This is a genomic window from Klebsiella sp. CSG-1 (assembly GCF_056521145.1).
On the sequence record NZ_JBWNLD010000004.1, the window covers coordinates 57,672 to 115,342 of the forward strand.

Genomic DNA, 57,671 nt, shown 5'->3' on the forward strand with positions numbered 1-57,671 from the left:
TCGGCCCCGCTTTTTAAGGCAGCGGCGATGATTTTTTCCGTCACCAGGTAAGTTTGCGCCGCCGGGCCGTCGCCGAGGCCGATTGCCTCATCGGCTTCGCGAATATGCAGGCTGCTGAGATCCGCGTCGGAATAGACCGCCACGCCCTTCACCTGCATCGCGCGCAGGGTGCGCAGAATTCGACAGGCGATGGCGCCGCGGTTAGCAATCAGTAAGGTTTTGAACATACAAGGGACTCACGTCGTGGCGGGTCGTCCCGCAAAAAAATTCGACGTCCCCGGGGCCGTCCCCGAGGCGCGCAGGCGTTCAGGGCTTACGCGATGGTGTGCTTAACAGGCGGTCGGCGCGAACGGCAAACAGACGCCAGGCCAGCAGGCGCCAGCGCTGCCAACGGGTCAGTTCCATACCAGTACCTCCGCCGGTGTCGGATTCCAGCCGTTGCAGGGGTTATTCAGCTGTGGGCAGTTGGAGATCAGGACGATAACGTTGCGCTCCGCGCGCAGCTCGACGTACTTCCCGGCGCCAGAGATCCCGTCTTCAAAGGTCAGGCCGCCGGCTTCGGTCACCGGGACGTTCATAAAAAAGTTGATATTGGCGCCAATATCGCGCTTATGCAGCCGACCGTCATGCAGACAGGCGCAGAGAAAATTGTCCCGACAGCTGTGCATGTAGCGTTTATCCAGCGCATAGCGCACGGTGTTGCTCTCCTGCGCGCAGGCCCCGCCGAGGGTATCATGGCGTCCACAGGTATCGGCCACGATGGTCAACAGCGGATTTCCGAGGTTGGAGTACAGCACGCTGCCGGTCGTCAGGTAGGCATTGCCCTGACGGCGCAGCGTACGCTGCGGATCGTAGCGTTCGCGCGGGTTGTCAGCACAATAAAACAGGGTGTCGACAGCCTGGTTGCCTTCAAGATCGAGCAGGCGCAGGGTCTGCCCCGTTTTGATTTCGAACAGCCAGGGTTCGCCCGCAGGAATCACGTGGCGATAGACGGCATCGGCGGGGTTACGGGTACTGGTCACAAGGCTCATCTCGGGCTCCTCAAAGGGCGAACAGGTGGGTGTTGGTGAAGGCGCGCTGGTTTTCATCGCGGGTAAACAGCGATTCGACCGCCGCCTGCTCATCGTCGGCCTGATACCAGCTCAGCTGGACCGGACGGGGGGCATAGTCGCCCGACGGGTTCATCGGATGCGGCAGCGCGGTCAGGACCATCAGTACGTCCATCGGCGCAAACAGTTCGACGTAGTTACCCGGGGTGGAATGGCCCGCACAAAACTGAAAGCGCCCTGCGCTGTCGACGGTGACTTTGCTGAAGAAGTTGACCACCATCAGCAGATCCTCGAGGCCAAGATCCCATTTCCCCATTTCGACCAGCAGATTATCGGCGCCATTGCGATGGAAGGTGTTGCGCAGCTCCTGGTAGCGGCCCGCGCCATATTTTTCTTCCGTCTCTTGCGCATTGAGCACACCGCCGAACGGATCGTGCCAGCCGCAGTTATCGGCGATGATGCCAGCCAGCACCCGCCCCATATCGGAATAGAAACAGTGTCCGGCCGTCAGCCGCGCGGTGTGCTGTCCCTTGAGGGTATCCGGCAGGTTCAGGCGCTCGCTTTTCTCATGCGGGTTGAGCATCATCATGCTGACGTTTGCACCGCCGTCGATATCGGTCAGACGCAGGATCTGCCCACGGCGTAAAATGAACGAGGTATGGCCCCCGCCCGGCAAAAATTCTTCGCGCAGAGCTGGTGAGGTATGAAAAAGCGCTGTCATCGGGCTATCTCCTTAAGGCATAGACATTGTTATCGGTGCCGGCGCCGAGCATCTGCGACATCCGGGTCTCATTAAGCGGAATATCGTAGGTAATGCGCGCGCCATAGGCGTTGGGGGCCTGCGGGTCGTGGCGTACCTTATCGAAGACCAGCAGACGGGTGCCGAGATTGAATCCTTCGGCCAAATCGTGGGTGACCATAAAGACCGTCATTCGCGTTTCGCTCCATAGCTGAAGCAGCAGGGCGTGCATATCTTTGCGGATACCGGGGTCGAGCGCGCCGAAAGGCTCGTCGAGCAGCAGAACCCGTGGCTGCATCACAAAGGCCTGGGCGATCGCCAGCCGCTGCTGCATCCCGCCGGACAGTTGTGCCGGATAGCGGTCAAGGGCGTGGGCGAGCCCCACTTTGTCCAGCATCTGTGCCGCCTGTTCGCGGGCAGCACGCTTGCGGGCACCGAACAGACGGCCAAAGCACGGCGAAGACGGCAGCTCCAGACCGACGGTCACGTTATCCAGCACGCTCAGGTGCGGGAAGACCGAATAACGTTGGAACACCACGCCGCGGCTGCGGTCCGGCTCGGGAGCCAGCGGCTGACCGTCGAGCGTAATCGTGCCCCGGGTCGGTTTCTCCTGCCCCAGCAGCAGGCGCAAGAAGGTGGATTTCCCGCAGCCGGAGGCCCCGACCATGGAACAAAACTCCCCTTCTTTGACCGCTAAGTTAATGCGCTCCAGCACCACATGGTCGCCGTACTCCTGCCAGATATTGTTGATGCGGATAAAACTCATGTCCGGCCTCCTTCGGCCCACGGGAAGCAGACTTTATGCAGCTGACGCAGCCCCAGATCCATCAGCCAGGCCAGCAGGGTTATCCAGATGACATAGGGGATTATCACATCCATCGCCATGTAGCGCCGGACGAGGAAAATGCGGTAGCCCAGCCCGGCGGTGGCGGAAATAGCCTCCGCCGAAATCAGAAACAGCCACGCCGATCCCAGCAGCAAACGCAGCGAGGTAAGCAGGCGGGACAGCAGCTGAGGCAGGACCACCCGCAGGACCACCGTCCAGCTGTTGGCGCCGAGGGTTTGCGCTTTGATAAACAGTTCCGCCGGGATTTCCCGCGCCCGCTGTTCAAGGTCGCGCGCCAGCATCGGCGTGATGCCAATCACGATCAGCATCACCTTAGAGAGTTCATCGAGACCGAAGACGATAAACAGCACCGGCAGGATCGCCAGCGGCGGCACCATCGAGACCACGGTCATCAACGGCGACAGCGCCGCGCGATAAACCGGAAATACGCCGGCCACGATCCCGATGCTCAGGCCAATCAGCGCGGACACCGCCAGCCCGATGAGCAGGCGCGTCAGGCTGATCAGCGTATCGCCCCACAGCAGGTATTCGCCGCTGCGTTTGTCCGGCGTAAACGCCATCCGTTCGATGGCCGCCGCCATCTGCGACAGGCCGGGCAACAGCTTGTCCTGGGGATTCGCTTCAAGGCGAATAGCGGAGCCGATAAACCAGGCGGCGATCAGCAACAAAAAGGGCAGCAGTAATAGCATCAGCCGCATGCCCTGCTGGGGATGGCGGTTAATTTGGCGCATGGCGTTCACTCCCGTCATCAATGATTACAGCTGGCCGGCGGCGGCCATTTTCAGGAAGCTATCGTCAAAGCGCAGTCGGGTATTTGCGTTATCACCCACTGTGACGTTGCCGGGGAAGCGCATGCCAATGAAGTCGGCGCTTTGCGCGCCTTCACCTAACAGCCCTTTATCAAACGAAAACTGCGCCACGCGCTGCATGGTTTTTGCCAGCTCCGGGCTGGAGATGAACGTCAGCGTCTCGGCGGCGGTCCAGAACAGGTGGGTCGTTTTCAGCTGCGCCTGGTAGCCCGCAAGGTCGGTGCCGGAATCTGCCGCCATGGCGCTCAGCGCCTGGGCGTCTCCGGCCTGCATTTTGGCCATCATTTCAAACCATGCGCCGGTCAGGGCTTTCCCCAGCGCGGGGTTATCTTTCAGGGTTTGCGTGTTGACCACCATCATGTCGATAAGCTCGCCGGGAACCTGCGCTGAGCTAAAGACTTCGCTGGTCTGCGGGGTCTTTTTAATCGCCGACAGCTGCGGGTTCCATGCTACGGCGGCGCGGACGCTGCTGGTGCCAAAAGCGGAAACGATATCGGCATCGGAGGTATTCACCACTTTGACATCTTTCTCCTGCAGACCGGCCTTCTCCAGGCCACGGACCAGCAGATAGTGCGAAACCGACAGCTCAGGGAGATAGACCGACATGCCTTTCAGATCGGCCAACGTTTTAGCGCTGCCTTTGAGCACCACGCCGTCGTTGCCGTCGGAATAGCTGCCGGTAATCAGCGCAGTGGTATCGACCCCGCCCGCGGCGGGGATCGTCAGCGCGTCCATGTTGGTCATGGTGCAGCCATCAAACTGACCCGCGGTGTACTGATTAATCGACTCGATATAGTCGTTGAGCTGGACGATATTGATTTTGATGCCGTATTTCGCGGCCCATTTATCAATGATTTTTTCGTTGCTGATGGCGCCCCAGGGCATCCAGCCGGCATAGATCGTCCAGCAGACGTTGAACTCTTTTTTTACGGCGGCAAAGGAAGGGAAACTGGCCAGTAGCGCCAGCGACAGCATGAGTGAGCGGATGACACGGGATGTCTTCATTATGAACCTCTGGTTGGCACAAAAACAGGAGCAGCGCGACACCTGACGGTGCTGCTGTCTCCCGGGCTTTTGTCCCGCCGTGTAACCTCGCAGAGGTCGCCAGCTCTCGGACCAGACATTCACCTGCGTGAACCGGAACCCTAGCCAGCTATTGGATCATCTTGATTGTCTGTTGCGCTGCCTTCTGGTTTATTGTTTGCAAAGGGCATGCCAGAAAATTGTTCTTTTTAATTCAGTAAGATAGATAGTGGTCACGGGACGTCACACCACAATGGGGAGTGGTTTTGGGGCAATGCATAAATTTGGTGCAGACAACCTGCCCACACGTAATAAAGCGCACTCGGCGCGAAAACAGACGCCTGGCACATTCTGCGAGCACCGCCGGGTTATATAAACGGAGGATCTTAACCGCGATAATCTTATTTATCGTCGTCGCGACGGTAGCCAGTAAATGACCAGAATTCACCTGCTTAGCTTTTTTTGCAACCGCTTATTTTATCGCCAGAGGCCTCGCTACAGTGTCCTATACTGATTAGCAAACGGCAACGTACGTAAGCGGCTTTACGTATTTTGGCTTTAATCCACATTTATTTCATGGATTTCTTTATCGCTTGTTGTTAAAAGGATATAACTATTAATTCCGTAGATTCTTTCAAGTATCACTTATTGGTTGCAGTGTATATCGTAATGGCATTCACAAAAGCAAACGGAGCCTGATATGAGCACGTCTAACGATTCATCTAACAACGCATCCGCCGGGAAGTGCCCTTTTCACGCAGGGAAGCCCGTCCAAAGTGCCGGTGGCGGCACCGCCAACCGCGACTGGTGGCCTAATCAACTTCGCGTGGATCTGCTGAACCAGCATTCCAACCGCTCAAATCCCCTCGGCGAAGACTTTAACTACCGCGAAGAGTTCAAAAAACTCGACTATGCCGCGCTGAAGGCAGACCTGAGAGCGCTGCTGACCGATTCACAAGAGTGGTGGCCGGCAGACTGGGGCAGCTACATCGGGCTGTTTATTCGTATGGCCTGGCACGGTGCAGGCACCTATCGTACCGTTGACGGTCGCGGTGGCGCAGGCCGTGGACAGCAGCGCTTTGCGCCGCTGAACTCCTGGCCGGATAACGTCAGCCTCGATAAAGCCCGTCGCCTGCTGTGGCCGATAAAACAAAAATACGGCCAGAAAATCTCCTGGGCTGACCTCTATATGCTGGCCGGTAACGTCGCGCTGGAAAACGCCGGCTTCCGCACCTTCGGCTTCGGCGCCGGTCGTGAAGATGTCTGGGAACCGGATCTGGACGTTGACTGGGGCCATGAAAAAGCCTGGCTCGAACATCGTCACCCGGAAAGCCTGGCGCAACAGCCGCTGGGTGCCACCGAAATGGGTCTGATCTACGTTAACCCGGAAGGCCCGAACGCCAGCGGCGACCCGCTCTCCGCTGCCGCTGCCATTCGTGCCACCTTCGGCAACATGGCCATGAACGATGAAGAGATCGTCGCGCTGATCGCCGGCGGCCATACCCTCGGTAAAACGCACGGCGCAGCGGTAACCACTCACGTCGGCGCAGAACCTGAAGCCGCACCGATTGAAGCGCAGGGCCTCGGCTGGGCGAACAGCTACGGCAGCGGAGCCGGTCCCGATGCGATCACCTCAGGTCTGGAAGTGGTCTGGACACAGACCCCGACCCAGTGGAGCAACTACTTCTTCGAGAACCTGTTCAAATACGAATGGGTCCAGACCCGCAGCCCGGCTGGCGCCATTCAGTTTGAAGCCAAAGATGCCCCGGACCTGATCCCCGATCCGTTCGATCCGGAGAAAAAACGCAAGCCGACCATGCTGGTAACCGACCTGACGCTGCGCTTCGACCCGGAATTCGGCAAGATTTCCCGTCGCTTCCTCAACGATCCGCAGGCCTTTAATGAAGCCTTTGCCCGCGCCTGGTTCAAACTGATCCACCGTGATATGGGGCCAAAATCACGCTACCTCGGGCCGGAAGTGCCGAAAGAAGACCTGATCTGGCAAGATCCGTTACCGGCCGCCATCCACAACCCAACGCCGGCGGATATTGCGACCCTGAAGACCGCTATCGCCGATGCCGGACTGTCGGTCAGCGAACTGGTGTCGGTGGCCTGGGCTTCTGCCTCCACCTTCCGCGGCGGAGACAAACGCGGCGGAGCTAACGGCGCGCGTCTGGCGCTGGAGCCGCAGAAATCGTGGCCGGTGAACGCCGTGGCTGCAAAAGTGCTGCCGACGCTGCAGGCCATTCAGAAAGCCTCGGGTAAAGCATCGCTGGCCGATATCATCGTGCTGGCGGGCGTCGTGGGTGTCGAACAGGCCGCTGCGGCTGCCGGTGTGCAGGTCAGCGTACCGTTCGCGCCGGGCCGGGTGGATGCCCGTCAGGATCAGACGGATATCGAGTCTTTCGATCTGCTGGAACCGCTGGCGGATGGTTTCCGTAACTATCGCCGGATCGAAGGTGGCGTCTCGACAGAAACGCTGCTGCTGGATAAAGCTCAGCAGCTGACGCTGACCGCGCCGGAAATGACCGTGCTGGTGGGCGGCCTGCGGGTGCTGGGCGCCAACTATGATGGCAGCCAGCACGGGGTCTTCACCGACCACGTCGGCGTCCTGAGCAATGACTTCTTCGTCAACTTACTCAGCATGGCCACCGTCTGGAACGCCACCGACGAGCAGGGCGAACTGTTCGAAGGCCGCGATCGTCAGAGCGGTGAGAGCAAGTACACCGCCACCCGCGCCGACCTGGTCTTCGGTTCGAACTCAGTACTGCGGGCGCTGGCGGAAGTGTACGCCTGCCAGGATGCTCAGGAGAAACTGGTTAAAGACTTTGTCGCGGCCTGGACCAAGGTGATGAACCTCGACCGTTACGATCTGTAATCTCCCTCCCCGGCGGGCGCTATGTCCGCCGGGGCTTTTCCCCTTCCCCTCTCATGTTTGTCGCAGCTGTAATAACCGGCTGTAGGTAGGCTGAATATCTTCCTGTTCGACATCCGCCACCAGTTCGCCCAGTCCGCAGGCGGCCACCACGATCAGCTGACACTGCTTTTCATACAGCACATCCACCAGATTAATAAAGCGCTGCTGAGCCGCCGGGCCTGCCTGACGCAAAGGCGGAACCGCATCCAGCAGCCAGCGCTCATGCTGTTCACAGAGCGCCAGATAATCCATTACCGACGTTGCCGCCATGCACAGCTGGCTAAAGGTGAAATGCAACAAATGCGTCGGCGCGGAGGCGGCGTGTAGCGTACGATAGCCCACCTGCAGCGGCTGCGCAGTGGCGCAGGGATCCGGCAGTTCTAGTCGCTGACGGGTTTGGGCAGAGGGTTGCACCAGAAACCTCCCGCGGCAGAATGGATTTTCCGCCGGCGCATGGCGCGCCCGGTAATCCTCTTCACCATTGAGCGCCGCTACCGTCATGTGCTGTTTTATCAGCGCAATCGACGGCACAAAACGGTCGTGATACAGCGGGTTAGCCAGTAATTGATCCGGGGGGTAGTTGGAGGTAGCCAACAGAATGATACCGCGTTGAAACAGCAGCGTAAGCAGCGCTTTCACCAACATGGCGTCGCCCGGATCGTGGAGATGAAACTCATCAAAACACAATAGCCGGCAGCCGTCGGTCATCTGTACCAGCACCTCGGGCAGGGTTGGCGTTGGCTGCGCGTTCAGCCGCTGATGCAGTTCGCGAAAGAAATAGTGGAAATGCACCCGGCGCTTTTCCGCCAGCGGCAGGCTGGCAAAGAAATGATCGATAATAAAACTTTTGCCGCGCCCGGTACGCCCCCAGACGTACAGCCCTTTACCACGCGTGGCCTTGCCTGCGGCCAGCCCGTGCCCCAGCGCGTCCAGTTGAGTAATCAGCGTCTGCTGGTCCGCATCGAGGGTCAACGCCAGCGCCTCGGCCCGCTGTGCCATAAACGAGGCAAAACTAAATTCGGTCATTCCTTGCGTCATTTTCGCTCTTCGTGGTGTCACCGGCGCAGCTGCCCCGGAAAAAAGATGAGGAATTCTCACCAATTACACCTTCACTGAACGACAATAACAAGCTTATCTGCAGCACAAAGGCTGTATTCCTCCCCCGGACCTGAAAAAAAACCATTGTTCTCTTCCGGGGTATACCAACACATTATAACCAGCAAAAACAGATGGATAGTGTGGTTGATTCCGTACCAGGTTGACGGTGCCGACGTACAAAAAACATCGTTATATATTGACATATACAGCGATGTTTTTTATCTTTTTGTCATACAAATAAAAACCGTACCCTTCAGACAGAGACGAGATTTTCCCCGCCTCATTCCACTTTCATCCGTCTGAACTAAAAATTAATGCGCTCATATAAACTCGTTTTATTAACCGGGATGATTCCCTGTTCTCCCATTCTACCGGCGATGCCTGTATATGCAGCAGAAACCATGGTTGTCACCGCAGAACCGCATACCCAATCCCTTGATGATGTCACGCCTGCTGCGGAACAGCAGGCTACGCCAGGCAACCTCGGCAAGCAGAAGTTGATTAACGTTCCGTGGTCCGTGCAGACGCTCTCCGACTCTCTGACCCGCCAGGTACAGGCCAGCAGCGTCAAAGATGTCTACCGCTATCTGCCCTCCGTCCAGGGCGACGGCGTTCGTCCGCAAACCCGCGGTATGCAGGGCAGCGTGGTGCAGAACAGCATGATTGATGGCCTGAACGTGGTGTCGACCACCGAGTATCCCGCTGAACAGTTTCAACGCATTGAGGTACTGAACGGTATGGCCGGCGCGCTATATGGCCCGGCAAACCCGGCGGGCATGTTTAACCTGGTCTCGAAACGGCCTACCGATGTGCCGCTACGCAGGGTGACCGTTGGCGGCGGGACGGCGTCAGGCGCGAATGCCGCACTGGACCTCAGCGGCCCGCTTGACGCGGCCGACAGAGTAAAATATCGCCTCAATCTGCTGGATCAGGACGGCAGCAGCTATACCCACGGTAGCCGTCAGCGCAACCAGTATGCCGGTCTGGCGCTCGACTTCCAACTGACCGACCAGACGGTGCTGGAGAGCAACTTCAGCTACTACCACTTCTATCAAAAAGGGCTGCCCGGCTCGTTCGCTCTGGCAAAAGGGACCCATTTCCCGTCGCCGCTGGATCCCACTAAAAGCCAATATGGTCAGTACTACGCCGGCAACGACGACACCACCACCACCGGCAGCCTGCATATTAAGCATGATTTTGACGGTAACTGGCTGCTGGACGTCGGCGTGCTGCGCCAGATAGCCGACCGTGAATCGACCACCGTCACCAATACGCTGACCGATAATCAAGGTCATTACGCCACCACGACCGCCAACTCCGCCGCCAGCCGATTTACCATCAACAGCTACCTGGTTAACCTCACCGGCAGCGTTGATAGCGGCTGGTTACAGCATGACCTGGCGGTTGGCATGCGCGGTTTCGTGTGGAAAAACAACAACCCACGCGATGGCGGTACGCAAACGCTGGGCAGTTCTTCGCTGGAGGAGAGCCCGGATTACGCCCGCCCCGCCTATCCGGATTTTACCGACCGTTACCATTCCGCCACCACCACGCAGCACGTCTTTCTGCTGAGCGATACGCTGACCTTTAATCCCCGGTGGAGCCTGCTGCTCTCCGGTAGCGAAAATCTGTTTACCGTAGACAACTACAGCAAAACCGGCAGTCGTAGCAGCAATCATGACGATCGGGGGGCCAGCGGTTCCGCCAGCCTGATGTACAAGCCGGTGGAGAATGTGACGCTCTATACGACCTGGGCCAATAGTATGCAGCAGGGAGATACCGCGCCTGCCGGAGCCAATAACGCCGGCGAGGTCCTTGACCCCTACCGCAGCCATCAGGTGGAGGTCGGCGCGAAATACGCCCCGCATAAGGATCTGCTGCTTACCGCGGCGTTGTTCCAGGCTGAACGCCCGTTCGCCTATACCAATGCCAGCGGTGATTTTGCCCAGGACGGAACGCAGAAAAACCGCGGGCTGGAGCTGATGGCCGATGGTCACGTCACCCCGAACCTGCGCCTGTTCGGCGGCGGCAGCTGGCTCGACCCGCGTTTGCACAACACTTCGAGCGCCGATGCTGACGATAAGCAGGTAGTCGGTCTGCCGCGCTTCACCGCCAGTATGCTGGCGATTTACAGCATCGATCCGCTCCCTGGGCTTGATGTTAACGGCACGCTTCGCTACGTCGGTCGTCGCCCGACCGATAACGCCAACGATAGCTGGGTGGGCAGCTATACCACGGTGGATATCGGCAGCAACTACCGCACCCGGCTGTTTGGTACCGATACCACATTTAGGTTAGCAGTGACTAACGTCACTAACCGCCGCTACTGGAGCAACGTCGTTCCTGGCGCGCTGACCGGTTACACCGGCGCCGGGTACGCCAGTGCGCAGCTGGGGGCACCGCGCGAAGCGACTGCCTCGTTGCAGTTTGATTTCTGAGGACGATGATGAACAAGATTGCCGCTGGCTTACTTACGCTTTGCCTCGCCATTCCGGCGCTGGCCGACCGCCAGGTCACCGATGACGCCGGACATCGCGTCACCCTACCGGACACGGTGACGCGGGTGGCTGAAGGATGGTTCGCCCACCACTCGCTGCTGATGACCCTCGGGGCCGGCGGCGATATCGTGGCGACGGTCAACCGCCCGGACAGCCGCCCGTGGATGTTCCGCCTCGATCCGCGGCTGAATCACGCGCTGATCGGCCGCGGCCCGCACTTTACCAGCGAAGCGCTGCTGGCGCGCGGCGCTCAGGTGGTCTTTGTCGCCCAGGGAGACGGTGATGCCGATGCCTATCGCCAGGCCGGTCTGCCGGTGATGGAGATGCGTTTTAGCGACTATCCGTCGCTGGCCCGCGCGGTGGAAACCACCGCAGAGGTTATCGCTACGCCGCAGGCGCGGGCCCGCGCCCAGGCGTATAACCAGTACCTGCAACAGGTCATTGCGCGCGTCGGCCAGCGAAACGCCGCGCTCACCGACGCGGAACGCCCGCGGGTGCTGCATATCCAATCACTGAAGCCGCTGAAGGTCGACGGCAGCCATACGCTGATCGATACCTGGATCCAGCTGGCGGGAGGACGTAACGCGGCGCAGGGCATCAGCGGCAATATGCAGGAGATCTCTGCGGAGAAAGTGCTGGCCTGGCAGCCGGACGTCATTATCCTCGGTGCGGGGTGCGGTGACCTGCAGCACTCGGCTTATGGTGAACTTTTCTCAGCGCTGCGGGCGGTTAAACAAGGCCGGGTGCTACAAAACCCGGCGGGCGTTTTTCCGTGGGATCGCTACGGCAGCGAAAGCGCGCTGCAGATTCAATGGGCGGCAAAACAGCTTCAGCCGCAGCGCTTTGCCGATGTCGATATGATCGCCGTCACCCGCGACTTTTATCAGCGCTTTTTTGCTTATTCGCTGAGTGAACCGGAGGCCAGGCGGATTTTGCAGGCGCTCCCCCCGCAGGAAAAATAGCGGCCGGAGCCAGTCACAATGGCCCCGCTATACGCCGGGGCCATTTTATACGTTCTTACTTCATGATTGCCGTCCCCACCGCCACGCTAAGCGTCCCCCTTAGCAGCTTCGCCAGCCCCTCCTTTCACCCACTCATGAAGAGCGTGCCTGGTTGTTTACTTCAAATCCGTCGGCGGCCTGGCGCAGAAAGCAGTGAGTTCCTCATGTCTATGACTTAAGCACGATATTTTTACCTGTAGAACCCCGACAGGGAGAGGAATTAAAAATTTAAAACCATTAACAATCCAATAACATTAGCAGGCAAACATTTCATCTGAGGAAAATAATAATATGTCTACCACCCAGGTTCTGGGGGATGCGCCCTTTGCCCCCGCAGAACAACCCCACGCCAGCTTAACCCGCCGCATCGATGCCCTGCCTGCCTCTGTCGGCCTGTGGTCGTTTATTACTTTGCTGGCGCTGGGCGGCTTCTTTGAGCTCTACGATCTTTTTCAAACCGGTTATATCAGTACCGGACTGCTGGCAGAACATATTTTCCATACCGACCAACAGGGCATTTTTGGCATCTCCGATCAGGCCTCATTTGCCTCGGCCACCTTCTTCGGATTGTTTATCGGCGCCAGTCTGCTGGCGCCGCTGGCGGACAAGCTGGGCCGCCGATTGACCTTTATGTTTGCGCTTGCCTGGTATGGCGCATTTTCACTGCTGATGGCTTTCCAGAACAGCGCCGAAGGGGTCATCTTGTGCCGCTTTCTGGTCGGTATTGGGCTGGGAATTGAACTGGTGACCATCGACACCTATCTGAGCGAATGGGTCCCGACCCATCTGCGCAACAAAGCGTTCGCCTTTGCCTTTTTTATCCAGTTTCTCTCGGTTCCCGCCGTGGCGCTGATGTCATGGATGCTGGTCCCGACGACGCTGTTCGGCCTGACCGGCTGGCGCTGGGTGATTATCTTTGGCGCGCTGTGTTCGCTGATCATTTGGGTGATTCGCAAAAAACTGCCGGAATCGGCCCGCTGGCTGGAGGTGAAAGGTCGCCATGCGGATGCGCACGCGGTGATGTGTGAGATGGAGCGGCGCTGTGGCGTCACGCCTTCGCCGCAGCATGTCCCGGACACCCGGGAAGCGCAGCGTAAAAGCGGCAGCTTTAAAGAGATCTGGGCGCCGGAATACCGCAGACGGACCATCATGCTGATGGTGATGAACTTCTTCCAGGCGATCGGTTTTTTCGGCTTCGGCAACTGGCTGCCGGCGCTGCTCTCCGGCCAGGGCGCAAGCATTACCCACAGTCTGCTGTACGCCTTTTTTATCACTCTCGCCTACCCGCTGGGCTGCTTGTTCTGCACCCGCTTTGTCCACCGGTTTGAGAATAAGTGGCAGATCGTGCTCTCCGCGCTGATGACGGTGGTGTTCGGCACCCTGTTTGCTCTGCAGAATAACCCGGTGATGCTGGTTGTCTGCGGGTTTATGATTACCTGGTCCAACGCCTGGTTGACCATCAGCTATCACGCCTACCAGGCGGAAATCTTCCCGACCCGGATTCGCGCCAGAGCCGTGGGCTTTTGCTACTCCTTCAGCCGCCTGTCAACGGCGCTCACCAGCATTCTGATCGGTCTGATTTTACAATACGCCGGCACCCCGGGGGTAATTAGCTTTATCGTGGCCAGCATGCTGATGGTGATGCTCTCGGTGGGTATTTACGGCCCGAAAACCCGCGGTATCGAGCTGGAAAATATCTGACTGTCCTCTGCGCCGCCGGGTTATTTTCGGCGGCGCCGTCCGACATGGCGGTCAATCGTCATCGCTCAGCGCAGTAAGGCGTTTTCTGCAAAAAGAATGCGCTATTGAGACCCAGTAACGCCCTCCCATCCCCCGGCCCGGTTAATTAAAAATCACCTGCGCATCGGCAAAACATTTTTCCGCCAGCGACGAGACCGGCTGCTGGTTGCGCATGATCAGCGCCAGCATTGACTCCACTTCGGTTTCGGCGATGGGGATAATCTCCAGATTGTCGCTTAACGCCTCCAGACCATTGTTAAGCGGCATAATGGCGCAGCAAATTCCTGCCTGCACTGCCTGGATAATCTGGAAGGTCGAATCGCTCTCAAAAACATATTTCGGCGTTAACCCTTTGCTCTTAAAACTCATCTCAATGGATTCACGGTAATGCATTCCTTTGGTGAGAAAACCAAGCGGTAATGCGGCCAGCGTTTCCCAGCCCGGTGTACCTTCGGCAAACTGAAAATGGCGTTTATCATGCAGCAACCCCATTCGCGTTGCCGGCAGCCGCTTAACGTTGAAAAGCTGGCTATCGACGTGGTGAAGGTAGCAGATGCCCAGATCGAGCTGATTACGGCTGACGCCATCGATAATCTGCTCCGAGGTGAGAGAAAGCAGGCTGAACTGCAGCTCCGGGTACTTCCCGGCCAGCGGTTTAATCAGCTGCATCGGGTTAAGGCTTGCCAGCGGCACCATCCCTACCCGCAGTTGCCCCACCATCTGGCCGCGACAAATCGCCGCTTCCGCCTCCAGCCCGTCATGAGCCGCCAGCAGCGCCCGAGCCCAGGCCAGAATGCGTTCGCCTTCGGCGGTAAACCCCTCAAACCGCTGCCCGCGCTGAATCAGAACAAGATTGAGCTCCTCTTCCAGATTGCGGATGCGCATCGAAAGCGTCGGCTGAGTGATATGGCACAGCGCCGCGGCCTGGCCAAAATGACGCGTTTGATCGAGTGCGATCAGGTATTTGAGCTGTTTAATATCCATGGTTAATCCAGTGTGTTGCCATTCGCTATAGGCGAACGCCGGCGCGATGCAGACACCCCTCGCCCGGTCAAAAAATATGTTAGTTAAATGTTACGTTCAGCATCGGACAAATACAAGCCGGTGCGGCGCTTGCGGAAATGACGATCGCCGGACTACACTCGCACAGAACCCCTTCGGGAGGAGCACATGGCGCCCCGCATCCATCACGTCCAGCAGCATCACTTGCCTCTCCCCGGCCTCGAGGCCATGTCGTTGCTGACCGAACAGCACTTCTCACGCCATGCCCACGAGCAGTTTGGCCTCGGTATTTTTACGCGCGGCGCCCAGCGCTCGTGGAGCCATCTTGGCCAGGTTGACGCCTCGGCCGGGCAGATCATTATGGTCAACCCGGGAGAAATGCACGATGGCGTACCGCTGAACGGTCCCCGCAGCTGGCAGATGCTCTACCTCGATCCGCAGCTCATCGCCGATGAATTTCAGGGCGAGGTCAAAAGTGAGGATATTCTGCTGCGCCCGGTGGTCGATGACCCGCCGCTGCGCCTGCTTATGCAGCGACTGTTCGCTGAAATCACCGCCCGCACGGGCGATGAGACGGCGCTTGAAGAGGTGCTGCTGCTCTGTCTGTTGCGGGCAACCGGCTGCCATCGTCTCGTGCGGACGGCGCCAGTACGTTATTCCCCAACCATCGCGCTGGCTAAAGAGTATCTTGACGATGCGCCGGAGGAAAAAACCTCCCTCGACATGCTCGCGGCGCTGTGCGGCATAAGTCGTTTTCAGCTGATCCGCGGCTTTGCCCGCGAAACCGGCATTACTCCGCATGCCTATCTGGTACAGTCCCGGGTACGGCTGGCGCGTCGGCTGTTAAGCGCCGGGCATGCCCCCGCCGACGCCGCACAGATGGCTGGCTTCGCCGATCAAAGCCATCTGACGCGCGCCTTTCAAAAACAGTTCGGCACCACCCCGGGCAGCTATCACTCCGTCCGCTAACCTCCCCTGCAATTTTATTCAAGACGCGCCCGCGGTGTGGCGAAATACTCAGTGCGACCGATTTCTCTCACAGGAACACCGCCATGTCGTTCATCAGCCCTGAATTTCTACTGACCTCTTTGCTGGTTGTGCTCGCCCCCGGCACCGGGACGCTCTACACCATCGCCACCGGCCTCAGTGCCGGAAGAAGCAGGAGCTTCGCGGCCGCTTTCGGCTGTACCCTTGGTATCATTCCGCATCTGCTTGCTGCCGTCACCGGCCTGGCGGCGCTGCTCCACCGCACCCCGGAACTCTTCGGCGCGATCAAATATCTCGGTGTGGCCTGGCTGCTGTACATGGCATGGACCACATTTGCTCAACGGGGCGAGCTAACGCCAGAGCGCCGTGATGAGGCCGGTTCACCGCTGAAAATCATCACCCATGCTGTGCTGATTAACCTTCTCAACCCGAAACTGCCGCTCTTTTTTTTCGCCTTTCTGCCGCAGTTTATCCGCAGCGATGTCGCCTCCCCGGCGCAAGCGATGCTGACGCTGAGCGGGATTTTTATGCTGATGACGCTTCTGGTCTTTATGTTGTACGGCGCCTGCGCGGCCGCGATGCGCGGCTATGTGCTGACCCGTCCCAGGGTGTTGCAGGGGCTGCGGGTCGCTTTTGCCGCCGGTTTCGTCGGCCTTGGCATCAAGCTGGTACTGACGCCAGAATAGCGAAAGTTCGCTGCCGGCGCTGAGGCCGGCAGCGGGCGCGGGCAGATTAGCGCAGGCCGGAGACCGGCAGAATCTCTTTCGAGCGCAGGGTCAGGCGAATCGGCACGGATTTATAAGAAGGCGTGCCGCTCTCTTCGTCAATATAGTCCAGCGGAACCAGGACATTGGCTTCCGGATAATAGGCGCCAACGGTGCCTGGCGCGATGTTGTAGGCCACCAACGTAATATCCTGCAGACGCAGGTTGCTGTCCGGCAGCGCGGTGGTGATATCCACCCGGTCACCGTGCTCGAATCCCTGACTGGCCATATCCTGCTCGTTCATAAACAGCACGTCGCGACGGCCAAAAATACCGCGGTAGCGGTCATCCATGGCATAGATGGTGGTGTTGTATTGATCGTGGCTGCGCAGGGTGACCAGCCGCAGCACCTCCTCGCCCGCAACATGAACGTTCTCATGTACGCCGTGGAACACCGAGAACATGGCTTTACCGGTTGGCGTTGGCCAGATGCGCTCCGTCGGCGGCAACGGCATGCGAAAACCACCCGGGTGACGAATACGCGCGTTGTAGTTATCAAAACCGGGAACGGTGCGTTCGATCAGATCGCGGATACGGTCGTAATCCGCCACCAGTGAGAGCCAGTCGACTTTAGTGTTGGCCAGGGTCGCCATCGCCATTCCGGCGACAATCGCCGGTTCTGAACGCAGCAGCGGCGAGGCCGGCTTCAGTTTCCCTGACGAGGCGTGCACCATCGACATGGAATCTTCCACGGTGATCGACTGCCGCCCGCTCTCCTGCAGATCCAGCTCGGTGCGGCCCAGACACGGCAGAATAAACGTCTCTTTTGCCACCAGCAAATGCGAGCGGTTGAGTTTCGTCCCGACGTGCACGCTGAGATCCAGCCCGCGCATCGCCGGGAACGCGCGCTCAGGGTCGGGCATCGCGACCGCAAAGTTACCACCAAGACACAGCAGAGCCTTCGATTTGCCCTCGATCATCGCCTGCAGCGCTTTTACCGCATCATGGCCATGTTTCTGCGGCGGCGCGAAACCAAACACCTCCTGCAGCTTCGCCAGGAAGGCAGCGCCCGGCTTCTCGGTAATCCCGACGGTGCGGTTGCCCTGGACGTTGGAGTGACCGCGCAGCGGACAGATCCCGGCGCCGGGTTTGCCGATATTCCCGCGCATCAGCAGCAGGTCGGCGATCAGCCGCACATTTGACGTCCCCTTATTATGCTGGGTGATCCCCATACCATAGGTCACGATCGTGGCGTTCGATTTGGCGTAAGCCTCGGCAACCCGCTGCAGGTCAGCGCGGGTGAGGCCGGATTCGCGTTCGATATCTTGCCAGGAGGTCTTCTGCAAATCGTCGGCAAACGCCGGGAAGTTCTGCGTATGCTCGGTAATAAATGGGCGATCGAGAACGTCACCCTGCTCTTCTTCCATCTGAAGCAGCGCTTTGGCAATGCCTTTCAGCGCCGCCGCATCGCCGCCGGCCTTCACCTGAAAATAGGTGGAGGCGATATTCGTCGAGCGCAAGGTCGCCATCTCGATAACATTCTGCGGGTCGGCAAAACGCTCCAGCGCCCGCTCTTTCAAAGGGTTAAACACGATAATCGGTACGCCACGACGAGCCAGTTCGTGCAGCGTCCCCATCATACGCGGGTGGTTGGTTCCCGGATTATGGCCGATGGAAATCACCAGCTCGGTTTTGTCAAAATCATCCAGCGACACCGTTCCCTTCCCGATGCCGATCGACTGCGGCAGCCCGACGCTGGTCGATTCATGGCACATATTGGAACAGTCCGGGAAATTGTTGGTGCCCAGTTCACGGGCAAACAGCTGGAACAGCCACGCTGCTTCGTTGGAGGCGCGCCCGGAAGTATAGAACTCGACCTCGTCCGGCTGCATGGCGCTGACCACTTCGCCGATACGCGCAAAAGCGCTTTCCCAACTGGTCGGGCGCAGCGTGTCGCTGGCGCGATCGTAGACCAGCGGATGGGTTAACCGACCGTAGCCTTCGAGCTCAAAGTCGCTTTTGGCCAGCAGCGAGGTGACCGTGTTCGCCGCCAGAAATTTCGGCGTAACGCGTTTGCTGGTTGCTTCCCAGGTCACCGCTTTGGCGCCATTTTCGCAAAACTGGAAAGTGGATTTGTGCTCTTTATCCGGCCAGGCGCAGCCGGGGCAATCAAAGCCGTCAGGCTGATTGGTGCGCAGCAGAGTGACGGGCGCTTCCAGGGCATCCATTTGTGTCCGCACGGCGATGGCCGTTGCTTTCAATGCGCCCCAGCCGCCGGCAGGGCCATCATAAGGATGCACGCCAGGTACTGAGCGTCTTTTCATATTCATATCTACTCCAGAATGCGCCGTCGATAAGCGAGAACGACATGCCAAATCACCTTATCCGGGCGATCCGCAACGTGAAAAAGTTCGTCCGCCGGAGAAAGCTGCGGCGGACGTTTTTTGTTAACGAAAGCATAACAATCAGGATCGGAACTGTATAATCAATGTTATCTATCACGCGTTAGATTTAACTTATTTAACAGTTACGCAGAGAGAATCATCAGGTCAGATTGTAGTAGCGGTCAGGCTGCAGCGTTTCCGGCAGCGGGTGCTGTCCGGTCATATCCAGTAGGTTGCGTTCGATGGTGTTGCACATGGCGTTGAGGGGCAAATCGTTCGCCGCGGTACCAAACGGATCTTCCAGCTCTTCCGCCAAAGAATCCCACGAGAGAAAGGTGTACGAGATAAAGACCGACACAAACGGCGTCATGTAGTGCAGATCGCCGACCAGCGCAAAAGGCAGCAAGGTGCAGAACAGATAGACCGTGCGCTGCAGAATCAAGGTGTATGCAAACGGTACCGGCGTGCTGGCCAGGCGTTCACATCCGCCCAACACGTGGGCCAGCTCGTCGAGCTTATTGTCCATCAGCCCATAGGTGATATCGCTCACCTTCCCCGCTTCGCGCAGCTGGCCCAGCTCATGGCCAACCAACAGCAGGATACGGTTGGTCGGCATCGAGCTGCCGAGGATCTCCGCGACGGTATCGGGGGGCAGCAGCCGGTTAAGGTCATCCCCGGGATGGGTTTTACGTAACTGATGTTTCAGACTCCAGCTAAAAGCAATCAGGTAGCTGGCGATTTTTTGATGCGTTTGGTGCTCCGTCGGAAGAATATTTTTCAGCTGACGCATCAAGGTGCGCTCGGCAATCAGTACCGTCCCCCAGAGATTACGGGCCTCGACAAAGCGGTTGTAGCTGGCGCTGTTGCGAAAACCGAGGAAAATCGCGATGGCTATCCCCAGTAAACTAAAGGGCGCCACGGTGAGATGGATACCCAGCTGCTCATACCATTGATAGCTGATGATGGCGACAATCGACATCAGGACGTTAAGCAGCAGGCGAAAAATGATTTTTGACAGCACGGAGCCGTGCCAGTCAAACAGACGAAGGAACCAGTGTTGTTCTGGCCGGATGATCATGGTATTACTTCCTGAACGCCCATTCTGGTTATATACCCGTCATATTTCAAACTGCATCTGCGGTGGTTGCATTCGATCATCCCAGTCACTTACCTGGGCTGCTCTCACTTGCCGCTTTCCTGCAACTCGAACTATTCAGGATATAGAGAATATCTATTAACCGAGTGGATTATTTTATTGGACATACGCGCGACAATGCGGTTGCTATTGACCATTAATTAGCGATGAAATAATGGCCGCGGAATTATGTTCCCTTTTTATTTATCAGGCAATATGCCAGCCGGGCGCGGCGATGAAATAAAGTGCGGGGAAATTGCTTTCCCCGAATTTCAGCAGGGTTATTCTGTTACTGCCGTGACTGATTGCCGCTGCGGGAGGATAACGACGCCATCAGCGTGGCCGACGGTACAAAGAACAGGCTACCGGTCACCGGGCGGCTGTAGTCGAGCAGACGGTCGTAATTGCCAGCCGGGCGGCCGACAAACATGTTTTCCAGCATCTGTTCAATCGGCGCTGGCGAACGGGCGTAGCCGATAAAATAGGTACCAAACTCCCCCATCCCGGGCTTACCGAACGGCATATTGTCACGCAGGATTTTCACCTCCTCGCCGTTCTCCTCAAGCGTGGTTAACGAGCTGTGCGAACAGGAGGGTTTAACGTCGGCGTCCAGTTCAATGTTGCTCATTTTTTTGCGGCCGATTATGCGCTCCTGCTGCTCGACGGTCAGGGCGTTCCAGCCGGCCATATCATGCAAATACTTCTGAACAATCACATAGCTGCCGCCAGAAAAATCGGCATCTTCATCGCCGATGAGGGTGAAATCCGCCGCCGCCCGCCCCTGCGGGTTCTCGCTGCCGTCGACGAAGCCAATCATCGCGCGTCGGTCGAAATAGCGAAAGCCGTGGACTTCATCCACTACCGTCACCGCGCTGCCCAGTTTTTCCATCAGCTGCGCGGCCAGCTCGAAGCTTAGCCCCATATCGTCTGAACGGATGTGCAGTAGCAGATCGCCCGGCGTTGAGACGGCCACGCGTTCGCCGCTGCCGACGCTGCGAAACGGATGCAGCTGCTTCGGCACCGGCTGACCAAACAGCTGAGGCCAGATATCGGCGCCGAAACCGCAGATGCAGGACAACCCGGCCTGGGGCATGCGGGTACCGACCGAGCGTACCACGGCGGCAAAATCATCGCACCAGTCGCGAACCCGCGCGAGACTTTCCGCCGAGCGCGCAACCGTGGCGACGATAAAAATCGCCGTGCGCGGCAGCGGTAAGGTTATAGCCTGAGGTTCATTAATCTGCATGGAGTCCCACCCTATTTGCGAAAATGAAAACGCGCGGCGGATTTAACGCAGCGCCGTTGCTGCATATAACCTATAAATAATGAGGGAATGTCAAGAAATAGAAAAAATTAATCGATATGGCGTCGATAAACAGGCTGGAAATATAAGCGGAGTGGGTATTTTCGCGCTGAATAATGGCCGGGACGGTTTCCGACCAGCGTCGCCGTGGGTTAATTGGCCGCCATCCGCCGCATCGCGCAATGATAGGCGCCGTTGCGCACCGAAGCGCGCAGCACTCTCGCCACGCCGTGGACCGCCAGACGGGCGGTATGCCGTTGTAGAGGGCTCAGCGACAGAGACAGCATCGCTTGCGCCCAGGGCGGCAGCAGATCAATCCCGGCGCGCATCATCAGATGCCCGACGGGCCGGCTCAACCGACCCGGTAAACGGGTCGTCAGCAGCACGGTCGCCACCTCCCGCGTGCGGTCATCGCAGCGCAGACGCGGGCGCATATCGTGTAAATACTCCGCTATCTGCTGCGGGGTTACGGGGATATCCCGCGCCCCCAGACGACGGGCGATCTCCCCCGCCTCGTGGAAATATTGTTCCTGACGGGCCTGAGTCACTACCGTGCGCTTATAGCGCAGATGTGAAGCCATAAAGCTGCTGCATTCGGCCACGTGAACCCAGGTGAGCAGCTCCGGATCGCTGGCCGCATAAGGCGTGCCGTCCTTGTCCTGCCCGCTGACCCGTAAGTGAATCCCCTGCACTTTGGCAATCAGGCGCTCGGCGTCGACGGTGGTGCCAAAGGTGGTGGCGGAAATAAACTGGCTGGTGCGCCGCAGGCGGCCAAAGATATCTTCACGGAAGTTGGAGTGGTCCCAGACGCCAGCCAGTGCCAGCGGATGCAGCATCTGCAAGAGCAGCGCGCTCACGCCGCCGCAGAGCATCGAGGTGAAATCGCCATGCACCTGCCAGATGGCTGACTGCGGGCCAAACAGTCCCGGCTCCCCTTTCGGATGTTCAAAGTCGATCTCTTTCAGCGCCATGCCGGTTAAGCCCAGTACCTGAGCTTCTATCATTCCACGTATGCGGGTCATTGCTGTGCCTGATTCTGTCCGTGACAGCAAAACATACCATTATTCGGCGCCGGACTCATGTGCCAGAGGTGACTTTATCGCTATAAACGGCGGATGGGAGTGCCCGTCGTTAACGGGCACCGGACGATCAAGGATTAAGCTGATAATCGAGGCTAATATCGGCTTTTAACACCTGCGAAACCGGGCAGCCGGCTTTGGCTTTCTGAATGATGCCGTCAAAGACATCGGTATCGATGCCCGGAAGCACAATCTGACTCTGCAATGCCACTTTGGTGATCGCAAACCCGCCGCCGGATTTGTCCAGAGTGACAACGGCCACCGTATCAATCGACGTTGCCGTGTAGCCCTCTTCGCTGAGCATCAGCGACAGCGCCATGGAAAAGCAGGCGGCGTGGGCGGCGCCGATCAGCTCTTCCGGGTTGGTGCCCTTCACCCCTTCAAAACGGGTATTGAAACCGTAGGGCTGCTGGCTCAGCGCCCCGCTCTCCGTCGAAACCGTCCCCTTACCGCTTTTGAGATCGCCTTCCCAGTGCGCCTGACCTTTCTTATGGATTGCCATGTAATCGCTCCTGTTGGTATGTCGAACCCAGAGTATAGATGGTGAGGCGCCTTTCGGCGGTGGATTAGGAAAATCCCCTATAAAACAAAAAATTATCAGACGGCGTCGCCTGTCGTTATTTTTAACACGAAAATGACAATGATTAACATTCGCGCAACAGATCACATTTTCATCATCGCGGCATAGCGAATTTTTTCCGCTCATCTACTATCACTCCATAACACGATATATCGTGATAAAAGATATATCTCAATTGAGCTTTGTCATGATCAGAACAGATGGCCGCAGAGCCGCCACGTATCCGATACCTGTAGCGATGACTGAAAGAGAGAACCCTACAATGCAACAAATCAATGAGATAGTCGGCCAGCCTCCTTTTAACGTGACCCGGGCCAGCCATGTCGTCCTGAACGTACGGGACCTCGAGGCAAGCAAACATTTCTATCGCGAACTGGTGGGCCTGATCGTCAGCGACGAAGATGCCTCCACCGTCTGGCTGCGAGGTCTGGAAGAGCGCGGTCACCACAGTCTGGTGCTACGTAAAAGCGCACAGCCTGGCTGCGCACGCATCGGTATGCGGGTCCACAGTGAAGACGACGTCAAACGGGCACGGGATTATTTCGCCGCCCAGGGAGCGAACGCCGAACTGGTGGAGGTCCCCTGGCAGGGTCTGACGCTGCACGTCAGCGACAGCATCGGCGTGCCGCTGGAGTTCTGCGCGACCATGGAACCGCGCGAAAGAATGTTTAAACAGTACCATCACTATCGCGGCGCCTGCGCTCAGCGTCTCGATCATTACCAGCTGCAGGCCAGTAACGTGCGCACCGCTTTTGACTTCTATCAGCGGCTGGGATTTCGCACCAGTGAATACACCTGGTCTGAACTGGACGGAGAAGAGCAGCTGTGGGGCGTGTGGATGCAGCGCAAAGGCAATCCTCACGATATCGTTTTTACAAACGGCGTCGGTCCGCGTCTGCACCACTTCGCCTATACCATCCCGGATACTAACGACATGATTCGCGCCTGCGATGTCGCCGGAGCCCTGGGCTATGCGCCACAGCTGGAACGAGGCCCCGGACGCCACGGCATCAGCGGCGCGCTGTTTATCTATTTCCGCGATCCGGACGGTCATCGCATCGAATTGTTCAACACCCATTACCAGCATATCGATCCCGAACCTGCCGTCGGTTGGGATCTTGCCGATCCGAAACGGGCCGACCAATGGGGGCTGCCGGCACAAAATAAGTGGTTTACCGAAGCCACCCCCTTCGTCGGCGTGACGCCGCAGCCGCCCGCGCTGCGGGTCGATCCGCCGGACCTTGAACGCTTCCTGGCCATGGCGAACGACGCCTGATATTGCACATCGTTACGCGCTGTACCTCATCGCTCCCGGTACCGGCTACGGTCCGCGAGCAAATTTAACAGCATTCAGGAGTACGATTGTGGCTACATTTTTACAAAATGCTTACCTCAGAATTCTGGTGACCTACGCCCTTGGCGTCATGGCGGCGATGACCGTCAGTGAAGCGGTTACCGAACTGGGGGCCATTGCCAGAGATTTTCATATCACCGGCCACGGCCAGGTGGGACTGGTGATGTCACTCCCTTCGTTGATGGTTGCCCTCGGCGCGCTGCTGGCCGGATATACCGTCGACCGCATCGGCGATCGGGTGGTGCTGCTGATTGGCGCGATAATCATCGTCTCTGGCGATCTGCTGGTGATTGCCGCGCCAACCTTTAAGCTACTGCTCATCTGCCGCGCCATTACCGGCGTGGGCTATGTTCTGACGGCCGTCGCCGCCGTCACCCTGCTTATTCGCATCACCACCGGTAAGCAGCGCACGATGGCGATGGCGCTGTGGTCGACCTTTGTTCCCGCCAGTTTTTTGCTGCCGTTCCTGTCGGCCGGTCTCGCCGACCACTTTGCCGACTGGCGGGCGGCATTCCTCGCCCACTCCGTATTGACTCTGCTGCTGGTGGTACTGGCGCAGCTGTGCCTGCCGCGGCGGAGCGCGGAGGAAAAAGTCATGTTCTCCCGCACCCGTGGCCTGCGTGACGTGCTGAAAAGCCCGCTACCGTGGCTGCTGGGTATCTCCTTCGGCGCCGATGCCTTTCTGCAAACCGGCGTCATCACCACCCTCGCCCCGTGGCTGGCAAAAAGCTACGGCGTGGATGCGCTGGTGGTTTCGCGCTGGAACGTGGTGGCGATGGTCTGTAACGGCATTGGCTGTCTGATGGTGGGCGCCCTGCTCAACCGCGGCGTCAGGGCGACATGGATCGGGGCCTCAGGCATCGTCCTCACCGGGATTCCCGCGCTGGTTATTTTTAGCCTGCAAATAGGGCTGTGGCCGTCACTTGTTGCGTCGTGGATCTTCACCTTCGGCAGCGGATTGCTGGTGGGAATGTGGGCGCTGGCTCCGATCGTCGCTCCCTCTCGTGACAGCATCGGCGCCACCAGCGGGCTGATCACCCAACTGACGCTGATTGGCGTCTTTCTTGGACCGCCGCTGTTTTTCCATGCATTGCAAAACCACACCGGCCACTCGCTCTCTCTGCTGGTGCTGGCGGGGCTGGCGGTCTGTCTGGTCGGCATTCCAGTCTGGCTACGGGATCCGAACCATAAACCGGCGGTTGAACAGCGCGCCCCGGACGGCGCAGCATCAACAAATCGTCCGTGAACTAAGCATGACAGGCCATCGGGCCTGCCGATAAAACAATCTGAGGAAGTCATTATGTTGGATATCGTCATTATTGGTGCCGGTCCGGCAGGGCTGGCTGCGGCCCTGCGACTGCACCAGCAGGGATTTAAACCACGTTTATTCGAAGCTGTTCAGGAAATTAAGCCGCTTGGCGTCGGGGTAGATATCAAACCTTACGCGGTGAAAGAGCTGACCGAACTCGGTCTGTACGACGCCTTCTGCGAGATCTCCGTCGAAGCGCAGGAATCTATTTTTTATACCGGCTACGGCCAGCAGATTTTCGCCGAACAGTGCGGCCGTCACATGGGCTATGAACATGACCAGCGCTTCGTACATCGCGGTCATCTGCAAATGATGCTCTACCGTGCCGTTCAGGAGCGTTTGGGTCCCGATGCCATCACCCTCGGCTGTCGCTGCCTGAGCGTCAGCCAGGACGATCATGGGGTAACCGTCACGTTTGATAACAGCCTGAACCCGGCGGCCCCGCAGCAGGTACGGGCCGACGTGATGGTTGGCGTTGACGGCATTCGCTCCGTGGTGCGCAGTCAGCTGCTCCCGGCCTCTCAGCGTAGTCACTTTTCCGGCCTGACGCTGTATCGCGGCGTCACCGTAATGCCGCCGATCAAAACCGGCGGCTCGATTTTGCACATCGGCGATCCGATTCGTCAGGGCACCCTGATCGTCTACCCCATCCAGGACAACGTCGATGGCCAGGGAAATCAGCTGGTCAACTGGGTGATTGAGCAGGCCGAAAAACCGCAAAGCGAAGAGGACTGGAATCAGGAAACCGGCGTCAAAGAGATTGAGCATGTTTTCGATGATTGCCAGCTCGGTTTCCTGGATGTCAGCGACATGATCCGCCGCGCCCGCGAATGCTATCTCTTCCCGTTGATCGATCACGATCCGCTCGAACGGTGGTCTTTTGGCCGTATCACCCTGTTGGGCGACGCCGCGCACGCCATGTATCCGCGCGGCGGCAACAGCGTTTGTCAGGCCTTTGTCGACGCCCGCGTGCTGGCTGAGAAGCTCAGCACAGTGGCCGATCCGGTTGCGGCGCTGCGGGCCTACGAGGAAGAACGACGCGAGAAGGTGAACTGGCTGGTGCTGGCTTCACGCGGCGAAGGCCCTGAGGTGGTGCGCCGGATTGTCGAAGAGCGCAGCGGCGGGAAACCGTTCGACGATATCGAGGCCATTTTCCCCCACGAAGAGGCGCTGGCTATCTTCAGCGAATACCACGCCAAAGCCGGGATGCGGATTCCCGGAAATAAGGAGAGCGTAGCGCCCGGTAAATATAAGTCCGTTTTTGCCACCGAACAGAAATAGCCCCACACAAACCAACATGACACCAAAAACAAAAGGAAAGAACGCATGAGTAAAATTATCGATGCCAACATGCACTGGCTGCCAGGCGACCTGTTCTCTGACGCCAAACTGTTGAATGCATTTCTGGATTGCGTGCCGAAACAGTACGGGGTCCACACCCGGGTGGAGCAGATTGAAGGCAAACCGCTGCGCCAGCTGATCATCGAACAGCCGAAAGGCTATGTGAACCTCAACTACGCCGAAGGTCAGTACACGCTGGAAAGCCAGCTGGCAGACATGGAAAAAGCCGGCGTCGACCACGCCATTTTCCGTCTTCCGGTATGGCAGGAATGGCTGGATCTGGAGACCTGCAAAAAGGTCAACGACCGCATGGCCGAATACGTTAAGCGCAGCGGCGGAAAAATGTCGGCGCTGGCGGTCGTTCCGCCGTGGGGAACCGAAGAGTGTCTGCGCGAAGTCGACCGCTGCCTGAATCAGCTCGGCTTCCGCGGCGCGCAGATTGTCGCCCATTACGGGCAGATCTATCTCGACGATCCGGCCTTCCGCCCTTACCTCAACTACCTGAACTCGCTGGAAGTTCCGGTTGTGGTTCACCATACGCCGCTGCCGGTGGATTTTAACTCCGTGCTGCCGTACACCAACCAGCGCCGCCAGTTCGGGCGCTGCATCGACCAGGCCACCGCCGTCGGACGCGAATTGTTCAGCGGCATGTTTGACGAGCTGCCGAACCTGCGCTTTATCCACTCCATGCTAGGCGGCGCGTTTTACGCCTTCGCCGATATGCTGGTACCGCCGCAGCATCAGTTCAACGATGCGGTCGACCGTTTCCAGACCGGCACCGGCAATCTGCGCGCGCAGTTAAGCAACAACATCTTCTTCGATACTTCCGGCGCGCCGCAATGGGGTAAAGCTCAGCTGGAGGCCGCGGTGAAGGTGATCGGCGGGAAAAATATTCTCTACGGTAGCTCCTACCCGATTCGCAAGGACTGGTTCTTCCAGGGGGTGGACACCATTCAGAGTCTGGATATTTCAGCGGAAGATAAGGCCAATATTCTCGGCGGCAACGCCGCACGGATGTTCCATCTCGATTAACGATATCGGCCCCGCTAAACGTCAGATTACCGGGGCCAAAAGCGATAAACCGGCAGCCCTCTGCCGGTTTTTTTACGTCCGCTGCCAGCGGATATCTAACGTTTCACGTACCGCTGCTTCCGCCAGATGGCGCTCCACAATGGTTTCCATCTCGGCCAGATCGTCGGTTTCCGTGGCGCTCAACGTAACCTGCAACAGATTATCCTGCACATGCAGCCGGACCTCACCGATGCTCAGTCGAAACTGCCCGCTGTGCTCATCGCTGACAACCGGCGTGCGATGTTGGAAATGGCTGCACAGGCGGCGCATAAATCGCGAAGCATTGGGCGTACTGATGCAGGCGATACTGGTGTGCACGCCCTCTGCCGGAGCCGGCGTGGTCAGCAGATGTTCAATGCGTTCGGCGGCGAGATGAATCGCCTGCGCCAGGCTAACGACCATACCGGCAGGCAGCGGTTCATATTTCAGCCGCAGGCTCAGCGCCCGCTTCAGGTGGTCCATTGCTTCTACCAGCACCGCCGGCGATTCCCGGTTAGCCTGCGGCGCGACCCGCGACTTGAGCATATCCATGACCGCCTGATTAGCCGTCAGCCATGCCCGGCCCTCTTCGGTAATGCTGTAGCGCTTGCGGCCGCCCTTTTCCAGATCGATAACCGCATAGTTGCGGTCATACAGCCAGGTCAGGGTCGGATAGATTACCCCCGGGCTGGGCTTATACAACCCGCCAAAACGTTCTTTAATGTCATGAATGAGTTCGTACCCATGGCTCGGCTGTTCAGACAGCATCGCCAGGAGCAGCACCCGTAGCTCACCGTAATCGAATACCCGCCCACGACGCCCGGACTGACCCGCATTCTGCGGGACAGCCGTCGCGTTGTCGTTACCGGCGGATTTTTTTCCGGAGCGTTGTGTTTGTTCCATCGTCGACTCCTTTATCATCCACTGCAACATAACTAAACTTTAAATATATCTTAAAGAGATGGCGCAGGCCTGAATTTTGTTCGCCAACGGAATAAGCGCGGGAAAGCGGAGAAACGATCGCGAAAAGTGGGTTAAAGGACGGCGATAAAATCACACTGTATGCGAATATTGCCGCTCAGTTTGGCATCGATGGCGTACCTGGCCGGACGCGATGCCGGATCAGGGAAATAGCGGATCCAGTGGCGGTTCACCGTTTCGCGTTCGTTTCTGTCCGCCATCAACAGCGTCAGTCGGGCAATGCTGTCCAGCGTCCCGCCGGCGTCCTCAATCAGCGTTTTGATATGGGCAAACATCAGCGCGCACTGGCCATCAAGATCGTCCGGTACCTGCCGGGTCTGCGGATCGCGGCCATAAATCACACCGGAAAAGACCATATTGCCAATCCGACAGGCGGCAGGCACGGGATTGGCGTGAACAAAGGCCTCGCTGTAAATACTTTTTCTGTTACTCATATTTGTCTCCAGTCAGGATCTACCGCCGGCAGACCCTGATACTCATAAAATGACAATATCGTCACGATTAATATTCACTGTCCGGCATCATCGCGCCGAATTTATAAACCAGGCGTAGACGTTCCGCATGATAATCACCGGTTACCGGTGACGGCGAGTCAATATAGTCAAATTCAAATTCAGCATGTAATCGCGGGGTCAGGTTATAACCCAATATCATAAATCCGGCATTAATATCCTTAGCGGCAATCGGATAATAAATCCCGCTGGAGTCTTTTAAATTCAGACGCGTATAGCCTAATACCGCCAGCGCGTTTTGATTATGATAAACATAGCGCAGCGCCAGCGCGTCGCCGGGCTGATTGCTGGTGATCATCGATGCCAGCGGTTGCCCGGCCTCAATCGGCGTGGTGTCATAAATACCGAAATTATATGGCGCGAAATAGGCGCCATTTAAAAACGCCCCGTCCTTGCTGGGAACATGAGTGGCAATCACCGAGAAACTATGATTACGTGAGCGCACACCCACTCGCGCAGAATAAAGATCGGTGTCGATATTTTTATACGGCCAGGACTGATCCGATGTATCCCATTCATGCAAATACTGTGCGCCGAAAAATGGCGTCCAGTGTCCTACGCTTAGCCCATGTACCGGCAGTTCGCCGCCGACAAAAGCCATCTGCGCACGTTTATCAAAGTGATAATACCAGGCCTCGGCCTGGGCATCGTACAGCTGGCCATAGCGCAGACCGAAGGTGGAGAAACCATCGCTGTCGACCGAGGGAATCGTCGTATCATCGACCTCGGGCGCCCCGGTATCTCCCTTACCAAAGGTATCGGAACTGAAGGGTTTGAAACGATAGATTCGGTAGCCATACAGCTTTAACGGCTGCTTATCCAGCAAAGAGTAATCGCCGCCAAACCCCTCATATAAGGCAGGAATCATGGTACGACCTTCGCCACCGTTGGCGAAAGGCGTATCGAGCGCAATTCGTCCCCCCTGCAAATTAAATCCATAGCCCCGATAGCGCAGATAGGCCTTGCCCAGAACATTGATATTATCCGCCGGCAGATAAATTTCCGTCTTTTCACTGTTATCGGGATTGAGGCCTAAATTCCACGAAGCATAATCTGCGACACCAAAACTAAAACCATAAAGTAACGGGCTGACATATTGAATATCACCGCCAAAGGCGTGCGTTTGTTTATCCGCGACGGTACCGTTAAATTCTTTAAAAAAATGCATAGTTTTGACTTCGCCGTAAATATTCCCTTGCGAAAGCCAGTCGTTGAATGAATCAGAGTCGCCACCCGTGGATACCGTATTTGCGTAACAACTGCCGCACATCAACGCCAGCGGAAATAACGCCAGCATTGAGACTCTGAATGAACAGTTTAATTCCATTGCCAGATAACCTCATTGTAGGAGACAGAGATATTTTTTTATTTACCGCCCGGAGCCTGTTCAGGCAGGCTCATAGAGAATGGCGCGTCAATGCGCCCACCCGCGCTACGCCCCAGGGTTCGCGACGGGTGATATCAACAGAAATTAAAACCAACAGATTTATTTGCGCGTTTGCGCCAATAAGGCTTTGCCGTAATCATTGCCATTCGGGATCCGCGTAATCGTGTGAATATGAAAACGCGCCGGCTGCTCATTGGTCAGCCACATGCCGCTATGGTGATCGAACTCCAGCATCACCACCGGACTTTGAATACGGTAATAAAAGACATCGTCATCGCCGCAGCCGCCAATCCAACACCACCAGGTTTCCTCAAGATGCTGTTCAATGCACGCCAGCCGGCGCTGTCGCGGAGCATCGGGCAAAAAATCGAGGAAGCAGGCAATCGTCGCCATTAACATCTTGCGCTGCGCCGGACTGAACTCCGCCGCACAAATTCCCTCATAAGGAATCATGCGGTTATCCTGAAACGCCCCGCCCAGATGGCGCTGATCGGCAAAGTTAAAGCGCTCTGGCGGCATGGCCGGATCTTCCATCTGCTGGAAAATCGTTGCTCGTTTTTGCTGACGCGGAGTCAACGCCTGCATTAACGCCAGACCGCAGCGCTCTTCGTCGCTAAACAACGTCGCGTCACTGTCATCGCCGCGATCGATAACGTTTGGCTCCACGCCCATAAACGTGGGGGCGATAGTCAACTGACGTCCGACGATAAAGCAGCAAAACGCGACATGATGGCCGTAGATACTCCACCCCCAGGGCCGATCCGCAGAAGGCTCGCCGAACAGCATAAAATGGAAGCTCCAGCGGTTCATGATGTTATTCAGGTCATACAGCTCACCAAGGAAATGGTTGGCATCCATCAGGCGCGACACTTTGCGAAATCCCTGCTCGCTGGTGCAGGCCCTCAGTAACCCGAGAAACGCGTCGCGCGTCGCCGGAGAGGTCGCTTCAAGGCGCACGCCGTAGTCATTGAACGGAATTTCCGGGTTATACCAGGCTCGCCACTGCGGCGCATCTATCGGCTGGCAGACGCGCTGGTGCTGCGACGGCTCCAGCGTCAGCAGCAGCGCCCTGGCGACGGCGACCGCCTCGTCGACGGCAAACCCTTCATCGGCTAACGCGAAAAGCCCATCGCGTACCCTGCCGTCAGTGGTGATCCCGCGAAACGTTTCATCCAGGCTGGCCTGCCACTGGGCCTGTAGGTCACGCGCCTTTTCCGTCGCCAGCATCCGGGCGCCATAGGTGGCGACATCCACGTTGCGCGCGGCCAGAATACGTGGCGCGTCGGCGGGCAGAAGATAATCACGAAAAGAGTTACTGCTCATCACGCCTCCCACGCTATAGCGTCGTCTTCTGCCACCACGCGATGTTCTATCGCCCCGAGGCCGTCGATGGTCAGATGCAGCAGATCGCCCGGTTGCAGGAAGCGCCCGGTCGGCGCGCCAATCCCGGATGGTGTTCCGGTAGCGAGCACGTCGCCCGGCTCCAGGGTCATCACCGATGAGAGGTACTCAATCTGTTGATATATGTTGTAAATCATATCGCCGGTAGAGGCGTGCTGACGTTGTTCACCGTTCACCGTTAGCGTCATCTGTAGCGCCAACGGGTCGGCAATTTCATCGCAGGTCGTCAGCCACGGTCCCAGCGGCCCGTGCGTATCGAATGATTTACCGAGCGTAAAGGTCGGCGATTTTTTCAGCCAGTCGCGCGCGGAGAGATCGTTGACGATCAGATAGCCGGCAATCACCGCGGGGGCATCGCCGGCACAGACGTGGCGGCAGCGGCGACCGATAACCACACCGAGCTCGATTTCATAATCCATCTGCTCGCTGATGCGCGGCTTAACAACCGGATCAAAGGGCCCGCTGATGCAGGAAACCTGCTTGTTAAACCACATTTGCGATGACGGGATCGCGATCCCCGCCCGGCGTGCCTCCTCGGCATGCTGGCGATAGTTCATACCAATGCCGAGAAACTTCTGCGGGTCGTGAATCGGGGCCTCCAGGCGGACCTCCTCTAGCGCAATGGCCGGCCCGGCGACCCGCTCAAGTCGTTCGCGAAGCGCCGGCAGATCGTTGAGCAACTGGCGCATGGAGTGGTCGATGCCGGTGATTTCTGATAAATCAATGACCGTAGAATCAACCACTTTGCCAAGCCGGGTACGTCCGTGGTGGGTGTAGCGCACGAGCTTCATAGCACTCCTTCTACGCCGCAAAGGGCGTCATTTGTGACAATATAATTTGCCAGCCCTGTGGGGAACGACGCAGAACCAGCGTGGAAAAACCGTGGCGAACCCTTTCGGCGCCATCGTGCAGTGAACGGACCACGTTGCGCGTTTCGCCGCTGATGAGGGCAATATCGCCCAGCAGACGAATGTCAGGCGTTGGCCGTTCGATAGCCACAAAGCCGCCCATTTTCACCACGTGTTCGAGAAACCCGGCTTTACCCTGTACCATTCCGGTGCTGTGAATATGAACAAGATCGTCGGCCAGGAGCGCCGCCAGACGCACGCTATCACCGGCCACCAGTGCCTGCTGACGCTGCGTCTCAAGCGTCAATAGCGCCAGGACATCCGCATTCATAGCAGCCCCTCATAGGAACCGCCGTCGAGCTGCAGGTTTTGTCCGGAAATATAGGAAGCCTGCTGGCTACAGAGAAAGGCGCAGGCCGCAGCGAACTCCTCCGGGCGGCCAAAGCGCCCGGCGGCGATTGTCGCCTCATTGCGTCGGCGCGCCTCTTGCAGACTGATACCCTCTTTATCCATCAGCCGCTGCAGCATAAATGCCTGGCGTGGCGTATCGATCCGCTCCGGAAGCAGATTGTTGATAGTCACATTGTCGGCCACCACCTCACGGCCGATCGCTTTGCTGATGGCCGTCAGCGCCGTCCGCGCCGAGGTGGATAGCCCCATCATGTAGTGCGGCGCTTTGACCATGGCCGAAGTGATATTGACGATCCGCCCGAAGCGCTGCTGCTGCATCGCCGGCAGCCAGGCGCGAATCAGCTGTACCGCTGGAATAAAATTGGCCGCCATCGCTCCCAGCAGCGCCTCCTCGTGCCAGTCGGCAAGTACGCCGGGCTGAGGCCCGGCGTTATTCGTCACCAGAATGTCGATTTTCGGCCAGGCTGCCAGGATCGCCGCGCGCCCCGCCGGCTGCGTCAGATCGGCAGTGACGGTCGTGACGGCAACCTGAGGAAAGCGCTGACGCAGCGCCGATGCCGCCTGCGCCAGCTTCTGTTCATAACGCCCGTTTAGCGTGACGTTCACGCCTTCTGCCGCCAGTGCCGTCGCACAGGCCAGACCGAGCCCTTGCGATGATGCGCAGACGAAAGCCTGTTTTCCGCCAATCCCCAGATCCATTCTCCGCTCCTGAATGTTAATTATTGGTAAAATAATGTACATATATTGATATATCTCAAATTACGATATGTCTAGATATCAACCAGAGGATTAGATGAAAGTCGGAGATGGCTCACGAAAGCGGCCGCTGTCGGCGGGAACCAGAAATCGACGAGCGGGCGCCGCCCTGTATCAGGTAGCGAGGGGGGAGATGGCAGGAGCACGCGCGCCCACAAGGCGCGACGCAGGATCAACGGGACGAAAGTGCGCTAGCTAAGCTGCGCCAGCTGCTGTTGAATCTCATCGAGGAACAGCGGTAGCGCGCTGGGCTGATAGTCGCGCGATAAATAGATGCCGTACACGCTGAGCGCTTTCGGCGTCCAGCCCGGCAACACCGGCTTCAACGCCCCGCTGTTGAGCGCGCGCTGCGCTTCCAGTTCCGGCAACATCGCGATACCGCATCCGGCTACCGCCGCTTCCAGCAGTAATGAGGAGATCCCGGCGCTGAGGTTGCCGGAGACCGCCACGGAGACGGCTTCGCCCTGCGGATCGCTGAACTGCCAGGTCGGCGTGGCGAAATGGCTGTAGTGCAGACAGTTATGTGCGCTGAGCGCCGCCGGCGTCTGCGGCTGGCCATGTAACTGTAGCCAGCGCGGCGATGCGCACAGCACCGAACGGCAGACCCCCAGCCGACGGGCAATCGCTCCTGGCTCCGGGTTATCGGTGATACGAATCGCCACGTCAATACGCTCGCCGATCAGGCTCACCGGATGGTTATTGATATCCAGTTCCAGACGCAGCTGGGGATAACGGGCGAGAAAATCGGGTAACAGCGGCGAAATCAGCTGCATGGCCGTAAAGTGAGCGCAGGCGACGCGTAGCGTGCCGCTGGGCACCGCCCGCTCGGTCTGCCCGGCAATTTCATCCGACAGTTGCGTCAGGCTGCGGGTTTTTTGCAGCACCTTCTCCCCGGCGGCGGTTAAGGTTAATTTACGCGTCGAACGGTGAATCAGGCGGGTACCCGCCCAGTGTTCCATCTGTTCCAGATAGCGACTGACCATCGGGCGCGACATCCCCAGCGCGCGGGCCGCTGCGCTCAGGCTCCCCAGTTCGCAGATCCGCATGTAGACCTGCGCGGCAATAATTCTGTCCATCTTTCACTTCCATCTGCACGTTTTATGAAACTCAGCATCTCTTTTTTCAGGAATTTTCGCAAATCAGGAAATCCGTAAAATAGCGTTATTGATCAGACACAGAGAAAACCACCATGAAATTATCCGCCCTTGCCGTTGCCACCGCACTGTTCAGCTCCGCTGCCTTTGCCGCACCTTTAACATTGCAGACCTATAACCCGCAGGATAAAGGTATCTTCGCCGTCAACTCGACGCTGGCCTCCGGTCCGCATGAGGCGGTGCTGTTTGACGCGCAATTTAGCGTTAAAGACGGCGAGAAGCTGGTGGAGATGATCCGTAAAAGCGGCAAAAAGCTGACCCGCATCGTCATCACCTCCGGCGACCCGGACTTTTACTTTGGCCTTGAGCCGCTGGTGAAGGCCTTCCCGCAGGCAAAAATCGTGGCGACCTCCGAGGTGGTTAAGCATATTGAGGCGACCAAATCGGCAAAACTGGCCTTCTGGGGCCCGCAGATGAAAGACGGCGCGCCAAAGCAGCTTTATACGCCGCAGGTCATTGAAGCTAACACCTTTACTATCGACGGCGAGAAAGTCCGCATCCTCCAGCCGCAGCACTACGCGGCCTTCGTGTGGATCCCGGCGAATAAAGCGATCCTCGGCGGCACCGGCGTGGCCTGGGGCATGCACGTGTGGACCGCCGACACCCAGAGCGCGGAAAGTCGTCAGCAGTGGCGCACCACGCTCGACGATATGGCCGCCCTGCACCCGCAGCAGGTGATTCCGGGTCACTATCTCGGGACGCCGCCGACCGGCGATCGCGCGATTACCTTCACCCGCGACTATCTGCAGCAGTTTGAGCAGGCGCTGAAAGCCCATAAAGACTCCGCCGGAGTGATTGCCGAAATGAAGCAACGCTGGCCAAATCTGGCGGAAGAGAGTTCTCTCGAGCTCAGCGCGAAAGTGAATACCGGCGAGATGAAGTGGTAACAAGCGTCGCCTGCAACTGAACCGGGGCCTGACGATGTTCAGGCCCCGGGTTGAGGCACGGGGTTACTGAATTTTCACGTTTCGGGCGTTAATCACCTTAATACCGCGATCGTCGTCGTGAAAATGTCCTTCCGTGGGTTCCGTATTCCAGGTCTCCAGCAGCCGTTCTTCAGGCGCCAGCGCATAGCTAAAGTTTCGGATGCTCACATTGTCGATCGGCGCTTCCGGTAGCCCGACAATAAACGCGGCGCTGGAGAGCACGTTGGTCGCCAGCACATTCTCAATCAGGATATCGCGGATGTGCGGCGTCATTGCGCTCAGCGGCTGCGGCCGTTCGGAAAGCGTTACGTCGCGTTCATGCGCCAGCACGCCAGGGGCAAAATATTGACCGATCACAATCGGGCACCAGCAGCCATCCATCGTCAAATCGCGCAAAGTGATGTTTTTAATCGTACCGCCCCGCCCACGCCGTGATTTCAGGCGAATCGCCCGCTGGGTGCCTTCGAAAACGCAATCGCTCACCGACACATTTTCAATGCCCCCTGCCGTTTCCGAACCAATGGCGATGCCGCCATGGCTGGCGAGGATACGACAGCGGCGCGCCGTGACGTTGCGGGTGGGTCTGTTGATGCGCAGGCCGTCCGCCCCCGAGCCGGATTTTAAGGTAATCGCATCGTCACCCACATCAAACAGACAATCCTCGATAGTAATATTCTCGGAAGAATCCAGATCGATGGCATCGGTATTGATGGCATCGGCCGGATTGAGGATTGTCACTCCGCTGATGACGATATCACGGGAATAGACGGTATGCAGGGTCCAGAACGGTGAGTTCTGCAAGGTGATCCCCTGCAGGTGAATCGCCGAGCATTTCCAGAACTGAACCAGCGGCGGGCGCAGGAACTGGGTCTGAGGACGCCCGCCGCCGCCGGGGCGAGAACGATAATCCGGATTCAGCGCCGCCAGCTGCCGCTCCCAGCTTTCCCGCGGCGCCTGACGGTCCTCCTCTTCAATCTGACGGAACGTATCCCACCACCACTGGCCCGCCCCCTCAATCACCCCCGCCCCGCGAAGGGTAATGTTGCAGGCATCCGCGGCGTACAAAAGCGGGTGCAGCGCATAGCATTCGATCCCCTCCCAGCGTGTCCAGACCGGCGGGTAGAGCTGCGGGTCGGCAATAAAGCGGATCGTTGCCCCTTCTTCCAGGGTCAGCGTCATATGGCTGTACAGAGTCAACGGCCCCGTCAACCAGGTGCCCGGCGGAAAGATAATCTCAGCGCGATGTTCCTCGCTGGCCGTACGGGCAGCCTCGTCAATCAGGGTCTGCAGGTCGGTATTGTCGCTGGCAATATAGGTGGTCATTTTTTTACATCCCAAATTTCATCATAAGCGTAGCCGGTGAGATCCTCGACGATGGCCCGGGTTTTCGGGTCTACATCCTCTTTGGCGCCCCCCTGCTGCAGGCGGTCCATCTCGGCCTTAACGACCTTGTGGGTTTGCGGGTTCAAATTGAAGGTGCGAATCAGATACAGGGAGTAAATCAGGCAAATGAGCGGAATAAAAATAAATGCGATCATGATAGCGATTTGTGCCGCAGGTATTTGTACCGCCAGCGATTTATCAAATCCGCCGAATGCGAGGATCCAGCCAATAATCGCCGAGCCAATCGCGCCAGTTAATTTTCGGGTAAAGGTCTGGCAGGCGGCAAAGGTTCCTGCCCGCAGTTTGGTGGAAACCAGAGTATCGACATCCGGCACCAGCGGAATCACGTTCCACACCGTATATTCCATCGTCTGGCGGCCAATCTGGAATAAGGCTGACAATATCAGAATGGTCACAAATGCCGCGCTATCGGAGAGCTGAATATGAAAGACATATAACCCCAGATAATAAATGAGGACGGCGATCATCAGTGAAAATGCCATTGACCACAGCCATTTTGGCCCAAATTTAAACATAAAAAAGGTGGCGATCGGCACCACGATCAATCCAATAATAGAGAGCGACGAAGCGGTCTGCGCCATCCCCTGCGACAGACCCAGGATAAATACGACGTAGAAGAAAAAGGCGGTATTGAAACAGTCCTTCGCGAAGTAGGAGACAAAATAGATAACACAGGTTCGGCGGCAGGCTTTCGTTCTCATCACATGAAGATATTCATTGATAGAGTAAATAATATTTTTCGGCCGCTGCTCTTTAGCGCTGTTCTCAAACGCGTCAACATATCCCGGGGAAAACTCCCAGGTTGTCAGCCACGTAATGATGGTACCGGCAAACAGCACAATGCCAAACACAATCCCGGAAATGGTATAGGCCTGGGGGCTATCGCTGCCCAGCATCACCAGCAGCAGCGCCGGCAAACCGGTGACGGCGAAGGTCCCGAAGGCGGAGACGAACATCCGCACGGAGCTCAGCTTCACCCGCTCGTGCGCTTTATCGGTCATTTCCGTGGCAAGCGTTTCATAGGCAATATTATTAAACGACTGGGCGGTATCAAGCAGGAACAGCACCACGAAATACCACAGCCAGGAACCGACATGGACCGTAAACAGCAGCGGGAAACAGATTAAGGTGAGCGTCGCGCCGATCAAAAATAAAATATGTCGCCGCCCTAATCTGCGCCCAATTGCCGTACGGAAGAGTTGATCGGAAACGCCGCCAATCACGCCACAGACGATCATATCCAGTATTTTCAGCGCGAATAACATGGTACCCACCACCCCGGCATTTAACCCCGCCCAGGTGCTGAGGAATATCATCAGGTAAGAGCCGACCAACGTTCCCCATGCCGACCCGTTGAGATCGTTCATGGCATAACCTAAGGAGCGCAGCAGCGTAATCGGTCTTTTTCTATATACGCGCAACTCCTCATAATTAATTTTTTTCAATTTATTGTCCTTTTTATTATATTCCCCATTAAATAGCGCCCGGCAAGCGCGCTCGATACAACACTCATCAAGGTAATATTTATGCGCATTATCACAATTACGTAATTTCACTAACTGGTTGTGAAAATTAATAATTGTGCGGGAGATAACAAAAAGCCGGAGCGGAGAATGGTGATAAATTTCGTCGGGTTAAGGGCAGCCGCGGGCCTTATTTCTCGCCCGATAATGGCGGTCCCGGCATAATATTTTGCCGCATAAGGTTGCCATTGGCGGAAAAATAGACCACGATAGATAGCACGGTCGCGCCAGCGCGCCGTTCTTAGGGTTACATTTCGTCCGGCCACGCCGGGCTTGTCCTTGAAACAGAACTGGATTAAGGAGTAAGAATGAAATCGAACCACCAGGCACGTCATCTTCTCGGTCTGAACTATAAACTGTCGCAGCAGAAAAAAGTGGTGCTGGACGGCGATGTGGAAACGACAATTAACCACGCTCATGCCACCGGCCGTAAGCGCCGCGCGGGTTAATTTCTCAGCTGAATGATGATAAAAACACCGTCCTTTCGTCAGGATGGTGTTTTTTTAATACAATTTCCCCTCTTTGATAACATCTGCTCTATACTGCTCCCGCTGCATTCCCTGCCAGCCCGCACGCTTATCGCCGCGCACGGTCTGAAGTGAACATCAAGGAGTTAGTGCGATGCAATTCACCCATAAGAAAAACCGTTCCCTGTATATCCCCTACGCTGGCCCCGTTCTGCTCGAATTTCCCCTTCTCAACAAAGGTAGCGCCTTCAGCATGGAAGAGCGCAGCAGCTTTAACCTGCTCGGCCTGCTGCCAGAAGTTGTTGAAACAATTGAGGAACAAGCTGAACGTGCATGGATCCAGTACCAGGGGTTTAAAACTGAGATCGACAAACATATTTACCTGCGCAACATTCAGGACACCAACGAAACCCTCTTTTATCGCCTGATTGGCAACCATCTCGATGAGATGATGCCGGTCATCTATACGCCGACCGTTGGCGCCGCCTGCGAGCGCTTCTCTGAGATCTACCGTCGCTCGCGCGGGGTGTTTATCTCCTATCAGAACCGGCACAACCTCGACGATATCCTGCAAAACGTCCCGAATCACAACGTCAAAGTGATCGTCGTCACCGACGGGGAGCGTATTCTGGGTCTCGGCGACCAGGGCATCGGCGGTATGGGGATCCCGATCGGTAAGCTTTCGCTGTACACCACCTGCGGCGGTATCAGCCCGGCCTATACGCTGCCGATCGTGCTGGACGTCGGGACTAACAACCAGCAGCTGCTCGACGATCCGCTGTATATGGGCTGGCGCCATCCGCGTATTACCGACGATGAGTATTATCAGTTTGTCGATGATGTTATCCAGGCCATTAAGCACCGCTGGCCGGACGTTCTGCTGCAGTTCGAAGACTTCGCGCAGAAAAACGCCATGCCGCTGCTCAACCGCTATCGCAATGAGATTTGTTCATTCAATGATGATATCCAGGGCACCGCCTCGGTGACCGTAGGCACGCTGATTGCCGCCAGCCGCGGTGCGGGCAGCCAGCTGAGCGAGCAGAAAATCGTCTTCCTCGGCGCCGGCTCCGCCGGTTGCGGGATTGCCGAACAGATTATCGCCCAGATCCAACGCGAAGGATTAAGCGAAGAAGAAGCGCGCCAGCGCGTGTTCATGGTTGACCGTTTCGGCCTGCTGACCGACGCCATGCCGAACCTGCTGCCGTTCCAGAACAAACTGGTGCAGAAGCGTGAAAATCTCCAGCAGTGGGATACCACCAACGAAGTGCTCTCCCTGCTTGACGTTGTGCGAAATGTGAAACCGAATATCCTAATCGGTGTTTCCGGCCAACCGGGTCTGTTCACCGAAGAGATTATTCGCGAGATGCATAAGCACTGCCCGCGTCCCATCGTAATGCCGCTGTCGAACCCGACCTCTCGCGTCGAAGCCACGCCGCAGAACATCCTCAGCTGGACCGACGGCGAAGCGCTGGTTGCCACCGGCAGCCCGTTCGCGCCGGTCACGCTGAAAGGTAAGCAGTACGTCATTGCCCAGTGCAATAACTCCTATATCTTCCCCGGTATCGGCCTCGGCGTAATCGCCTCCGGCGCATCGCGAGTCACCGATGAGATGCTGATGGCGGCCAGTGAGACGCTGGCGAAGCACTCACCGTTGGTCAACAACGGCGAAGGCCCGGTTCTGCCGGAACTGAAAGATATCCAGACCGTATCGCGCGCGATCGCTTTCGCGGTCGGTAAAGTCGCTCAGGAACAAGGCGTGGCGGTGAAGACCTCCGCCGAAGCACTGTTGCAGGCGATTAGCGATAACTTCTGGCTGCCGGAGTATCGCAACTACCGCCGCACCTCGATCTGATTAACCGACATCGCAAACGGGCCTGACAACGGGCCCGTTTTTTTGCCGCCGCCCCACTATCTTTAGTCGCTAGCCAAATCGCCGCCCACCTCCTACACTGCTTTCACCTGTCAACTCACTCAATGAAAGGAGGACCCCATGCTGTTATGTGAAATATCTATATTTTCACTGACATTTGGTAATCGTCCCTGCTCAAGCGTTATCGGTATCGTGCTGCGATAACTTCAGCTTGAGCGAAGACACCCCAGACTAATTCCCTTCCCTCGGGCTTACCGGGTTATCGTCAGCGATGTTTGACGAGGCGTTTTTACGCCTGTAACTCTTGAGTAAGTTCACGATGAGTACATTATTTAGCGCGCAATCTCTGCATGTTGAAACGGCATTCGGGCCGCTTTTCACCGACCTCTCCTTTACCCTGAAAAAAGGCGATCGCATCGGCCTGATCGGCCATAACGGCTGCGGCAAAAGTACCCTGCTGCAGGTGCTGGACGGCACGCTGACGCCCGGTGCCGGCAGCGTGGCGCTGGCGCACCATTGCCTGATGGCGCGGGTTGAACAACACCTGCCGGATACCCTGCTACAACAATCGCTGATCGAGGTGGTTCTGGCGCGGCTTGCCGCCAGCGGGCGTGAACAACAGCGCTGGCAGGCAGAACGTCTGCTGGCGGAAATGGGGTTTACGACGGCGGAATTCACGCAGCGTGCGGCAACGCTAAGCGGCGGCCAACATACCCGACTGCTGCTGGCCAGAGCGTTAATTCAGCAGCCGGATCTCCTGCTGCTGGACGAACCCGGCAACCATCTCGATCTGCCGACCCTGCTGTGGCTGGAAAGCTTCTTGCAAACCTGGCAGGGGAGCTTCGTGCTGGTGTCACATGACCCCCTTTTACTGGATGCTGTAACTAATGCCAGTTGGATCCTGCGCGACAAAACCCTGCACGCCTTCTCCCTTCCCTGTAGCGCGGCGCGTCAGGCGCTGGCGGAACGGGACGAAAGCGATGCCCTGCGTCATAAAGCCGAGCAGCGAGAAATCGACCGCGTCACCACCAGCGCTAAACGGCTGGCGACCTGGGGACAGGTGTACGACAACGAAGATCTTTCGCGCAAAGCCAAACAGATGGAGAAACAGGTCGCACGCCTGAAGGAGAGTCAAACCGAGCTGACCGCCGGCACGCCGTGGCGGCTGGCGCTGAACGGTGACGCCCTGCGGGCCGATCGTTTACTCGAAATTGAACAACTGCCGGTTCCCCCGGCTCCGGGATTACCAGCCCTGTTCACCGCCGGGCTGGCGCGTCTGCGCAGCGGCGACCGGGTGGCGATAATGGGGCGCAACGGCGGCGGGAAATCATCGTTGCTGCGCCTGCTGTGGCGGCAGATGCAGCAGGCGGCGCCGGATGTCGGACTGCGCCTGCATCCCCGATTACATCCGGGCTACTACGACCAGTCGCTGCGTCAACTGGCGGATAACGCCACGCTGCTGGAGGCGCTGGAGAGCTTCGAACCCGCCGCAGAGCGCCGTAAGCGGGCGCTGATTTCCGCCGGTTTCGGCTGGAGCCGTCACGGGCAAAAGGTCAGCACCCTCAGCGGGGGTGAACGTTCCCGACTGCTGTTTGTCGGGCTGTCGCTGGCGAGCTATAGCCTGCTTCTGCTGGATGAGCCCACCAACCATCTGGATATGGAAGGCAAAGAGGCGCTGGCTGCCTCGCTGCGCGAGTATTCCGGTGGTCTGCTGCTGGTCAGTCATGACCGTCAGCTGATAAGCCAGAGCTGCAACCGCTTCTGGCTGATTGATGATAACGGGCTGAGCGAGTGGCATACCGCCGATGAAGTCTACACCCGCCTGCGCAGCGGGGCGCCTCAGGCCGGGAGGCGCGCCGAAGTTGATGCGACGTCCACCGCCGCCGATGACCATGACGCCCTGCTGGAACGGCTGATCGATCTGGAACAACGGCTGGCGGATGATATATCGCGTAAACCTAAGCACCAGAAACCCCACCTGCAGGCGCAGTGGCGCGAGGAGATCGCCGCCATTACTGCCAGACTGAGTTAGAGGAGACTGAATCCCCGCGAAGGTGGCGACACCTTAGCGGGGTGTCCGCGAGCAAGGACCGTGGTTATGTCGAAGCAGAATCCGCCGGGTATCGGCTAAACTGCTGTTCGGTCATCATCATCCCCCACTGATCGCCCTGCCACTCTTTATGCAGCGTAAAGCCGAATGATTCATACAGCGCGCGCGCGGCGTGCAGCCCGCTGAAGGTCCACAGCTGGACGGCAGAAAAAGCGCGACGGTCGCAAAAAGCCATCGCCTCGGCCAGCAGGCGTCGGCCAACGCCGCTGCCCCGACAGCGGTCGTCGAGAATAAACCAGCGTAGATGCGCTTCGTTATTGCCCAGATCTTCACCATCGATGGCCACGGAGCCGACGATGTTGCCCTCCAGCACGGCCAGCCAGATGTGATTGCACTCGGCGTCAAGTCGGGCAGAAAACTCCGCCAGCCCGCTGGCGACCTTACCTTCGAAAAAGTGGCCGAACCCGTGGTGCCGGGCATAATATTCGCCGTGCATCTGCGCGATGCGGCCAATCATACCCGGCCGGTATCCGCTCACAATCGTCACGTTGTTTGCCGCGGCGGGCCTGGGGACATCGCGGCATTTCGCCAGCGCCTGCGCGTACGCGGTCAGCCCCAGCGCCACGTTTTGTTGTTGTCCGGCGTCGAGATGCGTGAGCGCATCAACGACCCGCATCGCCCCGTAATCGTTAATCCGGCTGACCGTCCCCCGACCCTGTTCCGTCAGTTCGAGTCGCTTAAAGCGGGCATCTTCGCCGTCGGGTTTTTCCTGCAGCTCGCCGGCGGCCAGCAGACGGGACAACATACGGCTGACGCTCGATTTCTCCAGCCCCAGGATCTGAACCAGCTGTGCGGCGGTCATCGCCCCATTGGCGGAAATCTCCAGCAGCGTATGCACGGCGGAGGGTGAATAGTCGGTGGCTGCCAGGGTGGAATTCATGAAGCCGAGTTCACGAACCATCAGGCGGGAAGCGCGGCGTATTTCATTGATCAGCGATTCGTTAATAAGCGATGGATGCGTCATGGCGATCGGTGCAGGTGAGTTAATAGTTGTACAATACAACCATTATTGTGTTCTCCCTGTCAATCCGCGCCGCCCTTCGGCCCGCCGGCCCGGATGATATTTCCTGCCGGCTAACCCGCTCTTTGCCAGGATTAAAAACGGCCGCAGCGGCTCATTACCCGGCTAAAAAAGCACAGGCGCCGTGCAGCGCCTGTTTTTATCTTATTGTGGATTTTTTGCTTTCCAGGCATCCCATGCCTGCTTGATCTCTTGTTTCGCCGCGTCGGCATCGTTAAAGCCGTTCAGCTCGACCTTTTTACGTCCATCAGGCAGCTGCTTATAGACGCGGAAAAAGGCCTGCAGCCGCTCCTGCTCAATATGAGGCAGGTCGCTGATATTCTTGATGTCATCATAGGTCGGGTCGATTTTGCTCGCCGGCACGGCAATAATCTTATCGTCCTTTTCCCCACCATCGATCATTTTCAGGACGCCGATCGCCCGCAGCTTAATCAGCGTCCCCGGCGCCATCGGTGCGCGGGTGTAGAACACCACATCCAGCGGATCGCCGTCTCCCGCCAGCGACTGGGTCAGCGAACCGTAGTTAGCCGGATAGGCGACCGGCATCGACTGGAAACGATCGGCTATAATAAATCCCGTTTTGGCGTCAGTTTCATATTTGATGATACCGCCCGTCGGAATTTCCGTGACCGCGTAAAACTCTTGCGGATTGTTCTCCGGCTGCGGAAAGTCCAGTACGTTATGGGCCTGAGCGGCGGCAGACAGAAACAGCGATGCGGCGAGAACAGTTTTTACCAGATGCATTGTAGTATCACTCTGTTGTTATAAGAAATTTGCCTGTAACAGCCTGCCGGTTAGCAATGAACAGAATATGACGACCTCATTTCATAATTATTAACAGCCAAAATTCACATAAATGTTCGAATTTTGCGCCATTAGTGCTGCTTCAGACCACATATTTCACTAGCACCCTTGCATTCCTGACTATTAGGGTTAATCCTTAATGAGTATTATTTAAGAGTAAACACCCCCTTTTTTCTTCAAAATTCAAGGAGTAAACATGAAGGCAGCCGTTGTTACCCACGATCATCAGGTTGATGTGACGGAAAAAACACTGCGTCCCCTGCAACATGGAGAGGCGTTGTTGAAAATGGAGTGCTGTGGCGTATGCCATACCGACCTGCACGTGAAAAACGGCGATTTTGGCGATAAAACCGGTGTAATTCTGGGCCATGAAGGCGTGGGCGTGGTACAGCAGGTCGGTCCGGGGGTCACCTCCCTGAAACCGGGCGACCGCGCCAGCGTGGCGTGGTTCTTCGAAGGCTGCGGGCACTGCGATTACTGTAACAGCGGCAACGAAACGCTCTGCCGTTCGGTAAAAAATGCCGGTTACAGCGTAGACGGCGGCATGGCTGAAGAGTGCATCGTCACCGCTAACTATGCGGTCAAAGTGCCGGACGGCCTCGACTCTGCCGCCGCCAGCAGCATCACCTGCGCGGGTGTGACCACCTATAAAGCGGTGAAAGTCTCCCATATTAAACCGGGTCAATGGATTGCCATCTACGGTCTTGGTGGTCTCGGCAACCTGGCGCTGCAGTATGCGAAAAACGTGTTCAATGCCAAAGTCATCGCCATCGACGTTAACGATGCGCAGCTGGCGCTGGCGGCCGAGATGGGCGCAGACCTGACCATTAACTCCCGCAACGAAGATGCGGCGAAAGTGATTCAGGAAAAAACCGGCGGTGCTCACGCAGCCGTCGTCACCGCGGTGGCCAAAGCGGCGTTTAACTCCGCCGTTGACGCCGTACGCGCCGGTGGCCGCGTGGTGGCCGTTGGCCTGCCTCCGGAAGCCATGAGCCTCGATATTCCGCGTCTGGTGCTGGATGGCATCGAAGTGGTGGGCTCCCTGGTCGGCACCCGTCAGGATCTGACCGAAGCCTTCCAGTTCGCGGCCGAAGGGAAAGTGGTTCCTAAAGTGACGCTGCGTCCGCTGGGCGATATCAACGCCATCTTTAAAGAGATGGAACAGGGGCAAATTCGCGGCCGTATGGTTATCGATTTCCGCCGCTAAGCCTCGCGCCTCTCCCGCTCCGGGAGAGGCCGTTTCATTACGCTGGCCGCCCGGCATGCTCCCGTTTCGCCAGCTATCTCCCGCATAGAATATTTCCCCGTCGCGGCAAATGCCTTTTCCGCAAATGCTTAGCGCAATTCGTTGGTTCCTTTGTTTATATCCGCGCCCGATGATGGCAACACAATAGATAACAAAGGAATTCACCATGCAAAGCCGTTTTCGTCTGCCCGCGTTGGCAGCCCTTTTTTTATCCGGCGCTTTTTCCGCCTGGGCCGCCGATACGCCGGTGAAAGGCGGGACATTAATCTATCTGGAGCAGCAGCCGCACACCAATCTCTATCCACCGGCCGGAGGGTTCTATCCCAACGGCGGCATTCTCAATCAAATAACCGATAAATTAACCTGGCAAAACCCGAAGACGCTGGCGGTTGAACCGTGGATTGCAGAGAGCTGGGTAACGAACGCCGACAAAACCGAATACACCTTTACGCTGCGTCCAGGCATCACCTTCTCCGACGGCACCCCGCTGGATGCCAACGCGGTGGCCAAAAATTTTGATACCTACGGTCTCGGCAATAAAGCCCACCGGCTGCCGGTCTCTGAAGTGATCAACAACTACGACCATAGCGAAGTCATCAATCCGCTGACGGTGAAGTTTTACTTCAAAAAACCGTCGCCCGGTTTTCTGCAGGGCACCGCGACCATTGGCTCCGGGCTGGTCTCTCTCAGCACCTTGCAGCGTAATTTCGACGAACTCGGCGACGCGCGCAATATTATCGGCTCCGGGCCCTTTGTCGTTAAAGATGAAAAGCCGGGTCGCGAGCTGACGCTGGTCGCCCGTAAGGATTACCAGTGGGGGCCGAAAAATCTGGCTCAACAGGGGCCGGCCAACCTCGACGGTATTACCTTTATCGTCACCCCGGAAGATAGCGTGCGTATCGGGGCGTTACTGGCGGGTCAGGCCGATTTTATCCGCCAGGTTCAGGCCTACGATGAAAAACAGGCGACCGACCAGGGATTCAGGATTTATGCCGCCCCTACTCGCGGCGTCAATGACAGCCTGAGTTTCCGCCCGGATAACCCGCTGGTGTCCGACCTGCGCGTCCGCCAGGCGCTGCTGCATGCCACCAACGCAAAACAGGTGGTGGATACGCTGTTCTCCGCCAATTACCCGCAGGCGACCTCGGCTATCGCCAGCACGGCGGCAGGTTACGTCAATCTGAGCGACAAGCTGACCTTCGATCAAGCCCAGGCCAGGCAGTTGCTCGATGAAGCCGGGTGGAAACCGGCCGCCGACGGGATCAGAGAGAAAGAGGGCCAGCGCCTGGCGCTGACGGTCTATGAATCGCTGCCGCAGCCGCAAAACAAAGAGGTGCTCCAGCTGATTGCTCAACAGTGGCGCCAGGTGGGGGCGGCGCTGAGCGTAAAAGCGGGCGATGCCGGTAGCCGGGTTATTGATAACCTCGATCCGCTGAAGACCCCGCTGACCGTTTCAGAAGTGGGGCGCGCCGACCCCGACGTGGTGAAAAGCATGTTCTTCCCGACCAACCGCGACGCCCTGCTGCAACAGGGCGGTTCCAGCGACAAAGTGCAGCACTTTCGCGACGATAAGCTTAACGATCTGCTGACTGCGATTTCCGCCGAAGTCGATCCGCAAAAACGCCTGCAGCTGACCGGCGATGCCCAGCGTTATTTGCTGGATAACGCCTACGTGATCCCGATCTTTGAAGAGCCGCAGGTCTTTGCCGGTGCGCCGTGGGTGAAGGGCGTGAGCTTTGAAGCCGTCGGTCGTCCGTCGTTCTACGGCACCTGGCTGGAAAAGCACTAAGGAGCATGGGATGAGCCATAACCTTCTGCGACGTCTGGGCCAGAGTTTACTGGTGCTGTGGGCGGCCTTCACCCTCTCCTTCGTGCTGCTGCAGGTGCTGCCGGGGGACGCGGTGCTGATCAAGTTCCAGAACCCGGATCTGGGTCTCAGTCCGGCGCAAATCGCCGATATGCGTATCGCCTACGGCGCAGACAGCCCGATCTGGAAGCAGTATTTCCACACCTTAGCAGCGATGCTGCAGGGGGATTTTGGCTACTCGTTACAGGCAGGTATTGCGGTCAGTACGCTGCTGGCCAGCAACCTGCCGGATACCCTCAGCCTCGCGATCCCGGCGTTTATACTGGCTATCGCGCTGGCCTTTAGCCTGGCCTTCGCCTCGCGCTTGCCGGGGCTGCGCTGGCTGAGCAATACCTTACAGTCTTTGCCGGTGCTGTTTATCTCGCTGCCGACGTTCTGGTTAGGCATTGCGCTGATTCAACTCTTCTCCTTCCAGCTGCGCTGGATCCCGGTGATCAACCCCGGCCCGCTCCAGGGGCTGATACTGCCGATCATCGCCGTCGCGGTGCCCATTTCCGCCCCGCTGGCGCAGATCCTGATGCGCAGCATGGACCAGGTGGCGGCCCTGCCGTTTGTCGCCGTTGCCCGCGCCAAGGGGATGAGTGAAACCGGCGTCCTGTGGCGACACGTCACCGGCAACGCCCTGCTACCGGCGTTGAATATCGCCGGGCTGCTGCTGGGAGAGCTGATCGCCGGCGCACTGATTACCGAAACCGTCTTCGGTCGCGGCGGTCTGGGTCAGCTGACCCAGCAGGCGGTCAACAATCAGGATATTGCCGTATTACAGGCGGTGGTGATGATCTCCGCCCTCGCATTTGTGTTGATTAACCTGCTGGTGGATCTGTTGATGCCGCTGTTCGATCCACGCCTGAAAACAGTGACCGGAGGCGTGGTATGAGTCTCGTTGATTACGCCACCGCCGCTCGCCGACGGGCGCCAGGTCGTCGACCGCTGCGTTTCCAGCCGGGGCTATGGCTCGCCTGGAGCATCATGATCACCGCGCTGTTGATGGCGCTCGCCCCGCAGCTGTTCAGCGGCTATAACCCGCTCGAAGGTACCGCCGGCGCACAGCGTCTGGCGCCGCAGGCCGGCCACTGGCTGGGAACCGACCAACTGGGACGCGACCTGTGGACGCGGATCGTCTATGGCGCGGTCCACTCTCTTTCCGCCGCGCTGGCGGCCGTCGCTATCGGACTGTTGGTCGGCACCGCGCTCGGCACGCTGGCCGGCGCCGTTGCCGGACGTGTCGAGTCGCTGGTGATGCGCCTGGTTGATGTCCTGCTGGCCATCCCGTCGCTGCTGCTGTCATTAACGGTGATTATCCTGCTCGGTTTCGGCACCGTGAACGCCGCGGTGGCCGTGGGCGTCGCCGCCATTGCCAGCTTTGCCCGCCTGGCGCGAGCGGAAGTGGTCCGCGTGCGGCACAGCGACTACGTCGAAGCGGCCTTTGGCAGCGGCGGCACTTTCTTCGCCGTCTTCTGGCGGCATATTTTACCTAACTCACTCACCGCCGTACTGGCCTTCGCCACGCTGCAGTTTGGCCAGGCGATTCTCGCCCTCTCTACCCTGAGTTTTCTCGGCTACGGTACGCCGCCGCCGGTGCCGGAATGGGGGCTGCTGATCGCCGAGGGACGTAACTATCTTTCAACCGCCTGGTGGCTGACCACCTTTCCCGGCGTGGCGGTCGTCGCGGTAGTGCTGGCGGCCAACCGCATCAGCCGTCAATTTAGCGGAGAGCGCTCATGAACGTATTACGGGTGGAAAACCTGCGCATCAGCTACCGCTCGCAGCACCGCTGGCAGGAAGTGGTACATAACGTCAGTTTCAGCCTGCAACGCGGCGAAATGCTGGCATTTGTCGGGGAGTCCGGATCCGGCAAAACCACCACCGCCCAGGCCATTATCGGCCTGCTGGCGAACAATGCCCGACGCGACAGCGGACGCGTGGAGATTAACGGCGAGGATATCAGCGGCTGGTCGGGGAAACGACTTGATAGTCTGCGCGGCACGCGTATCAGTCTGGTCCCGCAGGACCCGGGGAACTCCCTGAACCCGGTACAAACGATCGGCGCCCAGGTTGGCGAAATTCTGCGTCTGCACCAGAAAGCGCGCGCTGCCGTACGCAAGCAGCAGGTACTGGCCCTGCTGAGCAAAGTTGGCCTCAGCCACCCCGAACAGCGCTTTTATCAGTATCCGCATCAGCTCTCCGGCGGCATGAAGCAGCGGGTGTTAATTGCTATCGCCATTGCCCTGAAGCCGGACCTGATCATTGCCGACGAGCCGACCAGCGCCCTCGATGTCACCGTACAAAAACGCATTCTCGACCTCCTCGATACCCTGCGCCGGGAGTCCGGAACGGCGGTACTGCTCGTCACCCACGATCTGGCGCTGGCGGCGCAGCGTGCCGACCGGCTGCTGGTTTTTCGCCACGGAGAAATTCAGGAACAGGGCATCACGTCGGATCTCATCCGCGCGCCGCAACACGCCTACACTCGTCAGCTGCTGAGCGATCTGCAGGGAACCCAGCCCACAATCGGAGCAGCGCCGCGCCACCATCCGGCGACGGCCGCTATCCGGGTCGCGGATATCAGTAAACGTTTTTCGCTGGGCGACGCCGGGCTGCAGGCGCTTGACGCCGTCAGCTTTGAGGTGAAACGCGGCACGACCCATGCGTTAGTTGGCGAATCAGGTTCGGGCAAAACCACGCTGGCGCGGATTCTGCTCGGATTTGAACAGGCCGATAGCGGCCATATCGCCATCGATGGTATCGATGCCGGTCATTTAAGTCGCGAGGCGCAGCGTCAGCTGCGGCGTAAAATTCAGTTCGTCTATCAGAACCCGTTCGCCTCGCTCGACCCGCGTCAGACCCTGTTTGAGATTATCGAAGAGCCGCTGAAAAATTTCGAACCGCTGAGTCCGCTCACCCGCCGTGCCCGCGTCGAGGCGGTTGCCGCCCGGGTCGCGCTGGCTCCGGAGCTGCTGACGCGGACCGCTCGCGAGCTTTCCGGCGGCCAGCGCCAGCGGGTCGCCATTGCCCGGGCGCTGGTGCTGGAGCCGACGATTCTGGTTCTTGACGAAGCCACTTCCGCGCTGGATGTCACGGTGCAGGCGCAGATTCTCGCCCTGCTTCAGCAGCTGCAGCAACAGCTGGGGCTGACCTATCTGTTTATCACCCACGACCTGGCGACGGTGCGCCGCATCGCGCAGAGCGTCACGGTACTGCGCGCCGGTCAGGTTGTGGAATACGGCGAGGTCAACCGCCTGTTTAACCAGCCGCAGCACGCCTATACCCGTGAACTCATCGCCGCCATTCCCCACCTGTCCACCCTGAGCAAGGAGATCGCATGACGCGTAAACGCCTGGGTTTTTTCACCCGCCTGCTGGACTCTGCCCCTGCGCAACAGCGCTACCGGCTGGCAACCGAACAGATTCGCCACGCCGAACGACTCGGTTTTGACAGCGCGTGGATTGCCCAGCATCACTTCCACGAGCATGAAGGCGGGTTGCCGTCACCGCTGGTCTTTCTCGCCCACGTGGCGGCACAGACCGAACGGATTCGCCTCGGTACCGCCATTATTACGCTGCCGATGGAGAACGCACTGCGGGTCGCCGAAGATGCGGCGGTGCTGGATCTCCTGGCCAACGGGCGTCTTGAAGTCGGCTTTGGCTCCGGCGGTACGCCAACCTCATTTCTGCCGTTTGGCCTAACCAGCGAACAGCGGGGAGCCGCCTTTGCCGATAATCTGCATGTGATCCAGAGTGCCTGGCGCGGTGATTCACTGGCCCATCCTGACAACCATCTCTACCCGCCGGCGCCGCAGCTGGCTGAACGGATCTGGATAGCGACGTTTTCAATTGATGGTGCCGTTCGCGCCGGCCAGGCCGGTCACGGCCTGATGCTCTCCCGGACGCAGCCGCGCCCGCACGGTCAGCCGTATTTAGCGCTTGATGCCATCCAGAATCCGCTGATCGATGCCTACCTCGCGGCGCTGCCCGCCGGCACAGCGCCAAGGATCCTCGCTTCGCGCACCGCTTTTATTGCCGACAGCCAGGAGTACGCCCTGCAGGTCGCCGCCCCCGGATTACGCCAGCAGGCGGCGGCACATCGCGCCGCCGGGCATGACATAATTGGTGACACTGTCACCGATCATCTACTGCAACTGGATGCCCACGTCGGTGATGTCGAACACGTGCAGGCCTCTCTGGCGCGGGACAGCGTGCTGGCCCGCGTCACCGATATTTCGTTCCAGGTACACTCCGTTGAGCCCTCGCACCGTGACACGCTGCGTTCCCTTGAGCTGATCGCTCAGCATATCGCCCCGCAACTAAGGTAGGAGTCACCATGACACTGAGTCAGGATATTTTGGCAGAGCTGGCAGAGATTTCCCCGGATTCCCCGTTAGCCGAGGCCCGGGCCGTGCGCGACGCGGCGACCCGCCACGCACAGGGCAGCTATGAGGTGCTGTTCAGCCAGCAGGATGAGGATTTCCCCCCCGATGAACGTTTTGCCGTCGCCGCCAAAGTGGCGAAGCTGCATCAGGCCGATGCGCTGGCCGCCCACTATGCCGGTTTTGGCCTGGCCGACCCGACCTCCGCGCGGCTGACCCCGGCGCTGGCGTTTGCCCGTCTGTTAACCTTCAGCCCGGTAGAGGCCACCCCTTCGGCGCTGCAGGCGCTCACCCGCGCCGGCTGGACCCCGCGCGGGATAGTCACCCTCGCCCAGCTGATAGCCTTCGTCAGCTTCCAGAGCCGGTTACTCAACGGCCTGCGGTTATTGAACGGAAAACCCTTTGCCAGCGCCGATACGCCGGTGGCGGCCGGTTTCTGGCATACCACCCGGCAGACCGTAAGCGGTAAGCCGGCCCCAGGGCATTTCACCCGTGATGAACTGAACTGGGAGCCCTGGCTTGAAGCCAAAGCGCTGGACGCCTTCAACGACGATGAACGGGCGATTCTGGCAAAATTTGGCCATACGGATTCCCCCTATTTTCGGCTGCTGGCGCGCAATCAGCCGGTACTGGAGCAGCGTACGCTGACCGACAAAGGCATCTTCTACACCCCCGGCGGTCTGCCGCGCGCGGAACGAGAGCTGGCCGCTACGGTCGCCAGTAAGGTCAACGGCTGTATTTATTGCGCATCGGTGCATGCCCGCAAGGCGGCGCAGCTGGCAAAAGATGAGAGTGCGATAGAAACGCTACTGGCGGTGACGCCGGGGGAAATCTTGAGCGACGGCCAGTCGCCGCGCTGGCGGGCGGAAATAGACTTTGCCGCCGCCCTGTCCGTCACGCCGCCTGCCCTGACCGCCGCGCATCTTGATCGCCTTGAAGAGCAGGGTCTGGACACCCTGGCCCAGCTCGATTTACTGCAATCGGCGGCCTTTTTTGCGTGGGCTAACCGCCTGATGTTGACCCTTGGCGAACCGTGGGAAACGGATTAATCCACCGCGCCCGCGGCGATGCGGTTCCGCTGGCCGCGGGCGTAAATCAACAGGGATGTCATCGCCAGGAAGGAGAGCAGCGCCGCCGGGAGCGCAATCGCATTCCAGCCAAAGCCGGAGGTAATCATCATCCCGCCGCAAAATGCACCGATCGCGCTACCGAGGTTGAAAGCTATCTGCCCGCCAGCCGCCCCCAGCATCTCTCCGCCACGGGCATTCTGGAGCAATAAGATTTGCAGCGGCGCCGCCAGCGCAAAGAGTCCGGCACAGCACAAAAACGCCAGCAGCAGCGATGCCGTTTTGTGCTCGCCAAAGAGAAAGATCAGCAGCATCACTACCACAATGGCGCCGTCGGTGGCGGCCGCAATGCGCAGCGGACTGTAGCGAGCGGAGATTTTTCCGCTCAGCAGATTACCGATAACCATCCCCAGCCCTACCAGCATCATGATGGCGATCATCGCGCTTTCGGAAAATCCGGAGACATGGATCATAAACGGTTTGATGTAGCTGAACCACGTAAATACCCCGGCGTTGCCAAACAGGGTCGCGGCAAAAATCAGCCACGGCGCAGGCGACGATAAGAAGTGAAACTGCTCCCGCAGCCGCGTCGTGGATCGATCAAAGACGGTCGGAACCCACCAGAGAATCGACATCAGCACCGCCACGTTGAAGATAGCAATCCCCAGAAAGGTATAGCGCCAGCTGAACTGATGGCCAAGCCAGGTCCCGGCGGGGACGCCGACCAGATTGGCCACCGTCATACCGGCAATCATCCCCGCCACCGCCGCGGTCACTTTACCCGGCGGCGCCACCTTCGACAAAATAATCGCCCCGACGCCGAAAAAGGCGCCATGCGGGAAGCCGGACACCAGTCGCCCGGTCGCCAGCATGAAATAGCTGGAAGAAAAGGTAAACAAGGTATTCCCGACAATACAGAGCGCCGCGAGGAACAGCATCACCGACTTTAATGAAAAGCGGCTGGAAAACAGCGCCATTACCGGCGCGCCAATCACCACCCCGAAGGCATACCAGGCGATCATGTTGCCGGCGACGGGAATGGAGACCCCGACATCGCGAGCAATTTCCGGCAGTACGCCCATAATGCCAAATTCCGCCATGCCCAGGCCAAACGTGCCCAGCGCGAGCGAAAAAATCGTCTTTTTCATTCAGTTAATCACGTATTTTGCATTTTCGGCCGGCATTATTGACCATTCAGGATCGGCAAACCAGACAAAAACGCCCGCTGACCCGTTTGTCCATAAAATAGCGCGATCCGTTTATGTGAGCCAGGGGCCGGGAGGGATGAATCAGAGAGGAAGAGCGCAGCGTCGGCGTGACGCAGAGGCAGTCAGCCGTATCGCAGCGCAATACGGCTGGAGAAGTGTTAGCGGCTGGCTTTCCCGATCATGCCGCCCGCCCCGGCGCCCAGCGCCGCGCCCTGCAGCACGCTGTTGCCGGTAACGGCTGCGGCACCCGCTCCGACTGCGGCGCCGATGGCCCCGCCGGTACGCGCGGCTTTGCCTTTGTCGCCGTGTTCAGTCATGGCGCCGATACCGCCACCGACGACCGCGCCTTGTACCGTAGAGCGCACGCTTTTTCCGCTTAACGCGCCCACGGCGGCCCCCGACACGGCGCCACCGGCCGTTTTATCCATCGCGCTAACGGAAAAGGTCAGTGCGCAGCCCAAAAAAATGGCCATACCGTTCGCAGTTTTCATCGGTCAATTCCTTTTTATTTCGCTCCCGCAGGTGTTAACGCCAACTACACGGGCAATCCTCGGGAGCCAGACCTGGCGGTCTGATGGTAAAGAGTCCGCACACGGTATGCGCTCGCTGGCGCAATGAAAAGAGCAAACCTGTCCAAATCTGGACAAGTTTTTTTTCCTCATGGCGCGTGACGCCCGTCGACTTCGCCTGTTAACCCGCGGAATTGTCATAATGTCCACCACTCTTGCCCGGGATGATTACACTTTACGGTACACAAGTTCCCTTTCCCCTCTCAGAACGGAGCGATAGCCATGGGAAACAACAAGAAGGTCAAGGGTGTAGCGGGTTCGAGCAAAATGAAGCCGCTTGGCGATAAAGAGTATGAAAAAGCGCTGCGCAAACTCCACGTCGAGCTGGTTAAATTGCAGCAGTGGGTGGTCAGTCAGGGACTGAAGGTGTGCATTGTGTTTGAAGGTCGCGATGGCGCCGGTAAAGGCGGCACCATCAAAGCGATCACCGAGCGGGTCAGCCCGCGCGTATTCCGGGTGATCGCCCTGCCGGCCCCGACCGACAAGGAGAAGACCCAGCTCTATTTTCAACGCTATATCCCGCATCTGCCGGCCGCTGGCGAAATCGTTATTTTCGACCGCAGCTGGTATAACCGGGCGGGCGTTGAACGGGTGATGGGATTTTGCAGCGCCGACGACGTGGAAAAATTCCTTGCGGGGGCGCCTCTGGTAGAGCGGTCGATGGTGGAGTCCGGCATCATCCTGCTCAAATACTGGCTCGAGGTGACGCCGGAAGAACAGGAGCGCCGGCTGCGCGATCGTATCGATGACGGGCGCAAAATCTGGAAACTGTCACCGATGGATATCAAGTCGTTTAACCGCTGGGATGAGTACACTCAGGCCAGGGATGCGATGTTTGCCGCCACCGACACCTCCTGGGCGCCGTGGTTTGTCGCCCGTTCGGAAGAGAAGAAGCGCGTGCGCCTGAATATCATTACTCATCTGCTGTCGCAGATCCCCTATAAGAGCGTCCATACCGAACCGGTAAAATTACCCAAACGTAAAATCGGCAAAGTGAAAACTGCCGATTACCCTTTCCGTTTTATTGCCGAGCGCTTCTGAGCGCGAACTGCGCCTTGCCCGCCTCGGGCCCTTCTGCCGGAGCGGGAAAGGTCCCCCCCTTTTCTGGGGAGCTCAAATCGACAAATCCGCCGTTTACCTCAAGTTAACCTCAGGTATTACGCTTAACGCATACCCGTCAGGCCACAATAAGGACATGATATGCATGAGATTGACAGCGGTTTTACCCACGTTGCCTTTATGGTGCGGGATCTCGACAGGAGCATCGATTTTTATACCCGCTATACCGCCATGCAGGTGATTCACCAGCGCTCGCCGAATCTCCCCTCCGCTCGCCACGTGGCGTGGTTGAGCGATCGTACCCGCTTATTCGCCCTGGTGCTGGTGCAGGCCGATGAGCCGACCGATACCCCGCTGGGGCCGTTTGGTCATTTAGGTGTCGCCTGCGCGACAAAAGAGGAGATCGACGCCAAAACCGCGATGGCGCGGCGGGAAGGCGTGCTGAGAAAGGAGCCGGAGCAGTCTGGGGAGCCGGTGGGCTATTACGTTTTCTTCAGCGACCCGGATGGCAATACGCTGGAACTCTCTTATGGCCAGCGCGTTGGGCTGGAAGTCCTGCGTAGCGAGAAGTGAAAACACATGGCGCGACCGGGTCGCGCCATGAAACGGTCAGGAACGGCGTGACGTGATACCTTCCAGACTCTCTTTTTTCGCTTCCAGACGCTCAACCTCACGGTACCAGCGCGGGTGATGTTTCCTGGCCCAGCGACGGCTGACTTTGCCTTCGACCATCCCCTTAATCGACCCTTTCACCCAGAATGCCATA

Annotated in this window: 51 protein-coding genes and 1 riboswitch (2 of these 52 cut by a window edge); of the genes, 23 read left to right on the forward strand and 28 right to left on the reverse strand. The window is 58.1% G+C overall.

Annotated elements, in window-relative coordinates; all coding sequences use genetic code 11:
• The 6 genes from uca to AC007G_RS11310 all read right to left on the reverse strand — a co-directional run.
• A protein-coding gene (uca, locus tag AC007G_RS11285; RefSeq protein ID WP_180888510.1) for an urea carboxylase crosses the window boundary here: on the reverse strand, window positions 1-227 show its 5' end (the start). 3,379 nt of this gene lie to the left of the window's left edge; 227 of the gene's 3,606 nt are visible here — the first part of the coding sequence; it begins with the start codon at window positions 225-227; the stop codon falls past the left edge of the window.
• 168 nt (window positions 228-395) lie between these two features.
• A complete protein-coding gene (locus AC007G_RS11290) occupies window positions 396-1,031 on the reverse strand; it encodes an urea amidolyase associated protein UAAP2 (protein ID WP_032687758.1) in 636 nt (211 codons plus the stop codon).
• Between the two features lie 10 nt (window positions 1,032-1,041).
• The gene (locus tag AC007G_RS11295) at window positions 1,042-1,770 is read right to left on the reverse strand and encodes an urea amidolyase associated protein UAAP1 (RefSeq protein WP_032696220.1); all 729 of its coding nucleotides are present in this window, start codon (window positions 1,768-1,770) and stop codon (window positions 1,042-1,044) included.
• A 4-nt stretch (window positions 1,771-1,774) separates the two neighbouring features.
• On the reverse strand, window positions 1,775-2,554 hold the full coding sequence (locus AC007G_RS11300; protein ID WP_032699871.1) for an ABC transporter ATP-binding protein: 780 nt from the start codon (window positions 2,552-2,554) through the stop codon (window positions 1,775-1,777).
• Complete coding sequence (locus AC007G_RS11305) at window positions 2,551-3,366, reverse strand: ABC transporter permease (protein ID WP_142630634.1); 816 nt, start codon at window positions 3,364-3,366, stop codon at window positions 2,551-2,553. The genes AC007G_RS11300 and AC007G_RS11305 overlap by 4 nt, the downstream gene beginning before the upstream one ends.
• A 24-nt stretch (window positions 3,367-3,390) precedes the next feature.
• Complete coding sequence (locus AC007G_RS11310; protein WP_032687762.1) at window positions 3,391-4,449, reverse strand: putative urea ABC transporter substrate-binding protein; 1,059 nt, start codon at window positions 4,447-4,449, stop codon at window positions 3,391-3,393.
• Between the two features lie 56 nt (window positions 4,450-4,505).
• Window positions 4,506-4,604, reverse strand: a riboswitch (guanidine-I (ykkC/yxkD leader).
• 563 nt (window positions 4,605-5,167) lie between these two features.
• Here AC007G_RS11310 and katG point away from each other — a divergent pair.
• Window positions 5,168-7,345: a catalase/peroxidase HPI gene (gene katG / locus AC007G_RS11315; RefSeq protein WP_032699872.1), complete on the forward strand. Its 2,178-nt coding sequence runs from the start codon at window positions 5,168-5,170 to the stop codon at window positions 7,343-7,345.
• 51 nt (window positions 7,346-7,396) lie between these two features.
• Here the strand turns inward: katG and zapE are convergent, their stop codons facing one another.
• A complete protein-coding gene (gene zapE / locus AC007G_RS11320; protein ID WP_479466600.1) occupies window positions 7,397-8,422 on the reverse strand; it encodes a cell division protein ZapE in 1,026 nt (341 codons plus the stop codon).
• A 374-nt stretch (window positions 8,423-8,796) separates the two neighbouring features.
• Here zapE and AC007G_RS11325 point away from each other — a divergent pair, with 374 nt between their 5' ends.
• The 3 genes from AC007G_RS11325 (at window position 8,797) to AC007G_RS11335 (ending at window position 13,682) form a co-directional block, all read left to right on the forward strand.
• The gene (locus tag AC007G_RS11325) at window positions 8,797-10,920 is read left to right on the forward strand and encodes a TonB-dependent receptor (protein ID WP_142630632.1); all 2,124 of its coding nucleotides are present in this window, start codon (window positions 8,797-8,799) and stop codon (window positions 10,918-10,920) included.
• 8 nt (window positions 10,921-10,928) lie between these two features.
• On the forward strand, window positions 10,929-11,942 hold the full coding sequence (locus tag AC007G_RS11330; protein ID WP_032699874.1) for an ABC transporter substrate-binding protein: 1,014 nt from the start codon (window positions 10,929-10,931) through the stop codon (window positions 11,940-11,942).
• Window positions 11,943-12,272: 330 nt separating this feature from the next.
• Window positions 12,273-13,682 carry an MFS transporter gene (locus AC007G_RS11335; RefSeq protein ID WP_032699875.1) on the forward strand — a complete coding sequence of 470 codons (1,410 nt, stop codon included), beginning with the start codon at window positions 12,273-12,275 and terminating at the stop codon, window positions 13,680-13,682.
• Between the two features lie 141 nt (window positions 13,683-13,823).
• Here AC007G_RS11335 and AC007G_RS11340 read toward each other — a convergent pair whose 3' ends face one another.
• Window positions 13,824-14,705 (reverse strand): LysR family transcriptional regulator, encoded by an 882-nt coding sequence (locus tag AC007G_RS11340; protein WP_032696227.1) that lies wholly within the window; start codon window positions 14,703-14,705, stop codon window positions 13,824-13,826.
• A 186-nt stretch (window positions 14,706-14,891) separates the two neighbouring features.
• Here AC007G_RS11340 and AC007G_RS11345 point away from each other — a divergent pair, with 186 nt between their 5' ends.
• Both AC007G_RS11345 and AC007G_RS11350 read left to right on the forward strand, forming a co-directional pair.
• On the forward strand, window positions 14,892-15,692 hold the full coding sequence (locus AC007G_RS11345) for a helix-turn-helix transcriptional regulator (RefSeq protein ID WP_046852531.1): 801 nt from the start codon (window positions 14,892-14,894) through the stop codon (window positions 15,690-15,692).
• A gap of 83 nt (window positions 15,693-15,775) precedes the next feature.
• Entirely contained in the window at window positions 15,776-16,396 is a 621-nt protein-coding gene (locus tag AC007G_RS11350; protein WP_077267071.1) for a LysE family translocator, read from the forward strand.
• Between the two features lie 46 nt (window positions 16,397-16,442).
• Here the strand turns inward: AC007G_RS11350 and AC007G_RS11355 are convergent, their stop codons facing one another.
• The 5 genes from AC007G_RS11355 to AC007G_RS11375 all read right to left on the reverse strand — a co-directional run bounded on the left by AC007G_RS11355 (window position 16,443) and on the right by AC007G_RS11375 (window position 22,816).
• Window positions 16,443-18,743 (reverse strand): FdhF/YdeP family oxidoreductase, encoded by a 2,301-nt coding sequence (locus AC007G_RS11355; protein ID WP_049264372.1) that lies wholly within the window; start codon window positions 18,741-18,743, stop codon window positions 16,443-16,445.
• Window positions 18,744-18,957: 214 nt separating this feature from the next.
• Window positions 18,958-19,875: a bestrophin family protein gene (locus AC007G_RS11360; RefSeq protein ID WP_032699878.1), complete on the reverse strand. Its 918-nt coding sequence runs from the start codon at window positions 19,873-19,875 to the stop codon at window positions 18,958-18,960.
• A gap of 346 nt (window positions 19,876-20,221) precedes the next feature.
• Window positions 20,222-21,178 (reverse strand): Dyp-type peroxidase, encoded by a 957-nt coding sequence (locus tag AC007G_RS11365; RefSeq protein WP_047664879.1) that lies wholly within the window; start codon window positions 21,176-21,178, stop codon window positions 20,222-20,224.
• A 209-nt stretch (window positions 21,179-21,387) separates the two neighbouring features.
• On the reverse strand, window positions 21,388-22,257 hold the full coding sequence (locus tag AC007G_RS11370) for an oxygenase MpaB family protein (protein WP_032696230.1): 870 nt from the start codon (window positions 22,255-22,257) through the stop codon (window positions 21,388-21,390).
• Between the two features lie 127 nt (window positions 22,258-22,384).
• Entirely contained in the window at window positions 22,385-22,816 is a 432-nt protein-coding gene (locus AC007G_RS11375; protein ID WP_049264374.1) for an OsmC family protein, read from the reverse strand.
• Between the two features lie 340 nt (window positions 22,817-23,156).
• Between AC007G_RS11375 and hpaD the strand changes: the two genes are divergently transcribed.
• The 4 genes from hpaD to AC007G_RS11395 all read left to right on the forward strand — a co-directional run bounded on the left by hpaD (window position 23,157) and on the right by AC007G_RS11395 (window position 27,930).
• Window positions 23,157-24,170 carry a 3,4-dihydroxyphenylacetate 2,3-dioxygenase gene (gene hpaD / locus AC007G_RS11380; protein ID WP_142630630.1) on the forward strand — a complete coding sequence of 338 codons (1,014 nt, stop codon included), beginning with the start codon at window positions 23,157-23,159 and terminating at the stop codon, window positions 24,168-24,170.
• An 88-nt stretch (window positions 24,171-24,258) separates the two neighbouring features.
• The gene (locus AC007G_RS11385) at window positions 24,259-25,494 is read left to right on the forward strand and encodes an MFS transporter (RefSeq protein ID WP_049264376.1); all 1,236 of its coding nucleotides are present in this window, start codon (window positions 24,259-24,261) and stop codon (window positions 25,492-25,494) included.
• Window positions 25,495-25,548: 54 nt separating this feature from the next.
• Window positions 25,549-26,838, forward strand: a complete 1,290-nt coding sequence (locus tag AC007G_RS11390; RefSeq protein WP_050496797.1) for an FAD-dependent monooxygenase — start codon at window positions 25,549-25,551, stop codon at window positions 26,836-26,838.
• A 45-nt stretch (window positions 26,839-26,883) separates the two neighbouring features.
• Entirely contained in the window at window positions 26,884-27,930 is a 1,047-nt protein-coding gene (locus tag AC007G_RS11395; protein WP_032687778.1) for an amidohydrolase family protein, read from the forward strand.
• Window positions 27,931-28,002: 72 nt separating this feature from the next.
• Here the strand turns inward: AC007G_RS11395 and AC007G_RS11400 are convergent, their stop codons facing one another.
• From AC007G_RS11400 to AC007G_RS11435, 8 genes are all read right to left on the reverse strand, one after another.
• The gene (locus tag AC007G_RS11400; protein WP_142630629.1) at window positions 28,003-28,851 is read right to left on the reverse strand and encodes a DUF2218 domain-containing protein; all 849 of its coding nucleotides are present in this window, start codon (window positions 28,849-28,851) and stop codon (window positions 28,003-28,005) included.
• A gap of 131 nt (window positions 28,852-28,982) precedes the next feature.
• Window positions 28,983-29,363: a RidA family protein gene (locus AC007G_RS11405; protein WP_131055495.1), complete on the reverse strand. Its 381-nt coding sequence runs from the start codon at window positions 29,361-29,363 to the stop codon at window positions 28,983-28,985.
• A gap of 67 nt (window positions 29,364-29,430) precedes the next feature.
• Window positions 29,431-30,609: a hypothetical protein gene (locus tag AC007G_RS11410; protein WP_260612545.1), complete on the reverse strand. Its 1,179-nt coding sequence runs from the start codon at window positions 30,607-30,609 to the stop codon at window positions 29,431-29,433.
• A gap of 318 nt (window positions 30,610-30,927) precedes the next feature.
• Entirely contained in the window at window positions 30,928-32,151 is a 1,224-nt protein-coding gene (locus tag AC007G_RS11415; RefSeq protein ID WP_131063793.1) for a DUF3500 domain-containing protein, read from the reverse strand.
• Window positions 32,151-33,020: a fumarylacetoacetate hydrolase family protein gene (locus AC007G_RS11420; RefSeq protein ID WP_064793768.1), complete on the reverse strand. Its 870-nt coding sequence runs from the start codon at window positions 33,018-33,020 to the stop codon at window positions 32,151-32,153. The genes AC007G_RS11415 and AC007G_RS11420 overlap by 1 nt, the downstream gene beginning before the upstream one ends.
• 10 nt (window positions 33,021-33,030) lie before the next feature.
• On the reverse strand, window positions 33,031-33,408 hold the full coding sequence (locus tag AC007G_RS11425) for a nuclear transport factor 2 family protein (protein WP_032696237.1): 378 nt from the start codon (window positions 33,406-33,408) through the stop codon (window positions 33,031-33,033).
• On the reverse strand, window positions 33,405-34,187 hold the full coding sequence (locus tag AC007G_RS11430) for an SDR family oxidoreductase (protein ID WP_032687788.1): 783 nt from the start codon (window positions 34,185-34,187) through the stop codon (window positions 33,405-33,407). The genes AC007G_RS11425 and AC007G_RS11430 overlap by 4 nt, the downstream gene beginning before the upstream one ends.
• A gap of 248 nt (window positions 34,188-34,435) precedes the next feature.
• Window positions 34,436-35,320 (reverse strand): LysR family transcriptional regulator, encoded by an 885-nt coding sequence (locus AC007G_RS11435; RefSeq protein ID WP_142630628.1) that lies wholly within the window; start codon window positions 35,318-35,320, stop codon window positions 34,436-34,438.
• A gap of 113 nt (window positions 35,321-35,433) precedes the next feature.
• Here AC007G_RS11435 and AC007G_RS11440 point away from each other — a divergent pair, with 113 nt between their 5' ends.
• Window positions 35,434-36,285, forward strand: coding sequence for a Vmh family MBL fold metallo-hydrolase (locus AC007G_RS11440; RefSeq protein WP_142630627.1), 852 nt, complete (start codon window positions 35,434-35,436; stop codon window positions 36,283-36,285).
• A gap of 63 nt (window positions 36,286-36,348) precedes the next feature.
• On the opposite strand, the gene AC007G_RS11445 is transcribed toward AC007G_RS11440, so the two are convergent.
• Together AC007G_RS11445 and AC007G_RS11450 are read right to left on the reverse strand one after the other, a co-directional pair.
• Window positions 36,349-37,647 (reverse strand): glycoside hydrolase family 28 protein, encoded by a 1,299-nt coding sequence (locus tag AC007G_RS11445; RefSeq protein WP_142630626.1) that lies wholly within the window; start codon window positions 37,645-37,647, stop codon window positions 36,349-36,351.
• Window positions 37,644-39,095: an MFS transporter gene (locus AC007G_RS11450; protein WP_077267074.1), complete on the reverse strand. Its 1,452-nt coding sequence runs from the start codon at window positions 39,093-39,095 to the stop codon at window positions 37,644-37,646. The genes AC007G_RS11445 and AC007G_RS11450 overlap by 4 nt, the downstream gene beginning before the upstream one ends.
• A gap of 464 nt (window positions 39,096-39,559) precedes the next feature.
• Here AC007G_RS11450 and sra point away from each other — a divergent pair, with 464 nt between their 5' ends.
• The 3 genes from sra to AC007G_RS11465 all read left to right on the forward strand — a co-directional run bounded on the left by sra (window position 39,560) and on the right by AC007G_RS11465 (window position 43,620).
• On the forward strand, window positions 39,560-39,700 hold the full coding sequence (gene sra / locus AC007G_RS11455; RefSeq protein ID WP_004861775.1) for a stationary-phase-induced ribosome-associated protein: 141 nt from the start codon (window positions 39,560-39,562) through the stop codon (window positions 39,698-39,700).
• A 172-nt stretch (window positions 39,701-39,872) separates the two neighbouring features.
• Complete coding sequence (locus tag AC007G_RS11460) at window positions 39,873-41,570, forward strand: NAD-dependent malic enzyme (protein WP_004861771.1); 1,698 nt, start codon at window positions 39,873-39,875, stop codon at window positions 41,568-41,570.
• A gap of 337 nt (window positions 41,571-41,907) precedes the next feature.
• On the forward strand, window positions 41,908-43,620 hold the full coding sequence (locus AC007G_RS11465) for an ABC-F family ATP-binding cassette domain-containing protein (RefSeq protein WP_142630625.1): 1,713 nt from the start codon (window positions 41,908-41,910) through the stop codon (window positions 43,618-43,620).
• A gap of 64 nt (window positions 43,621-43,684) precedes the next feature.
• Here the strand turns inward: AC007G_RS11465 and AC007G_RS11470 are convergent, their stop codons facing one another.
• Window positions 43,685-44,662, reverse strand: a complete 978-nt coding sequence (locus tag AC007G_RS11470) for a bifunctional helix-turn-helix transcriptional regulator/GNAT family N-acetyltransferase (protein WP_142630624.1) — start codon at window positions 44,660-44,662, stop codon at window positions 43,685-43,687.
• Window positions 44,663-44,863: 201 nt separating this feature from the next.
• Window positions 44,864-45,463, reverse strand: coding sequence for an inorganic diphosphatase (locus tag AC007G_RS11475; RefSeq protein WP_032696241.1), 600 nt, complete (start codon window positions 45,461-45,463; stop codon window positions 44,864-44,866).
• A 256-nt stretch (window positions 45,464-45,719) separates the two neighbouring features.
• Between AC007G_RS11475 and adhP the strand changes: the two genes are divergently transcribed.
• From adhP to AC007G_RS11510, 7 genes are all read left to right on the forward strand, one after another.
• Window positions 45,720-46,730 carry an alcohol dehydrogenase AdhP gene (gene adhP / locus AC007G_RS11480; RefSeq protein WP_004861757.1) on the forward strand — a complete coding sequence of 337 codons (1,011 nt, stop codon included), beginning with the start codon at window positions 45,720-45,722 and terminating at the stop codon, window positions 46,728-46,730.
• A gap of 205 nt (window positions 46,731-46,935) precedes the next feature.
• Window positions 46,936-48,558, forward strand: coding sequence for a TIGR04028 family ABC transporter substrate-binding protein (locus tag AC007G_RS11485; RefSeq protein WP_064794240.1), 1,623 nt, complete (start codon window positions 46,936-46,938; stop codon window positions 48,556-48,558).
• Window positions 48,559-48,568: 10 nt separating this feature from the next.
• On the forward strand, window positions 48,569-49,513 hold the full coding sequence (locus AC007G_RS11490; protein ID WP_032696243.1) for an ABC transporter permease: 945 nt from the start codon (window positions 48,569-48,571) through the stop codon (window positions 49,511-49,513).
• A complete protein-coding gene (locus AC007G_RS11495) occupies window positions 49,510-50,361 on the forward strand; it encodes an ABC transporter permease (protein ID WP_064794241.1) in 852 nt (283 codons plus the stop codon). The genes AC007G_RS11490 and AC007G_RS11495 overlap by 4 nt, the downstream gene beginning before the upstream one ends.
• Complete coding sequence (locus AC007G_RS11500) at window positions 50,358-51,962, forward strand: dipeptide ABC transporter ATP-binding protein (RefSeq protein WP_142630623.1); 1,605 nt, start codon at window positions 50,358-50,360, stop codon at window positions 51,960-51,962. The genes AC007G_RS11495 and AC007G_RS11500 overlap by 4 nt, the downstream gene beginning before the upstream one ends.
• Window positions 51,959-52,948, forward strand: coding sequence for a putative FMN-dependent luciferase-like monooxygenase (locus AC007G_RS11505; protein WP_032687801.1), 990 nt, complete (start codon window positions 51,959-51,961; stop codon window positions 52,946-52,948). The genes AC007G_RS11500 and AC007G_RS11505 overlap by 4 nt, the downstream gene beginning before the upstream one ends.
• 8 nt (window positions 52,949-52,956) lie before the next feature.
• Complete coding sequence (locus AC007G_RS11510; protein ID WP_032699912.1) at window positions 52,957-54,051, forward strand: alkylhydroperoxidase domain protein; 1,095 nt, start codon at window positions 52,957-52,959, stop codon at window positions 54,049-54,051.
• On the opposite strand, the gene araJ is transcribed toward AC007G_RS11510, so the two are convergent.
• Window positions 54,048-55,217 (reverse strand): MFS transporter AraJ, encoded by a 1,170-nt coding sequence (gene araJ / locus AC007G_RS11515; protein WP_134935350.1) that lies wholly within the window; start codon window positions 55,215-55,217, stop codon window positions 54,048-54,050. The genes AC007G_RS11510 and araJ overlap by 4 nt on opposite strands.
• 218 nt (window positions 55,218-55,435) lie before the next feature.
• Entirely contained in the window at window positions 55,436-55,768 is a 333-nt protein-coding gene (locus tag AC007G_RS11520) for a glycine zipper family protein (RefSeq protein WP_142630620.1), read from the reverse strand.
• A gap of 300 nt (window positions 55,769-56,068) precedes the next feature.
• Here AC007G_RS11520 and ppk2 point away from each other — a divergent pair, with 300 nt between their 5' ends.
• A complete protein-coding gene (gene ppk2 / locus AC007G_RS11525) occupies window positions 56,069-56,887 on the forward strand; it encodes a polyphosphate kinase 2 (protein ID WP_032687805.1) in 819 nt (272 codons plus the stop codon).
• 159 nt (window positions 56,888-57,046) lie between these two features.
• Window positions 57,047-57,478 (forward strand): VOC family protein, encoded by a 432-nt coding sequence (locus AC007G_RS11530; protein WP_032687806.1) that lies wholly within the window; start codon window positions 57,047-57,049, stop codon window positions 57,476-57,478.
• A gap of 36 nt (window positions 57,479-57,514) precedes the next feature.
• Here AC007G_RS11530 and fdnI read toward each other — a convergent pair whose 3' ends face one another.
• Window positions 57,515-57,671, reverse strand: partial view of a formate dehydrogenase-N subunit gamma gene (gene fdnI, locus AC007G_RS11535; protein WP_064794245.1) — the final stretch only. It continues 512 nt past the right edge of the window; only the last 157 of its 669 coding nucleotides appear in the window; the start codon falls outside the window, past its right edge; the stop codon is at window positions 57,515-57,517.

Coding starts and splice junctions, on each gene's coding strand:
- AC007G_RS11400 (WP_142630629.1), bottom strand. CDS start 28,851: ATGGAACAAACACAACGCTCCGGAAAAAAATCCGCCGGTAACGACAAC.
- AC007G_RS11290 (WP_032687758.1), bottom strand. CDS start 1,031: ATGAGCCTTGTGACCAGTACCCGTAACCCCGCCGATGCCGTCTATCGC.
- AC007G_RS11305 (WP_142630634.1), bottom strand. CDS start 3,366: ATGCGCCAAATTAACCGCCATCCCCAGCAGGGCATGCGGCTGATGCTA.
- AC007G_RS11375 (WP_049264374.1), bottom strand. CDS start 22,816: ATGGCAATCCATAAGAAAGGTCAGGCGCACTGGGAAGGCGATCTCAAA.
- AC007G_RS11465 (WP_142630625.1), top strand. CDS start 41,908: ATGAGTACATTATTTAGCGCGCAATCTCTGCATGTTGAAACGGCATTC.
- AC007G_RS11355 (WP_049264372.1), bottom strand. CDS start 18,743: ATGAATATGAAAAGACGCTCAGTACCTGGCGTGCATCCTTATGATGGC.
- AC007G_RS11300 (WP_032699871.1), bottom strand. CDS start 2,554: ATGAGTTTTATCCGCATCAACAATATCTGGCAGGAGTACGGCGACCAT.
- AC007G_RS11335 (WP_032699875.1), top strand. CDS start 12,273: ATGTCTACCACCCAGGTTCTGGGGGATGCGCCCTTTGCCCCCGCAGAA.
- AC007G_RS11490 (WP_032696243.1), top strand. CDS start 48,569: ATGAGCCATAACCTTCTGCGACGTCTGGGCCAGAGTTTACTGGTGCTG.
- AC007G_RS11395 (WP_032687778.1), top strand. CDS start 26,884: ATGAGTAAAATTATCGATGCCAACATGCACTGGCTGCCAGGCGACCTG.
- sra (WP_004861775.1), top strand. CDS start 39,560: ATGAAATCGAACCACCAGGCACGTCATCTTCTCGGTCTGAACTATAAA.
- AC007G_RS11510 (WP_032699912.1), top strand. CDS start 52,957: ATGACACTGAGTCAGGATATTTTGGCAGAGCTGGCAGAGATTTCCCCG.
- AC007G_RS11505 (WP_032687801.1), top strand. CDS start 51,959: ATGACGCGTAAACGCCTGGGTTTTTTCACCCGCCTGCTGGACTCTGCC.
- AC007G_RS11405 (WP_131055495.1), bottom strand. CDS start 29,363: ATGAGTAACAGAAAAAGTATTTACAGCGAGGCCTTTGTTCACGCCAAT.
- AC007G_RS11430 (WP_032687788.1), bottom strand. CDS start 34,187: ATGGATCTGGGGATTGGCGGAAAACAGGCTTTCGTCTGCGCATCATCG.
- hpaD (WP_142630630.1), top strand. CDS start 23,157: ATGCAACAAATCAATGAGATAGTCGGCCAGCCTCCTTTTAACGTGACC.
- ppk2 (WP_032687805.1), top strand. CDS start 56,069: ATGGGAAACAACAAGAAGGTCAAGGGTGTAGCGGGTTCGAGCAAAATG.
- AC007G_RS11530 (WP_032687806.1), top strand. CDS start 57,047: ATGCATGAGATTGACAGCGGTTTTACCCACGTTGCCTTTATGGTGCGG.
- AC007G_RS11495 (WP_064794241.1), top strand. CDS start 49,510: ATGAGTCTCGTTGATTACGCCACCGCCGCTCGCCGACGGGCGCCAGGT.
- katG (WP_032699872.1), top strand. CDS start 5,168: ATGAGCACGTCTAACGATTCATCTAACAACGCATCCGCCGGGAAGTGC.
- AC007G_RS11340 (WP_032696227.1), bottom strand. CDS start 14,705: ATGGATATTAAACAGCTCAAATACCTGATCGCACTCGATCAAACGCGT.
- adhP (WP_004861757.1), top strand. CDS start 45,720: ATGAAGGCAGCCGTTGTTACCCACGATCATCAGGTTGATGTGACGGAA.
- AC007G_RS11435 (WP_142630628.1), bottom strand. CDS start 35,320: ATGGACAGAATTATTGCCGCGCAGGTCTACATGCGGATCTGCGAACTG.
- AC007G_RS11485 (WP_064794240.1), top strand. CDS start 46,936: ATGCAAAGCCGTTTTCGTCTGCCCGCGTTGGCAGCCCTTTTTTTATCC.
- AC007G_RS11475 (WP_032696241.1), bottom strand. CDS start 45,463: ATGCATCTGGTAAAAACTGTTCTCGCCGCATCGCTGTTTCTGTCTGCC.
- AC007G_RS11345 (WP_046852531.1), top strand. CDS start 14,892: ATGGCGCCCCGCATCCATCACGTCCAGCAGCATCACTTGCCTCTCCCC.
- AC007G_RS11390 (WP_050496797.1), top strand. CDS start 25,549: ATGTTGGATATCGTCATTATTGGTGCCGGTCCGGCAGGGCTGGCTGCG.
- AC007G_RS11420 (WP_064793768.1), bottom strand. CDS start 33,020: ATGAAGCTCGTGCGCTACACCCACCACGGACGTACCCGGCTTGGCAAA.
- AC007G_RS11370 (WP_032696230.1), bottom strand. CDS start 22,257: ATGACCCGCATACGTGGAATGATAGAAGCTCAGGTACTGGGCTTAACC.
- AC007G_RS11410 (WP_260612545.1), bottom strand. CDS start 30,609: ATGCATTTTTTTAAAGAATTTAACGGTACCGTCGCGGATAAACAAACG.
- AC007G_RS11460 (WP_004861771.1), top strand. CDS start 39,873: ATGCAATTCACCCATAAGAAAAACCGTTCCCTGTATATCCCCTACGCT.
- AC007G_RS11330 (WP_032699874.1), top strand. CDS start 10,929: ATGAACAAGATTGCCGCTGGCTTACTTACGCTTTGCCTCGCCATTCCG.
- AC007G_RS11350 (WP_077267071.1), top strand. CDS start 15,776: ATGTCGTTCATCAGCCCTGAATTTCTACTGACCTCTTTGCTGGTTGTG.
- zapE (WP_479466600.1), bottom strand. CDS start 8,422: ATGACGCAAGGAATGACCGAATTTAGTTTTGCCTCGTTTATGGCACAG.
- AC007G_RS11365 (WP_047664879.1), bottom strand. CDS start 21,178: ATGCAGATTAATGAACCTCAGGCTATAACCTTACCGCTGCCGCGCACG.
- AC007G_RS11470 (WP_142630624.1), bottom strand. CDS start 44,662: ATGACGCATCCATCGCTTATTAACGAATCGCTGATCAATGAAATACGC.
- AC007G_RS11520 (WP_142630620.1), bottom strand. CDS start 55,768: ATGAAAACTGCGAACGGTATGGCCATTTTTTTGGGCTGCGCACTGACC.
- AC007G_RS11310 (WP_032687762.1), bottom strand. CDS start 4,449: ATGAAGACATCCCGTGTCATCCGCTCACTCATGCTGTCGCTGGCGCTA.
- AC007G_RS11360 (WP_032699878.1), bottom strand. CDS start 19,875: ATGATCATCCGGCCAGAACAACACTGGTTCCTTCGTCTGTTTGACTGG.
- AC007G_RS11295 (WP_032696220.1), bottom strand. CDS start 1,770: ATGACAGCGCTTTTTCATACCTCACCAGCTCTGCGCGAAGAATTTTTG.
- AC007G_RS11325 (WP_142630632.1), top strand. CDS start 8,797: ATGCGCTCATATAAACTCGTTTTATTAACCGGGATGATTCCCTGTTCT.
- AC007G_RS11445 (WP_142630626.1), bottom strand. CDS start 37,647: ATGACCACCTATATTGCCAGCGACAATACCGACCTGCAGACCCTGATT.
- AC007G_RS11450 (WP_077267074.1), bottom strand. CDS start 39,095: ATGAACGATCTCAACGGGTCGGCATGGGGAACGTTGGTCGGCTCTTAC.
- AC007G_RS11440 (WP_142630627.1), top strand. CDS start 35,434: ATGAAATTATCCGCCCTTGCCGTTGCCACCGCACTGTTCAGCTCCGCT.
- AC007G_RS11425 (WP_032696237.1), bottom strand. CDS start 33,408: ATGAATGCGGATGTCCTGGCGCTATTGACGCTTGAGACGCAGCGTCAG.
- araJ (WP_134935350.1), bottom strand. CDS start 55,217: ATGAAAAAGACGATTTTTTCGCTCGCGCTGGGCACGTTTGGCCTGGGC.
- AC007G_RS11500 (WP_142630623.1), top strand. CDS start 50,358: ATGAACGTATTACGGGTGGAAAACCTGCGCATCAGCTACCGCTCGCAG.
- AC007G_RS11415 (WP_131063793.1), bottom strand. CDS start 32,151: ATGAGCAGTAACTCTTTTCGTGATTATCTTCTGCCCGCCGACGCGCCA.